This window comes from Nocardioides secundeburneus (assembly GCF_039939255.1).
In the GTDB taxonomy this organism is placed as follows: Bacteria; Actinomycetota; Actinomycetes; order Propionibacteriales; family Nocardioidaceae; genus Nocardioides.
The window spans coordinates 502,232-558,334 of record NZ_JBDUUE010000003.1 but is presented as its reverse complement, the minus strand read 5'-3'; the positions used below and the strand labels follow the sequence as shown (position 1 = coordinate 558,334).

Genomic DNA, 56,103 nt, shown 5'->3' with positions numbered 1-56,103 from the left:
GACCTCGTCGACGACGAGCGCCGCTACTACCTCGAGCGCGAGATCGAGCGCGACCTCGTGCAGGTGCAGTGGGCGCCGCGGATCAACATCACCGCGCGCACCGGCTGGCACGTCGACCGGATCGTGCCGGCGCTCGACAAGGCGCTCCAGGGCTGGGAGACCAGGGTCGGCACCGGCGTGCTCAACGCCTTCCTCGGCCGCCTCGTCGCCGAGCACCCGCACCCCGTGCGCAGCGGCAAGCAGCCGAAGGTCCTCTTCGGCACCCAGGCCAGCACCGCGCCGCCGGTGTTCGCGCTGTTCACCTCCGGCAAGCTCGACGCCGGCTACGAGCGCTATATCGAGCGGCGCCTGCGCGAGGAGTTCGGGTTCGCGGGCACCCCGATCGTGCTGCAGCAGCGGGTGCGCGAGAAGCGCAAGCGCTAGCGCTCCGAGCTCCACCTACTCGAGTGGGTAGCGGAAGGGCTCGAGGTCGGCGCAGGTCTCGTCGGTGAGCACCGGCAGCAGGACGACGCCGTGCACGTCGCCGTCGACGTCGAGCCCGAGCGGGCCGCGCCGCTCGGCGTCGAGCACGCCGCCGAGCCGGGCGGCGTCGTCCGCGTCGAGCGGCTGGCAGGGCAGCGGCCGGACGTCGGGCAGCGGCCAGGACGGTCGTGGCCGGTCGTCGTCGACCGTCATCGGGGCGGTGAGGAGCAGGTAGCGCTCCGGCTCCCACGGGGTGCCGGCCTCACGGACGGCGTCGTCGAGCTCGTCGAGCAGGTCGACGAAGGCCTCGCGGTGGCGTGCGTCCCGGCCGGTGTAGCCCTGCGCCTCGGGCACCCAGACGCCGATCTCGCGGGTGCGGGGGAGCCCGCCGGCCGAGCCGAGCGTGACCGTGGTCACGCTGCCGTCGAGGCCCGGCGGCCCGTAGGCGTCGCCGGTGGGCAGGGCGGCCGCGGCGTCGAGCAGCCGGTCGAGCCGAGCCGCGTCGAGACGACCGGTGAGCAGCCGCCGCTCCTGGGTCTCCTCGTCGACCACGCTTGCGCGGAAGCCGCCGTCGCCGGCGATCCGGACGACGGGCGGTGCCGGGGCGCCGGGCACGCGCCGGTCCGGCCACGCGGAGACGACGGTGACCGCCAGCGCGAGCCGGCCGGGGTCGCCGGTGGTCGTGGTGCCGGGACCGGCGCCGCGATCGTCACGCCGCGGCTGGCAGGCGGGCAGCAGCAGGAGCGGGACGAGGAGGGCCACGAGCACGCGCGTCATGCGACCATGGACGACGTCGCGGCGGCCCGGGTTCCCGGCTTGACCTGTTCGAACATGTGTTCGATCATGGAGGGTGCCCGCTCGCCCCACGCTCGCCCCGCTCGACCCGGCCCGGTCCGTGGTCGACCAGCTGCGCGAGCGGGTGGCCGCGATGGAGCGTCGTCCGGCCCGTGAGCGGGTGGCCACGCTGCCCGGCCTGGCCGACCTGGTGCCGTTGCACGCGGGGTCGGCCTACGGCGTCGACTCGGCGTCGCTGGCGCTCGCGCTGGCCGCCGGCGCCTCGCAGGCCGGCGAGTGGGTGGGCTTCGCCGGGTGGTCCGACTTCGGGGCCGAGGCCGCCGCCGAGCTCGGCCTCGAGCTGTCGCGCACGGTGCTCGTGCCCGACCCCGGCGCCCACTGGCTGGAGGTCACCGCCGCCCTCGTCGACGTGCTGCGGGTGGTGGTGCTGCGACCGCCGGCGGCTGTCGACGCCCGGGCGGCGGGCATCCTCGACTCCCGTCTGCGCTCGCGCTCCGCGGTGCTCGTGGTGTGGGGCGACTGGCCGGGGGTCGAGGCCCGGGTCAGCGTCGAGTCGTCCAGCTGGAGCGGGGCCGAGCGGGGCACGGGGCGCCTGCGCGAGCGGCGGACCCGGGTCGTCGTCCAGCGGGGGGCGCGGCCGCCCACGCGCGCCGACCTGACCTGGCCGGGGCTGCTGCCCGTGCCCCGCCGGGTCGTCGCCCTGCCCGACCCGCGCGAGGCGCTCGGATGAGGGTGCTGCGATGAGGGTGCTGGTCGTGTGGTGCCCCGACTGGTCGGTGGTGGCCGGGCTCGCCGAGGCCGGGCTGCCGCCGCGCACCCCGGCCGCGGTGCTGCACGCCAACCGGGTCGAGGTCTGCAACGCCCCGGCCCGCGACGAGGGGGTGCGGCGCGGGCACCGCCGACGCGACGCCCAGGCGAGGTGTCCCGAGCTGGCGCTGCTGCCGGCCAACGCCGACCTCGACGCCCGTGCCTTCGAGCCGGTGCTGGCCACCGTCGAGCAGCTGCGCCCCGGCGTCGCCGCGCTGCGCCCCGGGCTGCTCGCCGTCCGGGCGCCGTCGGGCTGGTTCGGCAGCGAGTCCGACGCCGCCGCCACGCTGTGCCAGGCCCTGGTCGACGTCGGGGTCTGGGACGTCCGGCTCGGCATCGCCGACGACCTCTTCACCGCCGAGCAGGCCGCCCGTCGGGCGTCGAGCCAGGGCTGGGAGGTGGTGGCCCCTGCAGGCTCGGCCGCCTACCTGCGCGAGCTGCCCGTGCACGTGCTCGAGGCCGACGGCGCCGAGGGCCGCGACCTGGTCAGCCTGCTCAAGCGTCTCGGGCTCTCGACCCTCGGCGACCTCGCCGCCCTGCCCGGCGACGCCGTCGAGCACCGCTTCGGTCGCTACGGCGCCGAGGTGTGGCGCCGCGCCCGCGGCGCCGACCCCGCCCTGTTCGTCGCCCGCACCCCGCCGCCCGAGCTCGAGGCCGACGTCGTCTTCGAACCGCCCCTCGACTCGGTCGAGGCGGTCACGTTCAGCGTGCGCACCACCGCCGAGCGGTTCCTCGCCGGGCTCGCCCGCCACCAGCTGGTGGTCACCGGGGTACGGGTCGAGGCCGAGGCCGACGGCGTCGTCTGCTCCGCGCGCACCTGGCTGCACCCGCGGCACTTCTCGGCCCGCGACCTCGTCGACCGCGTGCACTGGCAGCTGCAGTCGGGGGTGCCCGGCGCCGGCGTGCGCTCGCGCCACGACGCCGGCCGGGTGCGCGCACCGATCGAGCGGGTGCGCTTCCTGCCCGAGGTGGTCGAGCCCGCCGCCGCGCACGGCGAGGCCCTGTGGGGCAACGCCTCCGACGACCTGGTCGAGCGGGGCGTCGCCCGGGTGCAGGGCATGGTCGGCTTCGACGCCGTGCACCGACCGGTGCTGCAGGGCGGTCGCAGCCCGGCGGCCCGGCAGGCGATGGTGCCCTGGGGCGAGCGCGCCGTCGACCTGCGCCCGCGCGATCGTCCGTGGCCGGGCTCGGTGCCCGGGCCGGCGCCGGTGCGGGTCTTCGCCACGGCCCCCGCGGCCGAGGTCGTCGACGAGAGCGGCCGGGCGGTCGCCGTCACCGCGCGGGGCGTCGTCACCGCCGAGCCGCAGCGGTTCCGCCTCGGGGGAGTGCTGCCCTGGCAGCCGGTCACCGCGTGGGCCGGCCCGTGGCCCGTCGACGAGTCGTGGTGGAGCGAGGGCGCCGGGCTCACCGCCCGCTTCCAGGTGGTCGGCGCCGACGGTCGCGCCTGGCTGCTGGTGTGCGCGCCGGCCGGGTGGACGCTCGAGGCGGGCTACGACTGATGGGCTGGAACAACCCGCAGATGCACTGGAAGGAGCTCGAGCGGCGGCTCAGCGGGCTCCCGGGTGCCGACGACGCACCCGTCTCCCGGCGCAAGCACGGCCGCCCCGAGCGGCGCGAGATCCGGCGCCCCGACGCCGTCGTCCCCTACGCCGAGCTGCACTGCCACAGCCACTTCAGCTTCCTCGACGGCGCCAGCTCACCGGCCGACCTGGTCGAGGAGGCCGTGCGGCTCGGCCTGCACGCGCTCGCGATCACCGACCACGACGGGTTCTACGGGGCGCCGATGCTCGCCGAGGCGGCGGCGTCCTACGACCTGCTCACGGTCTACGGTGCCGAGCTGTCGCTCGGACTCACCGGTCCGCAGAACGGCGTGCCCGACCCCGAGGGCAGCCACCTGCTGGTGCTGGCCCGCGGCGTCGAGGGCTACCACCGGCTCGCGGGCGCGATGACCCAGGCGCACCTGCGCGGCGACGAGAAGGGCCGCCCGGTCTACGACCTCGAGACGTTGGGCGAGCGGGGGCGCGGCCACTGGGTGGTGCTCACCGGGTGCCGCAAGGGCGCCGTCCGGCACGCGCTCGCGCGCGGCGACGAGCGCGCGGCCGCCGACGAGCTCGACCGGCTCACCTCGGTGTTCGGCCTCGAGCACGTGCTGGTCGAGCTCTCGCCCCGGCCCGGGGCGGGGGAGACCAACGAGGCGCTCGCGCGGTTGGCCGCCACCCACGGCCTCGACGTCGTCGCCGCCGGCAACGTGCACCACGCCACACCCGACCAGCACCGGCTGGCCTCGGCGATGGCCGCCGTCCGGGCCCGGCGCAGCCTGGCCGAGCTCGACGGCTGGCTCGACCTGTCGGCCTCCGGGCACCTGCGCTCGGGCGCCGAGGTCGCCCGGGCGATGACGGCGTTCCCCGGCGCCGTCGAGCGCACGGTCACGCTCGCCGACGAGCTCGCCTTCGACCTCCACAAGGCCTCGCCGGCGCTGCCCAAGCGACAGATCCCCGAGGGCCACACGGCCGACTCGTGGCTGCGGGTGCTGGCCGAGCGGGGCTTCGCCGAGCGCTACGCCGGCGTGCCGCACGAGGCGGAGGCCCGCGAGCGCCTCGAGCACGAGCTGCAGGTCATCGCCGGCAAGGACTTCTCCGGCTACTTCGTCATCGTGCACGACATCGTCGCCTTCGCCCAGGGCCGCGGCATCCTCTGCCAGGGCCGGGGCTCGGCGGCGAGCAGCGCGGTCTGCTACGCCCTCGGCATCACCGCCGTCGACGCCGTCTTCTACCGGTTGCCCTTCGAGCGGTTCATCTCCGCCCACCGCGACGAGGAGCCCGACATCGACGTCGACTTCGACTCCGACCGGCGCGAGGAGGTCATCCAGTGGGTCTACGACACCTACGGCCGGCTCAACGCCGCCCAGGTGAGCAACGTCGTCGGCTACCGCCCGCGCATGGCGGTGCGCGACGCCGCCAAGGCGCTGGGGCACTCGCAGGGCCAGCAAGACGCCTGGTCGAAGCAGATCGACAGCTGGCACTCGGTCGTCGCGGGCGACGCCGGCGACCCCGACGCCCACACGGTGCCGGCTCCGGTGGTCGCGCTGGCCGAGCAGATGCTGGGCGCACCACGCCACCTCGGCATCCACTCCGGCGGCATGGTGCTCACCGAGCAGCCCATCGGCGAGGTGTGCCCCATCGAGCGCGCCCGCATGGACAAGCGCACGGTGCTGCAGTGGGACAAGGACGCCTGCGAGTCGATGGGGCTGGTCAAGTTCGACCTGCTCGGCCTCGGCATGCTCGGCGCGCTCGACCACATGATCCGCCTGGTCGACGAGCACCTCGGCGAGACCTGGACGCTGGCCACCGTGCCGAAGGAGGAGCCGGCGGTCTACGACATGCTGTGCCGCGCCGACTCGATCGGCGTCTTCCAGGTCGAGAGCCGCGCGCAGATCGGCACCCTGCCGCGGCTGAGGCCGCGGGAGTTCTACGACCTCGCCATCGAGATCGCCCTCATCCGGCCCGGGCCCATCCAGGGCGGCGCCGTGCACCCCTACGTCCGACGGGCGACCGGTCAGGAGGAGGTCGCCTACGACCACCCCGACCTCGTGCCGGTGCTCGAGCGCACCAAGGGCGTCCCGCTGTTCCAGGAGCAGCTGATGGCCATGGCCGTGGCACTGGGCGACTGCAGCCGCGACGACGCCGACCTGCTGCGCCGGGCGATGGGCTCCAAGCGCGGTGTCGAGCGCATCGAGTCGATCAAGGCCAAGCTCTACGCCGGCATGGAGCGCCGCGGCATCACCGGCGACCTCGCCGACTCGATCTACGTGAAGATCCTCTCGTTCGCCAACTTCGGCTTCGCCGAGTCGCACGCGCTCTCGTTCGCCCTGCTCGTCTACGCCTCGTCGTGGTTCAAGCTGCACTACCCGGCGGCCTTCCTCGCCGGACTGCTGCGCAACCAGCCGATGGGGTTCTACTCCCCGCAGTCGCTGGTCGGCGACGCGCGCCGGCACGGCGTCGAGATCCGGCGACCCGACGTCGTCCGGTCGGGCGCGCAGGCCGGGCTCGAGCCGCTCACCGACGGGTCGACGGTGACGGCGTCCGGCCTCGAGCAGTGCTGCCGGCCGCGGTTCGAGCGCGTCGAGTGGGACCCCGCCTCGTCCGACCCGACCCTCACCCATCGCCGCGACGAGGCGCTCGCCTGCCGGCTCGGGCTCGACTCCGTGCGCGGCATCGGCCTCGACGTCGCCCGCCGCATCGTCGCCGCGCGCGACGAGTCGCCGTTCACCGGGGTCACCGACCTCTCCCGGCGGGCCGGGCTCACCTCGGCACAGCTGGAGGCGCTCGCCACCGCCGGAGCCTTCGACTCCTGGGGCCTCGAGCGCCGCCAGGCGCTGTGGGTCGCGGGGTTCGCCGAGAGCGGCGACCACCTGCCCGGCTCCACCCCGGCCCCCGACGCCCCGATGCTGCCCGGCATGAGCAGCCCCGAGCTCACCCTCGCCGACCTCTGGGCCACCGGCGTCTCGCCCGAGCGCCACCCCGTCGAGCACCTGCGCGACGACCTCCGCCGCGCCGGGGTCCGCTCGGTCGCCGACCTGCAGACCACCGAGTCCGGACGCCGCGTGCTGGTCGGCGGGCTCGTCACCCACCGACAGCGCCCGGGCACGGCCATGGGGGTCACGTTCCTCAACCTCGAGGACGAGACCGGCATGCTCAACGTCGTCTGCTCGGTCGGCGTCATGAAGGTCCACCGCCGCGCGGCGCGCAACCGGGTCGCCGTCGTCGTCCGCGGCACCCTCGAGCGCAACGAGGGCGTCACCAACCTGGTCGCCGACCGGGTCGAGGGCATCGACGTCGTCGTCCCCGGTGCCGGCGACGTGCTGCAGGCGCGGGCGTCGTCACGGGACTTCCGGTGACGCCTCGACCACCATCTCCTCGATACCGAATGGGAGGTCCGGACGCCCCTGCGGTAGGGTTCACACGCCCTGCTGATGCACCACCTGGCAGGGCTTCGGGCTGTAGCGCAGCTTGGTAGCGCACTTGACTGGGGGTCAAGGGGTCGCAGGTTCAAATCCTGTCAGCCCGACCGAAGCACGACCACGAGCCGTTCCCCGGCACCATCCGGGGAGCGGCTCCTCGTGCGTCCGGCCCGACCGGTCCCTCGTCTGAGCCTTCAGTCCTTCCTGCGCCCGAAGGGCAGCACGAAGCCGACCACGACGCCGACCGCCAGCACCGCGAGCAGCCAGACCCACAGCGGCGAGTCGACCTCGCCGCCGAAGAACCGGATCTCGGTCCGGCCGGTGTTCTGGGCGCAGAAGATCGCGACCAGCAGCAGGACCACCAGCCCGACGACCTGTTTCGGGGAGAGCTTGAGGCCCTTGCGACCGTCGGTGCGCCGGGCGGTGTCGGTGCTGTCGTCGTCCATGACCACAGGGTGGCCCCGCCCCCGGCCGGCGCGGTCCACCCGTTCGGCGGGGCGGGCACGGACGCGGTCGCCCCGGGTCGTCAGGGCTCGCGACGGCGGCTGACCGGTCCCGACCGCACCAGGCGGCGGGCGAGGTCGACTGCGGTCCGCGGACGCAGGGCCGGGGTCGGACGTGAGGCGCGGTCGGCCATGCCGTCGACGACCTCGCGCAGGGTGCTGACGGCGTCGACGGCCGGGGTCCAGCCGAGCTCGCGCTCGGCTCGTCCACGGTCGATGAGGGGCACGGCGGCGGCCAGGTCGATCCAGCCGGGGTCGAGCGGCTGCACCCGGGCGTGCCAGGAGGCCGAGACCGCGGCGCGCACCGCGGCCATCGGCACGTGCACGTGCCGGGCGCCGAGCACCTCCGCGAGGTGCTCGACGGTGAGGTGCGGGTCGGCGACGAGGTTGAACGCACCGCCCGGCACGACCTGCAGCACCCGCTCGACGGCGGTGGCGACGTCGTCGGCGTGCACCATGGGGATGGTCGTCGACCGGTCGATCGGCAGCACCGGCAGCAGCCTCACGGCGCCGGCCGGCACGACGGCGGGCAGGCCGTAGCGCAGCAGCGCGCTGCCGGCGGCGCGCTGTCCGATGATCCCGGGCCGGAGCCGGGTGACGGCCGTCTCCGGTCGTTCGACCTCGAAGCGGTCGAGCATCCGCTCCGCCGCTGCCTTGTGGCGGCTGTAGGGCGAGCCGGGGATCCCGTCGGTGGGGAAGTCCTCCTGCACCGGACGACGGTCGCGCCGGGGGGAGTAGGCGCCGACCGACGACATGTGCACGAGGTGCGGCACTCCCGCGGCGACGACCGCCCGCAGCACGCGGCTCGTACCCCCGACGCCGATCGCCTCCAGCAGCTCCGGGCGGTGCGACGGCTGGAAGCCCCAGACCAGGTGCACCACCGCGTCGGCGCCGGAGAACGCGGCCTCGAGGCGCGCGACGGACCGGTCGTCGGCCAGGTCGGCCTCCACCCACTGCACCGAGGCCGACGGCCCGCTCGGCTCGGCCGGGGGTCGGCGGACGACGCCCACCAGCTCGTGCTCGCCGGCCAGCCGGCGCACCACCGCCGTGCCCACGTTGCCGGTGGCGCCGGTCACCACGATGCGCACGTCAGGCCCGCCGGTCCTCGACGACGACGTCGGAGCCGTCGCGTCGCGTGCGGCGGACCCGGAGCCGCGCCACCCGGCCGAGGGCCAGCACGAGCTGCTCGTAGCCCGGGACGCGCCCGTGGTAGCCGAGGAACCCGCGCGGTCCGCGGACCATGGCGCCGGTCTCGACGTCGTACGCGCTCTGGTGCCACGGGCAGACCAGGCACCCGTGCTCGTCGATGCGCCCCTCGGACAGGTCGGCCAGCTGGTGGCGACAGCGCCGCGAGACGGCGAAGTGCTCGCCGTCGCGGTTGCCGACGGCCCAGGGGCCGGCGCGGGAGACGGCGCCGGGCGGGAGGTGGTCGGCGGGGATGCGAGCGGTCATGGGCACCGGTATCCGCACCGGGCGCCCCCAACGGGTGACCCGTCGCGGGCGGCTCAGGGCTGCAGGTCGAACGGGGGCTCGATGTCGGTCGGGGGCACGAGGCCGGCGTCCTCGAGCGCGGCGCGCAGCTGCTCGGCGGCGTCGATGTTGAGCGGGCTGCTCACCCACGCCGCGTACGGCAGGTTGAGGAACCGGCCCTCGCGGACGGCGGGCAGGTCGCGGGTGCCGGGATGGCTGCGCAGCACCCGCACCTTGTCCTCGAAGGCCTGGCCGGGGTAGTCGACGAAGGCGACGTAGTCGGGCTGCGAGGCCACCACGCGCTCCCACGACACGGTGGTCCAGGTGTCGGCGACGTCCTCGGTGGCGTTGCGAGCCCCGGCGGCCTCGATGATGCCCTGCGGGCCGCCGAACGACCCGCTGGAGAACGGGGCCGTCGTGCCGCTGTCCATGAGGAAGACCGTGGGCGGCTCGCTGGCGCGCGGCGCGGCCTCGAGCCGGGCGAGCCGCGCGTCGAGGTCGGCGACGAGGTCGGCGGCCCGGTCGTCGCGCCCGGTGATCGCGCCCAGGTTGGTCAGGTCGGTGCGCAGGGCCTCCCACGGCCCCACGACGCCGCGCGCCTCGCCGTCGTCCTGACGGCACGACTCGGTGAGCGTGTAGCCGACGATGTCGCGGTCGGCGAGGCCCGCCGGCGTCAGGTTGGAGTCCTCGTCCCAGCCGTAGTTCCAGCCGGCGACCACGACGTCGGGCCGCTGGGCGATGACGTTCTCCAGCGTCGGGCGCTCGTCGGCGGCGACCGGCAACCCGGAGACCACGTCGGCCCCGTAGGCCTGGCCGAGCACGGCCACGTCGTCGCCGATGCCGGCGATGCCGGCCACCTGGTCCTGCGCGCCGAGCGCGAGGGTCATCGCGATCATCCCGCCGTCGTAGACGTAGAGCCGGGACGCCGGTGACGGGGCGACCAGGTCGGCGCCGCAGTTCTCGACGGTGACGGTCTCGGCAGCGGCCCCGTCGTCGGTGCTGCGGGGCACGGTCTCGCCGCACGCGGCCAGGGCGAGGGCGGCCAGGGGTAGTGCGAGGACGGCGAGGGTCGAGCGGGTGGTCATCGGTGCTCCTTCGTGGCGACCGGGCGTCCGGTGCCGAGGGTGAGGTGTCGGGTCCGGTGGTGCTCGTCGATCAGGTAGGCGGCGGGGACGCCGAAGACGTGGTCGATCACGTCGGGCGCCAGGGCGGCGGACGGCGTCCCGCTGGCGTGGACGACGCCGTCGTGCAGCACGACGACGCGGTCGAAGTGGGCGGCCGCGAGGGCCAGGTCGTGGATGGCGGTGACCACGGTGCGGCCGCTGGCGCGCAGCAACGCCAGCAGGTCGAGCTGGTGGCGCACGTCGAGGTGGTTGGTCGGCTCGTCGAGCACGACGAGGTCGCAGTCCTGCGCGAGCCCGCGGGCCAGGCTGACGCGCCGACGCTCGCCGCCGGACAGGTCGGCGCACGCCCGGTCGGCGGCGTCGTCGAGCCCGACCCAGGCGAGGGCGCGCAGCGCGGCGCCCCGGTCGTCGTGCCCGCGGGCCCACGGTGTCCGGTAGGGCAGGCGCCCGAGGGCGACGTACTCGACCACCCGCATGTCGGCCGGCGGGTGCTCCTCCTGGGCCACGAACGCCATGAGCCGGGCCCGCGCCCGGGCGCCGAGGGTGTGCACGTCGTCCGCCCCGACGGCCACCGAGCCGTGCACCGGGGTGAGCAGCCCGGCGACGGTGCGCAGCAGGGTCGACTTGCCGGAGCCGTTGACGCCCACGAGGGCGACCATCTCGCCGCGGGCGACCTCGAGGTCGACGTCGACGAGCACGGTGCGTCCGCCGACGGCGCACGAAAGCCCGCGCACGGCGAGGGCGGCGCTCACGCCTCACCGCCGAAGCGGTAGCGGCGTCGTCCGAGCAGGAGCAGGAACACCGGGGCCCCGACCAGGCCGGTGACGACGCTGAGCGGGATCTCCTGAGGGCTGACGACGGTGCGGGCGACGACGTCGACCCACACGAGGAACACCGCTCCGGCGAGAGCGGCCACCGGCACCATCACGCGGTGGCCGGCCCCGACGACGAGGCGTGCGAGGTGGGGCACCACCAGCCCGACGAAGCCGATGCCGCCCGAGACCGCGACGAGGATGCCGACGAGCACCGAGGTGAGCACGAACAGCCCGACGCGCACGGCGCGCACGGGCACGCCGACGGCCGCGGCCGTGTCGTCACCCGTGGTGAGCGCATCGAGCCAGCCGTGCAGGGCGAGCGCCGCGGCGGTGGCCAGGACGACGGCGACGACCGGGGGCAACAGCTGCGCCCAGGTCGCACCGGCCAGCGAGCCCAACAGCCAGAACAGCACCGACTCGGTGGCCCGCGGCTCGTTGCCGACGAAGACCAGGAAGCTGGAGATCGAGGAGAACGCCGACGACATGACGACGCCGGTCAGCACCAGCCGCAGCGGCGTGAGCCCGCCCTGCGCGATCGAGATGCCGAAGACCAGCACCGCGGCCGTCAGCGCGCCCACCAGCGCTCCGGCGGACAGCGCCCACGCGCCCAGCGACCCGAGGACGCCGAAGGCGATCACGGCGGTGGCGCCCACGCCGGCACCGGCCGAGACGCCGAGCAGGTAGGGGTCGGCGAGCGGGTTGCGGACCAGGGTCTGCATCGCCGCCCCCGCGACCGCGAGGCCGGCGCCGACGACGGCGGCCAGCAGCACCCGTGGCGCCCGCAGGTCCCACACGATCGTGTCGTAGACGTCGTCCGGCCCTGGGCGTGCGTGCAGGAGACGCTCACGGAGGACCTCGACGACACCGGCCGGCTGCAACGACTCCGACCCGAACCCGAGCGAGAGGACCACCGAGACGACCAGGGCGGCGCCGAGGCAGGTGTAGAGGGCACCCAGCCGGATCCAGCCGGGCTCGGGCCGGGGAGGGGGAGGTGGGACCGGGTCGGTGGGGCGGGACAACAGGGTCGGGAGCGCGCCGTGGCGCGGGCCTGGAGTGTCGATCGGTCACTCGGATCTGTGAGGGCCCGGAACGCGGGGCCGACGGCTGGGAGTGAGCCAGCCGGTCTTCGGACTCGGGTTCGACCCGGCAGGACACCTTCCCAGGCCGTCGCGCGGCCCAGTGGTACGTCGTCCTGCCAGTCACCCTCACCGCTGCGCGTCAGCTCCGGATTCACACCGGATTCCCGCGCACCCGTAGGTGCGTTCTGGCTCGGGGCGAACCTAGCAGTGGGTCGAGCGGGCCCGGGCCGGGAGGCCACGTCTCGCCGGGTCGCGAGCGAGCGTTCACACCGTGCTGACACGAGCGAAACGTCGCAGGAGGTTTGCGGGGTTGCGTCCTGGGTACTCTGGATCGCGGGGGGCGGTTCGTCGTGCCCTCGTACAGCCGCCGCCCACGAGCCGAGGTTCGATGCCCGACACGCCGCCCCACCTCCGTAGCGACGCCGTCGTCGGCGCCTCGGTGCTCCACGAGGCGCTCGTCATGAGACGCGAGGTCGAGATCGAGCTGGCCGAGGCCGGGGAGATCCGGGCCGCAGCCGTCGCCGAGGCGACGAGCCTGATCGAGACGGCGCGCCTCGCGGCCGCCGGCGTCGAGGAGCAGGCCGAGGCCGAGGCCCGCGCCATGGTCGAGCAGGCCCGCGAGCAGGCGATCGGCATCGTCACCCAGGCCCGTGTCGAGGCCGAGAACCTGCTGGCCGAGGCCCACGCCGACGCCGCCCAGTACGACGCCTGGGCCCGCCAGGAGGCCCGCGAGCGCCTCACGGGCGACCTCGCCGGCCTCACCCAGGCCATCGCCGAACGCCGCGACGACCTCGCGACGAGCATCCCGGCGCTGGAGGCGGCGATCGAGCGGGCGCTGGTCTCACTCGACGACGCCTCGTGGCTCGGCGTCTCCCTCGTCGACCAGGTCTCGCTCCCTGACGACGCCCCGAGCCACGAGGTCACCGAGGCCTCCCGTCCCGACGCTCCCCGACGTCGTCCCGAGGTGTCGCTGCGTGCCGTCGACGATCTCGTCGAGTCCGACGTCGACGTCGACGACGGGGCCGACCACGAGCCTCCGCTCGAGGACGCCGACGTCGTCCGAACGGACGAGCCCGTCGAGCCCGTCGAGCCCGTCGAGCCCGAGCAGTGGGCGTCGGTCCGGCTCGTGAGCTCCTCGGGTCAGCGTCGTTCGATGCTCGACGACGTCGAGCCGGAGACCGTCGGGCACGACGCCGAGACGTACCCGGCGGTCGAGATGACCGCGGCCGAGGTCGTCGAGATGGCCGAGGTGTCCGACGACCGGCGGCGTGGGGCCGACGACCACGGCGATCACGACGACCACGACGACGAGGCGCGTCCGCTCGGCTGGTTGTTCCGGTCGACGCCCACGCGCTGACCTCGACGCCGGCCCCGACCGGCGCTCAGCCCGGTGGGCCTGAGGCGCCCTGGGCGCGGGCGGCGGCGGGGTCGCAGGAGGTCTGCAGGTTGGCGTCGCCGCCCGCGCGCGCGGTCGGTCGTGCGAACGCGGTGACCGTGCGCACGGTGCTGCCCACCGGCAGCGTGGCGTAGAGCTGCATCCAGATCCTGCGGGGCCGCCCGGGCAGGAAGCACGACCAGGTCCCCGACACGATCGCGACGAGGTCGCCCTCGGCATCGTCGACGACGGCCTGCACGACGGCGCTGTCGACCGGGGCGCCGTCCGCCGTCACGTCGGCCACCACCACCGCGCCCACCGCGTTGGCGAAGACGCTGTCCAGCTGCACGGCGAGCCGCGGGCTGCCGTCGCTGCCGGCCGTCGACCAGACGACGTCGCGGTAGCCGACCTGCAGGTCGTCGACGCGCACGTCGGTGGGCAGGCGGAACGAGAACGCGTAGTCGGCGCCGGGGGGCACGTCGGCCACCGTGCAGCACGGTCCGGCGACCGTCGTCGTGACCGAGCCGGCCGTCACCACGGTGGCCTCGGCCTGGGCCCGGCGCAGCACCCGGTCGGCGGTGTTGCGCAGGACCACCGAGACGAGGCCGTCGTTCGCGGCCCATTCGCGTGTCTCGACCAGGCTCGGTGCCGGATCGGCGGGTCCGGGGCGCTCGGTGCCGTCGCGCTGGTCGTCCACGAGCGAGCAACCGGGCAGCAGGACGGTGACCGGTCCGACGACGAGTCCGGTGAGGAGCACCACGAGCAGGCGCGAGCCGGAGCGTCTCATCGTCGAGCCCCCCGTCCGCGCCGCGACCCGGCGGTCGCCGGGCCCGGGTGCCCGCATCGTAGTCGGCCCGGCCTCGTGACCGGTGAGGGTCGTGGATCGTGCTCGTGCCCCTCGTCGCTGGCAAGTCGACGTGCCAACGTTTCCCCGCCGTCGGTGGCGAACCGTGGTAGCGGCCGGCGCTGACTAGGCTCACCGGTGGGGGTTCACGATAGAAACAAGGTTCTGGTCGGCCCTCCGCACCTATGGGGGGATGCGTGGAACCGCAGGACGTCTCGGGTGCCTTGTGGCGCCAACGCTGGCTCGTGCTCGCCGTCTTCGCCACGACCGGCGGGCTGCTCGCCCTCGGCCTGCTCGTGGCACCGAAGACCTACACCGCCACGGCGACCGTGTCGGCCGTCCAGAATCCGTCCGCCGACGTCGACGTGGCCGTCGGCGACCTCGACGCCCTCCGCGGCACGATGGCCGAGCTGGTCGGGTCGCGCGCCGTCGCCGACGCCGTCCAGGCCGAGCTGTCCGCACCGCGGACGATCGGCGACCTGCGCCGCCACCTCGACGGGACCTGGGTCCGGGGCACCGTCCTGGTCGAGGTCGTGGCCACCGACTCCGACCCCGACGTCGCCGCCGAGATGGCCAACCTGGCGGCGGCCCAGCTGCCCCTCGTCACCCCGTCGGGCGACAGCTTCCTCTTCACGACCACCAGCACGGCGCGTGCCCCGATGACCTACTCCCAGCCCGACCTGCTGGTGGTGGGTGCGATCGCGCTCGGACTCGCCGTCGTGCTGTCGTGCCTCGGCGCCGTCGTCCGCGACCGGCGCCGCTCCACGGTCGACGACGGCTGGGTCGCCGAGGACGCCGCCGGCTCGCCGCTGCTGGGCCACGTGTCGCCGCCGCGCGACCTCACGGCACTCCCGGCGCTCCGCCCGGGCACCAGCGCGGCCGACGACTTCCGCCGGCTCCGCCTGTCCGTCGAGGTCGAGCACGACCGGGACCCGGTCGACGTCGTGGTCGTGGCCGGTATCGGCGGCGGCGAGATCAACGTGTGGCTGGGCGCCAACCTCGCGGTCGCGCTGGCCGACGTCGGACGGCGCGTGCTCCTCGTCGACGGTCGCCTCGACGACCGGTCCGACCAGCCCCTGGCCGTCCACCGCACCGGTCTCCGCGAGGTGCTCGGCGGCCACCCGCTGGACGAGGCGCTCGTCGACGGCCCCGTCGACGGGTTGCGGGTGCTCGCGGCCGGCGGGCCGGGCCGCTCCGGCGAGACGCTCGTCGAGTCCGGTTGGGCCGACGTGCGTGCCGCGGCCCGCCGCATCGCCGACGTCGTCATCGTGCTGGCGCCGCCGCTCGACGGCAGTGACGACGCACGCGTGCTGGCGGCCGGTGGCTCGATGCTGCTCGCCGTGCCCGAGGGCACCGTCCCGGTGGCCTCGCTGCGGGCGCACAGCGCCCGGGTGCGGGCCGCCGGGGCGCGGCTGCTCGGCGTCGTCCTGGTCGGCCACCGGGCCGAACGGGCCGAACGTGCCGACCGGGTCGCGGCCTGACCCGCGGACCTGAAAGTTCTGGCACGCCGGATCAGGGTCTGGGCAACGACGGGCCCGTCGGGGTCGCAACCACGCCTAGGCGTGTGTTCTTGGCCACTTCTCAGGTTCGGTGGGGTGGGTAGCGGCTCAGAGGTCCTTGCGCAGGTGGACGTCGGCGACCTCGACCCCGGCCTCGACGTAGGTGCGACGCGCACCGGCGTCGTGGCCGTAGACCCGGAGGTGCACGTCACGCACGCCGATCTCGCGCACGTAGCGGGCCATCGCCCCGACGAACGACGGCGTCAGCCGCCGGCCGCGGTGCTCGGGGAACAGCTCGATGACGTGGCCGAGGAAGTCGCGGGCCCCGTCGCGCTCGACGAGCGTCGCCCACAGCCGACCCACGGCGACGCCGTCGACCGTGCCGGTGACGAGCAGCTCGTCGTCGGGCGGCGGTTGGTCACCCAGGGCGGCGACGCGCGCCTCCAGCTCGACCGGCAGGTCGCCGGGTGCGAGGCCGAGGCCGGAGCGGACCATCCCGGCCGCCAGCAGCCCGCGGACGTCGTCGACGAACGCCGCGCGCTCGTCGTCGGTCATCGCCCGGACGGCGACGCGCCGGTCCTCCTGCAGCTGCGGCGGGGTGTCGAGCCGCTTGCGGTGGCTGGTCACCGTCGTGCCGTAGCCGAGCGCCTGGAACACGGGCACGAGCGAGGGGGCCACGGCCGTGGTGACGACGTCGGCCCCACCCGCGCGGGCATGGTCCTCGAGCGCGACGACCACGGCGCGCCAGTGCTCGAGCGCGTCGTCGGGCAGCGTGGTCTGCAGGGCGCGGACGGCGCAGCGACGACTCGTCGGTGCGCCGTCCCCGCCGACGTCGTCGAGACCGGTCAGGACGCCGCCGACCGGGACGCCGTCGACGACCAGGACGCGCGCGTCGAGACCCTCGACCTCGTCGGCACGGGGGAGCCCGTCACCGGCGGCGAGCCACTCGCGCAGCTCGCTCGCCGGCATCGGTGCCAGGTGGGCGACGACCACCTGCGTCAGCGGAGGCGACGCTTGTTGGACGTCGCGCCCTCGACGCGCTTGCTGGCGACCAGCATGGCGACGAAGCGCGTGAAGGAGCGCCGGTTGCGGTCGCGGACCTTGATCTGCTTGGCGTCGCCGTCCTTGTCGAGCACCCGGGTGCGCACCAGCTGACGGCTGCCGTCGCCCCGGATCTTGAAGATCTTCACCGTCTCGCCGGCGATCGAGGCGGGCCCCTCGACGCGCAGGATGTCGGAGACCGGGCGCTGCCCGATGCCGAACAGCTTGATCGAGGCGCGGCCGCGCTTGCCGGAGAAGTCGACCCGGACCACGGCGCGCGCGTCGGCGTTGCCGGCGAGCGTGCTGGTGGTGGAGGCCCGGTTGGTGAGCGTGGCGGCGGCCAGGGCGCCCTCGATCTCGCCGGCCCGGGGCCGCTCGACCGGGTCCTTCACGGTGACCCGGAAGACGCCGTTGCGGTCGGTGACGACGTTCTGCGCGGGCACCACCCGGTCGCCGACGAGGATGCCGGCGTCGGCGTCGCGGCCGGGGACCAGCTCGACGCCGTGGGTGAACCGCAGCCCGACGAGGCGCCCCTGCAGCCGGTCGTCGCCGATGCTGAGGCGTCCCTGGTAGGTCACCTGGCCACCGGCGGTGGGGGCCGGCGTGCGGCGGGTGAGGGTGAGCGCGGCCTGACCGGCGACGAAGGTCGCGGTGGTCGAGGGCGCCCGCCGCGCCGCGCGCATGTCGCTCGGCGGGTCGACCTCGGCCTCGAGCGTGTAGCCGCCGTCGGGTCCGGCCGGGTCGAACGGGACGACGGCGCGCCCGTCGGTGCCGGTGGTCAGCACGAGCTGCTCGGCCGGCGCCTCGGTGCCGGTCGGGTAGAGCCGGTAGCGCACCATGGTGCCGGCGCCGACCGGGTCGCCGAACTGGTCGGTGACCAGGACCGCGACGTCGCCGGCGGCGTACTCGTCGTCGTCGAACACCGCGCCGTCGGCGAGCTCGACCTGCGAGTCGGTCGCGACTGGGGCGTTGCCGTTGGTGACGACCTCGGTCGTGACGACGTCGACCTCCTCCTCGTAGGCGTCGACGTCGGTGGTGTTGGCGTAGTAGGACTCGGGCTCGCCGTCGGCCTGGCGGCTGGTCACCTGGCCGAGCGCGTCGGTGTAACCCACGAGCGAGCCGTCGGAGAGCCGGCGCACCTCGGCGCCGACGACCGGTCGGCCCTCCTGGTCGTCGACGCGCGTCGTGAAGACACCGCCGTTGGCCACGCTGCGACCGTCGACGACGACGATGCCGGCGATCGACTGCTCGTAGACCGCCGCGGGCTGCACGCCGTCGGTGTCGCGCTCGGCGCCGAACGCGACGACGTCGCCGTCCTGGACGCCGAAGCCGGTCAGGTCGACGGCGCCGGTGTAGGCGCCGCCGAGGTAGAAGCGCAGGCCGTCCTCGTCGACGACCTTGAACGGCGTCTGGGTGACGGCCGCGGCCGTCCGGCCGGCGAAGGTGCCGTCGGCGGCGCGCCAGGCGGAGAGCTCGACGGTGCCCTCGGTGGCCGACGTGGTGCCGTTGACGCTCGTGAGGGTCGCGGTGCGGGCCGAGCCGGCGTAGGGCTGGACGAAGAAGCCGCGGTCGCCGGTGGCCACCCGCACCGAGTTCACGGCGGCGTCGGGGCCACTGACGTGCACGTCGCGGCGCGTCGAGTACGTCGTGCCGCCCTCGCTCGTGGCGACGACCCGAACCGCGATGTCGGAGTCGACGACGTCGCTGCCGGGCTCGGGGGCGAAGACGGTGGAGGCGAAGCCGTCGGTGCGGTCGACCGGGCTCCCCGTGGGGGTCCAGTCGTCGTCGGTGTCGCTGGCCTCGGGGTCGAGGTTGTACTCGAACGCCACGGACGCGGCGCCCTCGGGCAGCGCGGCGACAAGCGAGATGCCGGCGTCGCCGGGCTCGGTGGTCTCGCCGCCGATGATCTCGCTGCTGCCGTCGGGCCGGGTGGAGGCGTCGTGCCCGGCGTTGTAGATGCTGATGAGGCGGACCTGGGGTCCGGCCGCGTGGGCGGCGGGGGCGGTGACGGCGATGCCGGAGACGGCGAGCGCGCTGACGGCGCTCACCGCCAGCCCGTGCGAGAGCTTCACGGTGGGTGTCCTTCGGGGGGTAGAGGATCCCGGCCGACGTCCCCTGTCGTCCGGGCTCGTGCAGGCTAGGCGGATCTCCGCGCGGGCGCCGCCGAACGCGGGTACGTCACCCTCCGGGGTACCAGCTGGTCCAGACCGGTCAGCGTCGAGGGCGTGCGTCGACGATGCGGCGCATCTTGCCGAGCGACCGCTCGACGGTCTCGGGCGCGACGACGTCGACCGCGACGCTGACGCCGATGGTCGCCTTGACCAGGCGCCGGAGGTCGTCGCCGGCGCGTGCGGCGTCGGCGGGGGTGGTCGTCGGGCGGTGCTCGACGACGACGGTCATCGAGTCGAGGGTGCCCTCGCGCTCGAGCCGGCACTGGAAGTGCGGCGAGAGCACCTCGCTGAGCGCCGGGGTGAGGATGAGCTCCTCGATCTGGGTGGGGAAGAGGTTGACCCCGCGGAGGATGATCATGTCGTCGGTGCGGCCGGTGATCTTCTCGATGCGGCGCATCGTGCGGGCGGTGCCCGGCAGCATCCGGGTCAGGTCGCGGGTGCGGTAACGCAGGACCGGCATCGCCTGCTTGGTGAGCGAGGTGAGCACCAGCTCGCCCTCCTCGCCGTCGGGCAGCACGGTGCCGGTGACCGGGTCGACGACCTCGGGGTAGAAGTGGTCCTCCCAGACCGTGAGGCCGTCCTTGGTCTCCACGCACTCGCTCGCGACGCCCGGGCCGATCACCTCCGAGAGGCCGTAGATGTCGACGGCGTGCATGTCGAGGCGCTGCTCCATCTCGCGGCGCATGTCGTTGGTCCACGGCTCGGCGCCGAAGATCCCGACCTGCAGCGACGTCGAGCGCGGGTCGACGCCCTGGCGCTCCATCTCGTCGACGATCGCGAGCATGTACGAGGGGGTGACCATGATCAGGTCGGGCTCGAAGTCCTGGATGAGCTGCACCTGCCGCTCGGTCATGCCGCCCGAGACCGGCACCACGGTGCAGCCGAGCCTCTCGGCGCCGTAGTGGGCGCCGAGTCCGCCGGTGAACAGGCCGTAGCCGTAGGCGTTGTGGAGCACGTGCCCGCGACGTCCGCCCGCGGCCCGGATGCTGCGGGCGACGACGGTGGCCCAGGTCTCGACGTCGTCACGGGTGTAGCCGACGACGGTCGGCTTGCCCGTCGTCCCGGACGACGCGTGCAGGCGCACCACGTCGGTGCGCGGGACGGCGAACATGCCGAACGGGTAGTTGTCGCGCAGGTCGGCCTTGGTGGTGAACGGCAGCCGGGCGAGGTCGTCGAGGCCGCGGACGTCGTCGGGGTGGACGCCGGCGGCGTCGAGGGCCCGGCGGTAGTGGGGCACGTGCTCGTAGGCACGCCGTACGGTCTCGAGCAGCCGCGTGGTCTGCAGGCTGCGGATCTCGTCGACCGACGCCGTCTCGATCGGCTCGAGGTCGCCGGGGCGGGGGCTCAGGTCGCGCATCGCGGTGGCCGCCGCTCAGACCTGGGGCCAGGTCTTGGCCACGAGGGTGAGCACGTCGTAGGTGGCGACGGGCGCGTCCTCGGCGTTGGTGACGACGGCGTCCCAGCGGACCTCGCCGTAGTCGGCGTTGGTGCGCGGCGTGACCTGCTTGACCGTGAGCGTGACCGCGATGGTGTCGCCGGCCTTGACCGGGGTGAGGAAGCGCAGGTCGTCGACGCCGAAGTTGGCCAGCACCGGGCCGGGGTCTGGGTCGACGAACAGCCCCGCGGCCAGGGAGACGACGAGGTAGCCGTGCGCGACGATGCCGCCGAAGAGGGGGTTGGCTGCGGCCGCCTCGGGGTCGGTGTGGGCGTAGAACGTGTCGCCGGTGAACTCGGCGAAGTGGTCGATGTCGGCGCGGCTGACCTCGCGCGGCGCCGAGGTGATGGTGTCGCCGACGCGCAGCTCGGCCAGGCTCTTGCGGAACGGGTGCACGGGGTCGTCGCGGCGCGCCGCGCCCGTCGTCCAGCGGCCGGTGATGGTGGTGAGCAGGTTGGGGGAGGCCTGGATCGCCGTGCGCTGCATGTGGTGCAGCACGCCGCGGACGCCGCCGAGCTCCTCGCCCCCGCCGGCGCGACCGGGTCCGCCGTGCACGAGCACGGGCAGCGGTGAGCCGTGCCCACCTGCGGCGGCGGCCTCGGCGGCGTCGTCGCGGTCGAGCACGAGGATGCGGCCGTGCCACGGCGCGAGGCCGAGCACGACGCGGCGGGCGACGTCGGGGTCGTGGGTGACGAGCGAGCCGACGAGGCTGCCCTTGCCGCGGGCGGCGAGGGCGACGGCGTCGTCGACGGTGTCGTAGGCGAGCACGGTGCTCACCGGGCCGAACGGCTCGACGTCGTGCGGCTCGACCGCGCCGTCGGTGGCCCGTAGCAGCACGGGGGACAGGAACGCCCCGCGCTCGGCGTCGCCGGCGACGAGGGAGACGTGGTCGGGATCGCCGTGCACGATGTCCGACGAAGCGCGCAGCGACTGGATCGCCTTGCGCACCTCCTCGCGCTGGTCGAGGCTCACCAGCGCGCCCATGCGGACGTCGTCGTGGCGCGGGTCGCCGACGCCGATCTTCTCCAGGCGGGCGACGACCGCCTCGACGACGCCGTCGACCGCGGCCCGGGGCACGATCGCCCGCCGGATCGCCGTGCACTTCTGACCGGCCTTGACGGTCATCTCGGTCACCAGGCCTCGGACGAACAGGTCGTGCTCGGGGTCGTCGGGGCCGACGTCGGGGCCGAGGATCGAGCAGTTGAGGGAGTCGGCCTCGACGCCGAGCTGCACCCCGCCGTGGAGGACCTGCGGGTGGTTGCGCAGGAGCCCGGCGGTGTGGGCCGAGCCGGTGAACCCGACGACGTCGTGCACGGTGAGCTCGTCGAGCAGACCCTCGGGACTGCCGGCGAGCAGCTGGAGCGAGCCCTCGGGCAGCAGGCCGGACCCCACGATGCGGCGCACGACCTCCTCGGTGAGGTAGGCCGTCTGCGCGGCCGGCTTGACGATGGTCGGCATCCCGGCGAGGAACGCCGGAGCGAGCTTCTCGAGCATGCCCCAGACCGGGAAGTTGAAGGCGTTGACCTGCACGGCGACACCGGGCCGCGAGGTGAAGACGTGCTGTCCGACGAACGTGCCGCCGCGGCCGAGCGACTCCGGCCGGCCGTCGAGGTAGACGGTGTCGTTGGGCAGCTCGCGGGCGCCCTTGGAGGCGTAGGAGAACACGGTGCCGATGCCGCCGTCGATGTCGACGGCCGAGTCGCGGGTGGTGGCGCCGGTCTGGTGCGAGATCGGGTAGAGGGAGTCCTTGTCGGCCATGAGGTGCTTGGCCAGCGCCTTGAGGGCCGCGGCGCGCTCGTGGAACGTCATCGACCGCACGGCGGGCCCGCCGACGGTCTTGGCGTGGCGGACCATCGCCCCGAGGTCGAGGCCGGACGACGAGAGGCGGGCGACCTCCTCGCCGGTGCTCGCGTCGTGGACCGGGCGGCCGTCGTCGTCGGCGGCGACCCAGCGGCCGGCGGCGTAGCTCTCGAGAAGACGGGACATCGGTGCTCCTTGCGCGAGGACGGCGGTCGTGTCACCGTATAACAGACCGATCGGTCAGGAAAGGGTGCCGCGATGACGATCGACCACGACGAGCACGACCTGCAGGAGCGCTTCGAGGCGGTGGTGGCGCGCCACGACCGCATCGAGCCGCGCGACTGGATGCCCGAGCAGTACCGCGCGACCCTGGTGCGCCAGATCGCCCAGCACGCGCACTCCGAGATCATCGGCATGCAGCCCGAGGGCGGGTGGATCACGCGGGCGCCGTCCCTGCGTCGCAAGGCGATCCTGCTCGCCAAGGTGCAGGACGAGGCCGGGCACGGCCTCTACCTCTACTCCGCGGCCGAGACCCTCGGGGTCTCGCGCGCCGAGCTCACCGACAAGCTCATCTCCGGCCGGCAGAAGTACTCCTCGATCTTCAACTACCCGACGCTGTCCTACGCCGACGTCGGCACCATCGGCTGGCTCGTCGACGGCGCCGCGATCTGCAACCAGGTGCCGCTGTGCCGCACCTCCTACGGTCCGTACGGCCGGGCGATGATCCGCGTGTGCAAGGAGGAGTCCTTCCACCAGCGGCAGGGCTTCGAGCTGCTGATGACGATGATGCGCGGCACCGACGAGCAGCGCGCGATGGTGCAGGAGTCGGTCGACCGCTTCTGGTGGCCGGCGCTGATGATGTTCGGCCCGCCCGACGACGACAGCCCCAACACCGCGCAGTCGATGGCCTGGGGCATCAAGCGCGACACCAACGACGAGCTGCGCCAGAAGTTCGTCGACATGTCCGTGCCGCAGGCCGAGCGGCTCGGCGTCACCTTCCCCGACCCCGAGCTGCGGTGGAACCCCGAGCGGGGCCACCACGACTTCGGTCAGCCCGACTGGGACGAGTTCCGTGCCGTCGTCCGTGGCGAGGGCCCGTGCAACGCCCAGCGGCTGGCCCACCGGCGACGGGCCCACGACGACGGCGCCTGGGTGCGCGACGCGGCGACGGCCTTCGCGCGGCGGGGTGCGTGATGGCGACCGACCCGACGACCGACCCGCAGGCCACGGGCGGCGACTACTCCGCCGACGGCGGTCACGGCGCCGTCCCGCTGCAGGGCGTGCCGACCGGGCTCGGCGAGGCCGCCGCAGGCGAGTGGCCGCTCTACGAGGTCTTCGTGCGCGGCAAGCGCGGCCTCAACCACGTGCACGTCGGCTCGCTGCACGCCGCCGACGACGCCATGGCCGTGCGCAACGCGCGCGATGTCTACACCCGGCGCAACGAGGGCGTGAGCATCTGGGTGGTCCGCGCCGACGCGATCACGGCCTCGAGCCCCGACGAGAAGGACCCGCTGTTCGCGCCCGCCGGCGACAAGGTCTACCGCCACCCGACGTTCTACGACATCCCGGCCGACGTGCCGCACATGTGAGGTGGCGATGAACGACCACGATTCCGTCTACGACGGCCTGCTCGGCGGCGACGACGCCCACTGGGCGTTCGGGACCTCGTTCGAGGACCCGCTCGCCGGCGTCGACACCACGGTGCCCGACGATGTCGACCGCGCCGCACTGGCGGCCTACTGCCTGATGCTCGGCGACGACGCGCTCGTGCACTCCCACCGCCTGGCGGAGTGGTGCAGCAACGCACCCGACCTCGAGGAGGACATCGCGCTGGCCAACATCGCGCTCGACCTCCTCGGCCAGGCCCGGCTCCTGCTCGCCCGGGCCGCTGCGGCCGACCCCGAGGTGGTGCCGGTGCTGCCCGAGGGGTCGCCCGCCCCGCCGGAGGACGCGCTCGCGTTCTTCCGCGACCAGTCCGCGTTCCGCAACGTGCGCCTGGTCGAGACCCCCAACGGCGACTTCGCCGAGACCATGGTGCGGCTGCTGCTCCACGCGACCTGGCGCCTGGCGATCATGCAGCGCCTGGTCGGCAGCCGTGACCCCGTGCTGGCCGCCATCGCGGCCAAGGCGGTCAAGGAGCTCACCTACCACCGTGACCACGCCGGCCGCTGGGTCGTGACGCTCGCCCTGGGCACCGAGGAGTCGCGACGCCGTCTCGTCGCGGCCCTCGACGCCGTCTGGCCGCTGCGGTGGGAGCTCGACCGCACCCACGACGTCGAGCGGCGGCTCGCCGCCGGCGGGGTCGCGGTCGACCCGGTCGACGTCGCGGCCGAGGTCGACGTCCTGCTGGCCCACGTGCTCGGCACGGCCGAGGTCGAGCAGCCCGACGTCAAGCGCATCGGCGCGCACGGCGGGCTCACCGGTCGCGACGGCCGGCACACCGAGTCGCTGAGCCGCCTGCTCGCCGAGCTGCAGTCGGTCGCCCGGGCGCACCCCCTGGGGCTGTGGTGACGACGGCGCCGGCCGCCGTCGTGGCCTCGACGGTCGTCGATCCCGAGCTGCCGATGCTGACGCTGGCCGACCTCGGCGTGCTCCGCTCGGTCGACGTCGACGGTGGGCGCGTCGTCGCGACGATCACGCCCACCTACTCCGGCTGCCCGGCCGTGGCCGCCATGCGCGACGACCTCGCCCGCGTGCTCGCCGAGGCCGGCTACGACGACGTCGAGGTGCGCCTCAGCCTCAGCCCGGCCTGGACGACGGACTGGATCACCGAGCACGGCCGGCAGGCCCTGCGCGACCACGGCATCTCACCCCCCGGCCCCGCGCCGTCCGGCCCGGCCACCTTGAGCCTGTCGCCCACCCGGCGTGCCCTGTCCTGCCCGCGGTGCGGCTCGGCCCGCACCGAGCTGACCTCGGAGTTCGGCTCGACGGCGTGCAAGGCGCACTACCGCTGCCTCGACTGTCTCGAGCCGTTCGACCACGTGAAGGAGATCTGAGCGGGCATGGCCACCACGACCTTCCACCCCCTGACGGTCGCCGACGTCGAGCGCCTCACCGACGACGCGGTCGCGGTCACCTTCGACGTGCCCGACGAGCTGCGCGACGTCTTCGCCTTCGACGCCGGTCAGTGGCTCACGCTGCGCCGCGACGTCGACGGTCGCGAGGAGCGCCGCTCCTACTCGATCTGCGCCCCGGCCGGTGCACGACCACGGGTCGGCGTGCGCGAGATCCCCGACGGCGTCTTCTCGTCGTGGCTCGTCCACGACGTCCGCCGCGGCGACGTCGTCGAGGTCGGCGTGCCCGACGGCTCGTTCCGGGCCGACGCCGCCATGGGCGGGCGGCACCTGTGCATCGCGGCCGGCTCCGGCATCACGCCGATGCTCTCCATCGCCGCCACCGTGCTCGAGCACCCCGAGGCCCGGGTGACCCTGCTCTACGGCAACCGGACGACGGGCTCGGTGATGTTCGCCGAGGACCTCGCCGACCTCAAGAACCGGCACACCTCCCGCTTCGAGCTGGTGCACGTGCTCTCGCGCGAGCCCCGCGACGTCGAGCTGTTCTCCGGCCGTCTCGACGGCGAGCGCCTGCGTCGGCTGCTCACCTCGCTCGTGCCGGTCGCCGGCGTCGACCACGTCTGGCTGTGCGGGCCGTTCGGCCTCGTGGCCGACGCCCGCGCCGTGCTCGCCGACCTCGGGGTCGCACCCGAGCGCGTTCACTTCGAGCTCTTCTACGTCGACGAGCCGCCGCCCGAGCTGCGCCGTCCCGACGACCGGGGCGTCGTCGACGGCGACACGTCCGAGGTCACGATCACGCTCGACGGGCGCACCACCACCGCGCCGATGTCGCGGGGCGCCACCATCCTCGACGCGGCGGCGGCCACCCGCACCGACCTGCCGTTCGCCTGCAAGGGCGGTGTGTGCGGCACGTGTCGGGCGCTGTGCGCCGACGGCGAGGTCGACCTGCGCCGCAACTACGCCCTCGACGACGACGAGGTCGCGCGCGGCTTCGTGCTGACCTGCCAGAGCTACCCGGTGAGCGACGCCGTCACCGTCGACTTCGACGCATGACCGGCGGCACCGAGCGGATGTGGGCCGACGATGCCGCCAGCCGCATGCTCGGCATGCGCCTCGTCGAGCAGTCGGCCGGACACGCTGTCGTCTCGATGGTCGTGCGCGACGACATGCTCAACGGCTACGGCATCTGTCACGGCGGCCTCGTCGCCGCGCTCGCCGACTCGGCCTTCGCGCTGGCCTGCAACTCCCACGGCGTCGTCACGGTCGCCTCGGGGTTCGACGTCAGCTTCCTCGAGCCCGGTCGGCCCGGCGACGAGCTCGTCGCGGCGGCTCGCGAGGTCTCGTCTCGGGGCCGGTCGGGGATCTACGACGTCACCGTCCGCCGAGCGGCCGACCACGTCGTCCTGGCCGAGTTCCGAGGGCGCAGTCGCGCGCTCCGCTGATCCCTCGGCGTCCATCGACCATCGTTCAGCGGGGGACGAGCCCCTCGAACGCCATGCCGGCGACGGTCTCGGCGAGCTCGTCGGGCGAGAGCGCGCCGCCCGGGCGGTACCACTCGACGAGGGAGTTGACGGTGCCGAAGATCAGCCTGCTGATGAGGTCGGGCGGCAGGTCGGTGCGCAGGGCGCCCTCGTCGGCCGCCTCGGCGACCAGCGCGGCGAGCTTCTCGTCGATCACCCGTCGCCGACGCAGGGCGTCGAGCTCGACCGGGCTGTTGCCGCGTACCCGCAGCAGCAGCGTCACGGCGGGCAGGTGGGCCGAGAGGATGCGCACCGACTCGGCCACCGTGGCCCGCAGGCGCTCGTAGGCGCTGGTCTCGGAGTGGGTGACCGCGGCGGCGTCGATCGCCCGGCTGAGACCGTCGAGCGCCTCGTCGAGCGCGGCGGCGAGCAGCTCCTCCTTGCTCGAGACGTGGTGGAAGATCGCCGACTTGGTGACCCCGAGGTCCTGCGCGAGGTCGTTGATGCTGGTGGCGTCGTAGCCGCGGGTGTTGAAGAGCTCGATCGCTCGCCGCAGCACGGTGGCCTGGTCGTAGCCGGGTCTCCCGCGGCGCGCCACGCCGGGGGAGCGCTCCGTCGTCACCGGCTCATCCTCCCAGACCGGCGCGACCTCGGGTTGGATGAGGCCATGGCCATCACCACGCACCCGGTGACCCCGTCACGCTTCGACGACTTCGCCGACGTCGTCAACCCGAACCGTCGCGCCACCCACTGCTGGTGCCTGTCGCACCGGCTCTCGGCACAGGAGATCGAGGAGCTCGGGCACGGCGAGCGCGAGCAGGCCGCCCGCGCCCTCGGACGGCGGCGGAACCCGCCGGGCGTGGTGGCCTACGACGACGAGGGCACGCCCGTCGGGTGGTGCAGCATCGGGCCCCGCGCCGACAACACCCGGCTGGTGCGGTCGAGGCTGATCACGCCGCTCGACGACGTGCCCGTGTGGAGCATCATCTGCGTGGTCGTCCGGGGCGGGCACCGCAAGCGCGGCGTCACGACGCCGCTCATCGAGGGCGCCGTCGCCTACGCCGCCGACCGCGGGGCGCCGGCCGTCGAGGCCTACCCCGTCGACCCGGGGGAGCGGCGGATGGACCTCACCATGGCCTTCGTCGGCACCCGCCGGATGTTCGAGCGGGCCGGCTTCGAGGTGGTCGGCGAGACGGACGCGATCGCGAGCAGGATGCCGCGGCTCGTCATGCGCCGCTACCTGTGACCAGGGGTCAGTGCCCTCGCCGCACCCGCTCCGGGACCGGCTCGGCGGCCGGACCGAGGATGAGACGGGCGAGGACGAGGCGCAGGGTGCTCATGCGACGTCCATCAGACCGTGCTGGAAACCCCAGACCACGGCCTGCGGCCGCCGGGTGACGCCGATCTTGCGGTAGGCGGAGCGCACGAAGCTCTTGACCGTGTTGTGGGTGATGTAGAGCTCGCGGGCGATGTCGTCGTTGGAGAGGCCCTGCGTGATCAGCCTGAGCACCTCGAGCTCACGCTTGGTGAGTGCCTCGAGACCGGGGTACGCCGTGAGCGGCGCGTCGAGCAGCTGCGACATCGGGGTGGCCTTTCCATCGGGGGACGGCGACGGGCGGAGCGGAAGCGCTCTCCTGCTCTAGTGCTCACCACCAGCCACCTCAAACTCACCTGTTGGGGTGATTGGTGCCGAGGGCCCGGGAAGAGCCTGCCCGGACGGCGCGGGCCTCAACCCTCCACGACCGCCGTCGACCACACTGGTGCGGGTGACCCGCTGGCCCCGCACCCGTCGTCTCGTGTCCCGCCTGCGCCGCCGGGGCGGACCCGCCTATCGCGGCGACCTCGCGCCGAGCACGTCCGTGGCGATCGACTACGCCCCGGTGGCCGACGGCCGGGCCGACCCGGGCGAGGTGGTCTGGGCGTGGGTCCCGTACGAGGAGGACCCGAACCGGGGCAAGGACCGCCCGGTGCTCGTGCTCGCGCGCACCGGCGACGACCTGCTCGCCCTCATGCTCACCAGTCGCGACCACACCGGCGAGCCCCGGCGCGACGACCGCCCGGGCGCACCGGTGTGGATGGACGTCGGCAGCGGGGCCTGGGACCGACAGGGCCGCCCGAGCGAGGTCCGGCTCGACCGGGTGCTGCGGCTCGACGAGTCCGCCGTCCGCCGCGAGGGCGCGGCCCTCGACCGCGGCCGGTTCGACCGGGTTGCCGCCGCGGCCCGCGAGCTGCACGGCTGGGCCTAGACCCGACCGGTCAGGGCAGCGCACGGATACGCTGGAAGTTCCGGCCACCACGGCCGAAGGTCGCGAGCACCGGCCCGGGCACCGCGTCGTCCGGGGTGCGCCAGCGGCACCGCCGCACGTGCACGAGATCCGCCCCGACCGCGCGGGGATCGTCGTCGTAGCCCCAGGATCCGGCGAGCTCGCCCACGTGGAACAGACCGTGCTCGTCTCGGGTCCAGACCGTGTCGCCGTCGTCGGCCGCGGCGAACCGGGCGAGACGATCGGCGGCTCGTGGGCCGTGCTCGTCGGCGGTGGCGCTCACGGCGTCGGGCAGGGTCGACGGCGACCGGCGCAGGACGCCGCCGATGCCGCACAGCCCCAGGTCGAGGGCACGCCGGACGGCGAGCGCCGGGTCGACGTCGTCGCGGCGGGAGCGCATCGGTGCGCGGTAGGTCGGCACCCCGCCACCCTGCCACGCGGCCACCCCCGCCACGCCTGGCCTGGTCGGCGCGCCCGTCGTCGTCTCCGGGGAGCCGATCGGCCGCGCGGCCCGTCGGAGGGACATGAGCCTGATCTGGATCCTCGTCATGAGCCTGTTCGGTGGTCTCGGGCCTGCTCCCAGCGGGTCCGAGCCGGCCCCGCCGGACGGGACGAGCCTGGTCGCCAGCTGGTCGCAGAGCGAGCACGAGACCCTCGGGCCCGAGGTGGTCGGTCCCACGGTCGTGATCGAGACCGAGGCCGACCGCGACGCGTTCGCCGCGCGCCTGCCCGCCGAGGTGCCCACGGGCGACCTCGAGGCAGTCGACCTCTCGCGCCACGTCGTCGTCGCCGGCGGCTACCCCCGCTGCCAGGAGCACAGCCGGGTCGTCGAGACCGACCGCGGTTACCGGCTCGAGGTGGTGGACGGCGACGAGCGGGTCTCGTGCGGCTGGTCGCCGTACACGATCGACGTCTGGGCAGTGGAGCGGTCGTAGCCGTCCCCCGGGCCGGAGCGGGGGAGGCGCCCGCCGGGAATCTCACCGGGAGACCATCGCGCCCTCAGGCAACGCTTGGTCACAGGCCCCATGATGGGACCCGTGACGACGCGCGCCGAGACCGGGCCGTCGTCCGGCGTCCCCGAGCAGCCGGGGCCGTCGGCGCTGCTGCCGAGCCGTGGCCTGCTCTACGCCGAGCTGGTCATCGTGCTCGCGATGTCGCTCGGGCGCAGCGGCGTCTACTCGGTCGTGCGGATCATCGAGGACGCCACGGCGCCGGGTGGGCTCGCGGCGCAGACGACGACGATGAACACCTCGGTGCGTCCCGACCGGCCCTACTTCGACCTCACCTACCAGCTGCTCGGCGTGCTCTTCGCCGTCGTGCCGGTCGCGCTCGCCGGCTACCTGCTCGTGCGCTCCGGCACCCGGCTGCGCGACGTCTGGTTCCGCGGCGCCGGCTGGGGCGACCTGCCGCGGGGTGCCGTGCTCGCGGCCGCCGTCGGCTCGGTCGGGCTGGCGTTCTACCTGGTCATGCACGGCCTCGGCCTCAGCGTGACCGTGGCGGCGTCCGGCCTCGACACCTCGGTGTGGTGGCACGTGCCGATGCTCGTGCTCGCCGCGCTCGAGAACGCCGTGCTCGAGGAGTTCGTCGTGCTGGGCTACGTGCTGGTGCGGCTGCGCCAGCTCGGGTTCTCCGACCTCAAGGCCATCGGCATCGCCGCGGTGCTGCGCGGCAGCTACCACCTCTACCAGGGGCTCGGCGGCTTCTTCGGCAACCTGGCGATGGGCCTGCTGTTCGGCTGGCTCTACCGCCGGTGGGGGCGCGTCACGCCGCTGGTCGTCACGCACACCCTGCTCGACGTGGGCGCGTTCGTCGGCTACGCGCTGCTGGCCGGGCACGTCGACTGGCTGCCCACGGCCTGAGGCTCACCCGCCGGACGAACCGGAGCCGGCCGAGTCCTGGGTCTCCTGGTAGTCGGCGAGACCGTCGAGGTCGCCGACGTCGACCCGCGGCTCGACCGTGACGGTGCCGTCGGTCGCGAAGCGGTAGAGCTGGTAGCCGGTCACCATGCGCGTCTCCTCGTCGAGGAAGACGACGGGGAACGACGCCTCCTGCTGCGGACGCGACCACGGCGTCGAGAAGTTGGTCAGCGACGGCCGGTCGACGGCGCCGCCGGTGGTGTTGAGCTCCATGAGGAAGGTCCAGGTGCCGTCGGAGTTCCAGAGCACGCGCGGCTCGACCGGGCGGTGCCAGTGGCCGTAGAAGACCGACCCCGCGGGGACGTCGTCGACCCCGTCGTCGGCGGCGTCGAGGGGCCGCTGGGTCAGCGAGGTCTCCGGGCCGTCGACGAGGTCGCGCACCGACTCGATGCCGAGGAAGGCCTGGGTGGCGTAGGCCTCATGCAGCATGACGACGTCGGGACGGTCGCCCTCGTCGGCGTCGTCGGCGACCTCGCGGATGCGCTCGCCCTGCCCCACCTGGGTCTCGTCGCCGCGGAGCCCCACCGGGCCGAACAGCTCCGACCGCGACGGGTCGAGGTCGCCGAGCAGGCGCACGCCGTCGACGTCCTCGATCTCGCCGTCGAGCACCGTCATGCCGGCGTCGGCCATCTGCTGCTCGCTGATGTCGGTCTCGTGGTTGCCGCCGATCGCCGCGACCGGGCGATCGCCGGCGATGTCGCGCTCGTTGCGGATGCAGGTGCCCTCGGCCGCGGTGCCGTTGGTGGTGAGGTCGCCGGCGATCGCCAGCAGGGCGGGTGCCTGGTCGTCGTCGACCAGCATGGAGAAGACCTGGCGCTGCAGGCGGATCATGGTGGTGTTGCAGTGCATGTCGGACTGCATCATCACCGAGACCTCGCCCTCGCCGGGCCCGTCCATGGCCTCGGACTGGTCGTCGAGACCCTGCGACGCCGTCTCCCGGTAGGCGCGCTCGTCGGCCTCCTGCCGGTCGACGAGGCTCCGGGCGCGGTTGATCGCCCCGCCCAGCAGGGCCCGGACGACGGGGCTGTCGGTCGTCGCGCCGGCCGCCAGCGTGCCGTCGAGCGCCGAGAGGGCGTAGGGCCCCTCGGTCGGGCCGCGGCTGCCCGCAGAGGCCTGCAGCTGCACCCACGCGAGACCGGCCACCATGGCCAGCGCCAGGGCGGCGGAGGCACCGACACGGACGGCGTCGCGGCGTCGCTCGCGCACCATCCGGGCCGGCAGCAGCTCGATCAGCACGAACAGGCCGAGGCCGCCGGCCAGGCCCACCCAGAAGACCGAGGCGACGAGCTGGTCGCGCAGCTCCTGCTCGACGAGCGAGACGTACTCGTCGACGGCGGCACCCGGGTCGTGGAACAGGCCGGTGTAGAGCTCGAGCATCTCGGGTCGGACGTAGCCGGCGAGGTCGCCGCCGCTCGAGCCGGACTCGCCCGGGCCGTCGACGGTCGCGATCACCCCGATCGGGCCCTGGGCCTGGGGGAGGTACACGGTGCCGGCGATGCCGAGGCGCACCTCGCTGTGGCCCTGGGTGGAGAGCGTGAAGGTCGTGGGGGTGGTGCCGATCATGCCGTCGACCTCGGTGTGCGTGATCGCCCACGCGACCGCGAGCGGCGACCCGATCACGGTGGCCGCCACGAGGCACAGCAGGAGCCGCTTCGCCCTCGGCAGCGCCCATCCGGCCGCTCGGCCCGCCGCGGCCCGGCGAGCGCCGTGCTGCGTGGACGAGGGGTCGTCAGGGGACTCGGTCGTCGTCACGGCCGGCTCGTCCATCCCTCCACGCTACGGGGGTGGCGATCACCTCTCGGGGCCGCCCGCGTCTCAGCGGCCGGTGAAGACCGGCGTCCGCCTCTCGGCGCGGGCCGTGGCCGCCTCGCGGACGTCGTCACTGGCCCAGCAGGCTGCGAACGACACCTCGGCCGCGGCGTCGTCGGCCCCGTTGAGCACGGCCTTGTTGTGCGCGATGGACAGTGGCGCGAGGGTCGCGATCTCCTGCGCCCACACGATCGCGTCGTCGAGGGTGCCGGACCGGTCGGCGAGGTGGCAGGCGAGCGCGGCGTCGTGGTCGACGGTCTCGGCGGCGACCAGCAGCCGGCGTGCGATGCCGCCGCCGGCGACGTCGGCGAGGCGCCGGATCGTCCAGGCGTCGACGGCCATGCCGTTGCGTGGCGTCGGGACGGCGAACCGGGCCGAGGCGTCGGCCACCCGCAGGTCGCAGGCCAGCGCGAGCTGCGTGCCGGCTCCGATCGCCGGGCCGTTGACGGCGGCGACCAGCGGCACCGGCAACGACGTCAGGCCGTCGGGGCCGTGCAGCATGCCGTACAGCGCCTGGAGGAACTCGTCGCCGTAGACGCCGGTCAGGTCGGCGCCCGAGCAGAACGACGAGCCCTCGCCGGTGACGACGAGCACCCGGGCACCCGCGGCGACCTCGGCGGTCGCGGCCGCCGTGATGGCCCGGCACAGCTCGAGGTCGAGCGCGTTGCGGCGCTCGGGACGGCGCAGCTCGAGCACCGAGACGGTGCCGTCCCGGCGCGTGCCGAGCACGCTCACGGGCGGTCGATCGGCGTCGCCGGCTCGATGCCCTCGACGATGCGCAGGTCGCGGACGGCGCCGCCGTCGAGGGCGGCCAGCGCCTCCTGGTAGGCGGGGCTGTCGTGGGCGGCTCGGGCGGCGTCGACGGTGGGGAACTCGATGAGGACCGACCGGGTCTCCTGCCCGGCCTCGTAGACCGCCGCGGGCAGGCCGCGGGCCAGGAAGGTGCCGCCCGCGCCGGTCAGGGCCGGGCCCGCGAGGTCGGCGTAGGCCGCCAGCTTCGCCTCGTCGGTGATCTCCACGTAGGTGCTGATCCAGTAGGCCGTCATGGCCGTCATGGTGCCAGCCGCAGATGGTCCGTCGGTGCCCGGACCACCGGCCGGGCGGCTCGACCCTCAGGCACGGCGGTCACGGCGCGCAGGACGACGCTCCGGACGTCCCGCGGTGCCCGTAGGGTCGGCCGGGTGGCGGGATCACGGGAGGTCGTGGCGACCGAGCACCCCGACGCCTACGTCGTCCGCCTCGACGGGCACGACCAGTCCCACGTCGACCTCGCCGACCCGCGGCGGCTCGTGTTCGACTACGTGCGCCGCGCGGGCGACGTCCTCGACGCGGTCGCGCCGCCGGGCGTGCCGGTCAGGGCGGTGCACGTCGGCGGCGCCGGTCTCACGCTGCCGCGCTACCTCGCCGCCACCCGGCCCGGTTCGCACCAGGTGGTGCTCGAGCCCGACGAGGCCCTCACCGAGCTCGTCCGCGACGCGCTGCCGCTGCCGCGCCGCAGCGGCATCCGCGTGCGACCGGTCGACGGGGTCGCCGGTGTCGCCGCGCTGCGCGACGACCACGCCGACGTCGTCGTGGTCGACGCCTACGCCGACGGCGAGGTGCCCGGCGACATCACCTCGGCGGCGTTCCTGCTCGACGTCGCCCGGGCGACCGCACCCGGCGGGGTCGTGGTCATGAACCTCGCCGACCGGGCGCCGTTCACCCGCGCCCGCGACGTCGTCGCCCGGCTCCGGACGGCGACCGGGGCCGTCGTCGTGAGCGCCGAGCCGGCCACGCTGCGCGGACGTCGTCCGGGCAACCTGCTGCTGGTGGGCGCCGCGCCGTCGACGCTCGACCCGCTCCTGGTGGCGCTGCGCCGCAGCGCGCAGACGTCGGCCGCGCCCTACCGGGTGCTCGACCAGCGTGAGGTCAGCGACACCCTCGGCGGCGGCCGGTGACCTCCGACACAGCGTTCAGGACCGGACGCCGGAGACCCTGAACAACAACCAGACGGAGGCGTCGCACACCTTCTGCAGGGCGGCCTCGGCGTGACCGGGTCGGGCGGGGGCGGTGGGGACGGGAGCGGTCATCGCGGGCCTCCTCGGGCATCTCGGGTGCTGCCACGCTGCCCCGCCGGAACGACGGCCAAACCCGAGATCGAGCACGGGAGCCGTGCGGAGATGGGCGCGCAGGCTCCGCTCCCTTACGCTGGCATCTCCGCGGCGCCACGGCGGCGCCGTCCACGCACTACACCGGAGGACCCCAACCGCCCGATGGACGGTCAAAGTACGAGCCCCACCACCCGCACCATGCTCCGTCCCGGCGGTGAGCGATGACCGCGTGGATCCTGCTCGGTCTCGCCCTGCTCCTGATCCTCGCCTGCGGCATCTTCGTCGCGGCCGAGTTCTCCCTCGTCACCGTCGACCGCGGCCAGGTCGACCGGGCCGCCGAGCAGGGTGACGCGTCCGCGGCCGGCGTCCAGACGGCGTTGCGCTCGCTCTCGACGCAGCTCTCGGGCGCGCAGGTCGGCATCACCGTCACCAACCTCGGTATCGGCTACCTGGCCGAGCCGGCGATCTCCGAGCTGATCCGGCCGCCGCTCGAGGCCGTCGGCTTCCCGGGCGGGGCGGTCGGGCCGACGGCCCTGGCGATCGGGTTCGCGGTCAGCACCGTGCTCACGATGCTGTTCGGCGAGCTGGTGCCGAAGAACCTGGCGATCGCGCTGCCGATGGCCACCGCCCGCGCCACGCAGCTGCCGATGCGGATCTTCACCGCCGTCATGCGCGGCCCCATCCGGGTGCTCAACGGCTCGGCCAACGCCATCGTGCGCCGGCTCGGGCTCGAGCCCCAGGAGGAGCTCCGCTCGGCGCGCAGCTCGACCGAGCTCGCCTCGCTCATCCAGCGCTCCGCCGACGAGGGCACGCTCGACGCCGACACCGCCGAGCTGATGGAGCGCTCGGTGGAGTTCGGCACCCGCACCGCCGGCGAGATCATGACCCCGCGCGTGCGTACCCGCACGCTCGACGTCAACGAGCGCGCCAGCGCCGTCATCGAGCTGACCCGCCACACGGGCCACTCCCGCTTCCCGGTGCTCGACGACGACGACGCCGTCGTCGGCACCGTGCACGTCAAGAACGCCGTCGCGCTGCCCACCCACGAGCGCGCGACGACCAAGGTCAAGCACCTGATGGCCAAGCCGATCGTGGTCCCCGACTCGCTGCGGCTCGACCCGCTGATGGCGCTGCTGCGTGCCGACGGGTTCCAGATGGCGGTCGTGCTCGACGAGTACGGCGGCCACGCCGGCATCGTCACGCTCGAGGACGTCATCGAGGAGATCGTCGGCGACATCGCCGACGAGCACGACCGCCTCGGCGCGCGCGCCCGCAAGCGTCGCGACGGCAGCTGGTCGGTCTCCGGCCTGCTGCGACCCGACGAGGTCGAGGACCTCACCGGCATCGAGCTGCCCGAGAGCGAGGACTACGACACCGTCGCCGGCCTCGTGCTGCGGGTGCTCGGCCGGATCCCCGTGTCCGGCGACATCGCCGAGGTCCAGGTGCCCGACCGCAGCGACCCCGACGAGCCCCGTGAGCAGCTCGCCGTCCTGACCGTCGAGCACATGGACGGCCTCCGCGTCGACCGGCTCTCGGTCCGCCTGCACGAGGACCCGGTCACGCCGGCCCGCCCCGTGCCGACGACGGGGGAGGCGCGCGCGTGAGCGACTACACCGCCCTGGTCATCGCCGTGTTCCTGCTCGGCTTCAACGCCTTCTTCGTCGGCGCCGAGTTCGCCCTCATCTCGGCGCGGCGCAGCCAGATCGAGCCGCGCGCGCAGGCCGGCTCGCGCATGGCCCGCACGACGCTGGGCGCCATGGAGAACGTGTCGGTGATGATGGCCGCCGCGCAGCTCGGCATCACGATCTGCTCCGTGGGTCTCGGCGCCGTCGGTGAGCCCGCGCTCGCGCACCTGATCGAGCCGCTGTTCGAGGACCTCGGCGTCTCGGAGGACCTCGTGCACCCGGTCGCGTTCGTGATCGCGCTGGTCGTCGTCGTCTTCCTCCACGTCGTGCTCGGCGAGATGGTGCCGAAGAACATCGCGATCGCCGGCCCCGAGCGGGCGGCGCTCGTGCTCGGTCCGCTCCTGGTCGCCGTCGCCACCCCGCTGCGCCCGGTCATCCACACCCTCAACGCGATCGCCAACGCCACCTTGCGACTGCTCCGGGTCGAGCCCAAGGACGAGGTCAGCTCGACCTACACCCGCGAGGAGGTCGCCGCCCTGGTCGAGGAGTCCCGCGGCGAGGGCCTCATCGAGGCCGACGAGTACGACCGCCTCGCCGGGGCGCTCGGCTTCACCGAGAAGCGGGTCGACCTGGTCTGCCTGCCCGCCGACGGGCTCACCACCGTCGCCCGCGGGTCGACGCCGGCCGACGTCGAGGCCCTGTGCGCCGCCACCGGTTTCAGCCGGTTCCCGGTCGCGGCCGACGACGGCGAGCTCATCGGCTACCTGCACATCAAGGACGTGCTCGAGCCCGACGACGCCCGCCGGATGCGGCCCATCGACGACAAGTGGGTGCGCCCGTTCGCCACGGTGACGCCGCAGGTCCCGCTGCACGAGGCGCTCGAGGTGCTCCAGCGGCGCGGGGCCCACATGGCCCGCGTCGTCGACGAGTCCGGCGCCACCCTCGGGGTGGCCACGCTCGAGGACGTCATCGAGGAGCTGGTCGGCGAGATCCGCGACGCGGCCCACCTCGAGGACGCGCTCTGACGACGAGCAGGCGGCGCCGGTCGTCACCGGTCCCGGACCGGACGACGCGCGCGGTTAGGGTAACCACCGTGGCGGGTGAGACGGCGGGCACCGCGGGAGACACCACCGGGGATGCGCAGGCTCCGCGCGCCCTCGTGTGGACCATCCCGAACGCCCTCAGCGCGCTCCGCCTGCTCGGCGTCCCGCTGTTCCTGTGGCTCGTGCTCGGCCCCGAGGAGGACGGCTGGGCCCTGGCTGTCCTGATGCTCTCCGGCGTCACCGACTACCTCGACGGCTGGCTCGCGCGCCGGCTCGACCAGCAGTCGGTGGTCGGCCAGATCCTCGACCCCGTCGCCGACCGTCTCTACATCCTGGCCGTCGTCGTCGGCCTCGCCCTGCGCGACGTCGTGCCCTGGTGGCTCGCGATCTCGCTGCCGCTGCGCGACGCCCTCATGTGGGGTCTCGTGCCGATGCTCCGCACCCGCGGCTACAGCGCCCTGCCGGTGCACTTCCTGGGCAAGGCCGCGACCTTCAACCTGCTCTACGCCTTCCCGCTCCTGCTCCTCGGTGACGGCGAGGGCACCGTCGCCACGCTCGCCGAGGTCTTCGGGTGGGCGTTCGCGTTCTGGGGCATCGGCCTGTACTGGTGGGCCGGCATCCTCTACGCCTGGCAGGTGCGCAAGCTGCTCGCGACCACCGAACGCCGGCCGACCCGCGATGGCTGAGCGCGACGACACCCCCGGCGATGGCTCCCGGCCGACCCCCGACGCCGGCCCGCGCGAGCACCTCGTCGTCCCCGACCGCGTGCGGATGCCGCTGCTGACCCTCATCACCCAGCAGTCCCTCGACGAGGACTACCAGGTGGCCGCCGAGCGCCAGGCCGCGGGCGCGCCCCGCGCGCCGCTCGGCCGCCCTCCGCGGGTCGCGGCCGCCGTCCTCGCGGTCTTCGGCGTGCTCGTCGCCGTGGCCTTCGTGCAGACCACCCGCAACCGCGACGTCGTCTCGCAGAGCCGGGCCACGCTCGTCGAGCGCATCGAGAGCGCCAGCGACCGACGCGCGGCCCAGGAGGAGCGCCTCGCCGACCTGCGCGACGACGTCGCGCTCCTCGAGTCCTCCACCCGGCGCCTGACCGACCAGGCCCAGCAGGCGACGTCCGCCAGCCGGCGGCTGCAGGTCAGCACCGGTTTCGTGCCGGTCAAGGGCGAGGGCGTGCGCATCGTCGTCGACCAGGCGCCCGACGCCTCGCGCAGCGACCAGGTCAAGGACCGCGACCTCCGCCTGCTCGTCAACGGCCTGTTCGAGGCCGGCGCCGAGGCCGTCGCGATCAACGGCCAGCGGCTCACCGCGACCTCGGCCATCCGCGTGAGCGGCACGGCGATCGAGGTCAACCGCATCGGGGTGGCCCCGCCCTTCACGGTCGAGGCCATCGGCGACGTCCGCACCCTGCAGTCCCGCTTCGCCGAGACCTCGACCGGCGCGTCGTTCCTCGTGACGGCCGACTACTACCGGCTCCGGGTGACGATGCAGAATGTCGACGAGCTCGCCCTCCCGGCAGCTCCCGTCGGTCGGCGCACCTTGCGTACGATCACGCCGCCGGACCCCGACGACCGGCCCGACGACAACGGAGGAGGTGGCACGAACCCATGATCGCCGCACTCGGCCTCGCCGTCGGCGTCGTCCTCGGCCTGATCCTGCGGCCCGACGTGCCCCTCAGCGTCGAGCCCTACCTGCCGATCGCCGTCGTGGCCGCGCTCGACGCCGTCTTCGGCGGCCTGCGCGCCTACCTCGACGGCATCTTCGACGACAAGGTCTTCGTCGTCTCGTTCGTCAGCAACGTCGTGATCGCCGCCGGCATCGTCTACCTCGGTGACCGGCTCGGGGTCGGCGGTCAGCTGTCCACGGGCGTCATCGTGGTGCTCGGCATCCGGATCTTCTCCAACGTGGCCGCCATCCGCCGCCACCTCTTCCACGCCTAGGCCGTCGCCGTGGGGGAGGAGCAGGAGTCCGGACGCGCCCGGCTGTGGCGCGCCCTCGCACGCCCCAACCGCAGCCAGGCGGTGGTCGGCGTCCTGCTCGCCCTGGTCGGGTTCGCGGCGATCACGCAGATCCGGGCCACCGAGGACGACTCCAGCTACGCCAGCCTGCGCGAGCAGGACCTCATCGACGTCCTCAACGGCCTGGCCGGCGCGAGCCAGCGCACCCAGGCCGAGATCGACCGGCTCGTGCGCTCCCGCGACGACCTGCAGTCCGAGTCGACCCGGCGCCAGGCCGCGATCGACCGGGCCCGCCGCGAGCTCGACAGCCTCACCGTGCTCGCCGGGCGGGTGCCGGTCAGCGGGCCCGGCGTCCGGGTGACGCTGTCGGAGGTGACGAGCCCGATCAAGGTCTCGACCTTCCTCGACGTCATCCAGGAGCTCCGCTCCGTGGGTGCCGAGGCCATCCAGGTCAACGGCGAGGTGCGCCTGGTCGCCGACAGCGCGTTCGAGGACGCCGAGGGCGGCCTGCTGGTCGACGGCGTCCTGCTCGAGCCGCCGTTCGTCATCGACGCCATCGGCGACCCCAGCGCGCTGAGGGGCGCGATGACCTTCCCGTCGACCACGACCGCGATCGAGGACGACGGCGGTCGGATCGAGACCGAGGAGGAGTCCGAGATCGACATCGACTCCGTCGCCGAGCCCCGCACGTCCGAGTTCGCCGAACCCACCGGGTGAGGTCTCGGACGCCGTCCGCGACGCGCTAGGGTCGCGGCACCGACCCAGAGCAGCCAGAGGAGCCACGTGTACCCCGAGGACCTGAAGTACACCGTCGAGCACGAGTGGGTGCGCACGCCCGGCGAGCACGAGGGCTCGGTGCGCATCGGCATCACCGACTACGCGCAGGACGCGCTGGGCGACATCGTCTACGTCTCGCTGCCCGAGCTCGGCGAGACCGTCGAGGCCGGCGGCACGTGCGGTGAGCTCGAGTCGACCAAGTCGGTCAGCGACGTCTACGCCCCCATCACCGGCGAGGTCGTGGCCCGCAACGAGGCGCTCGACGCCACCCCCGAGCTGGTCAACAACGACCCCTACGGCGGCGGCTGGCTGTTCGAGGTCGTGCCGGCGTCCCCGTCCGACGTCGACGCCCTGCTGACCCCCGACGCCTACGTCGCCACGCTCGACGGCTGAGCCCACCCGACGCCGAGCGAGGATCGGCCCTCGGCCAGCGGGGTCACCGTCCGACTGATAGGTTCGGCGAACCGTCACCCTCAGCAACGTAGTGAGGGTTCGAGCGGGCCGCCTTGGGTCGACATGGAGGGACCGAACGATGCCGTTCTGCACCAACTGCGGGAGGCAGAATCCCGATGACGCACGCTTCTGCGCGCAGTGCGGCACCCGCCTGCTGAGCGTCGAGCCGCAGTCGACCGTGTCGGGCGACCCCGTGGGCGAGTCCACCGCGACGATCCAGATCGGCGTCGGCGTCGAGAAGTCCGAGACCTCCGACCGGGCGCTCAACCCGGTCGACGCCGCGGCCGTCGACGCCCTGCCCGTCGGGCACGCGCTGATGGTCGTGCAGAAGGGCCCGGGCGCCGGCAGCCGCTTCCTGCTCGACGCCGACGAGGTGCACGCCGGGAGGCACCCCGACAGTGAGATCTTCCTCGACGACGTCACCGTCTCGCGCCACCACGCGGTCTTCCACCGCGACGGCGGCTCCTTCACGGTGAGCGACGCCGGCAGCCTCAACGGCACCTACGTCAACCGCGACCGCATCGACGAGCGCGTGCAGCTCAAGGACAGCGACGAGGTCCAGATCGGCAAGTACCGCCTCGTGTTCTTCTCCGGGCACGAGACGCACTGAGGCTGTCGTGCCGAGCGAGCTCCGGGGCGGCAGGGAGCCCGACGACGACTCCGCCCGGCTGAACATCGGGCAGGTCCTCGACCAGCTGCGCCCCGACTTCCCGACGATCACGATCCCCAAGATCCGCTTCCTCGAGGACAAGGGCCTCATCAAGCCCGAGCGCACGCCGTCCGGCTACCGCAAGTTCGGTGCCGGCGACGTCGAGCGCCTGCGCTACGTGCTCACCATGCAGCGCGACCACTACCTGCCGCTCAAGGTGATCGGCGAGCACCTCGACGCGCTCGACCGCGGGCTCGAGCCGCCGCCGGTCGAGCCCACCGTGCCCACGGTGCCCACCGTCGCGCTCGCCGCCGACGGACTGCCGTCGGCCGAGTCGTTCGCCCGTCGCGACCAGCTGCGCCTCTCCCGCCGCGAGCTGGTCAAGATCGCCGAGATCGACGACGAGCTGCTCGCCGCCCTCGAGCAGTTCGGCCTGATCACGCCCCGCGCCGGCACCGGCCACTACGACACCGACGCCCTCGTGATCGCGCGCACCGCGCGCGAGCTCGCCGACTTCGGCCTCGAGCCGCGCCACCTGCGCGCCTTCCGCGCCGCCGCCGACCGCGAGGTCGGCCTCGTCGAGCAGGTCGTCGCACCGCTGCGCCGCGGGCGCGACGCCGGCGCCGCCGCGCGCGCCGACGACGCCGTCTCCGAGATCGCGGCGCTCTCGGTGCGGTTGCACGCCACCTTGGTCAAAGCCGGGCTCAAGCGCGGCTGACGTCGGTCTCCGGCGCGCGCCCCGGGCCGGCGGTAGGTGGGCCACCGAACCACGGGGCCTGGTCGGTCGGAAGGGTGGCCCACGAACCGCCGAGGGGCGAAGCGGTCGCGTGCCCCCGCGAGTAGGGTTGAGACATGCGCGAGGTCGACGTCATGGGAGTCCGGGTCGAGATGCCTTCCAACCAACCGATCGTGCTGCTGCGGGAGGTGACGGGAGAGCGCTACCTGCCCATCTGGATCGGCGCCGTCGAGGCCACCGCCATCGCGTTCGCGCAACAGGGCGTCGTCCCGCCGCGGCCGCTCACGCACGACCTGTTCAAGGACGTCCTCGAGGCCACCGGCAACGCGCTCGCGGAGGTGCAGATCACCGACGTCAAGGACGGCGTGTTCTTCGCCAACCTGGTCTTCGGCTCCGGCGTCGAGGTCAGCGCGCGGCCCTCCGACTCCATCGCGCTGGCGTTGCGCACCGGCACCCGCATCGTGTGCGCCGAGGGCGTGCTCGACGAGGCGGGACTCGCCGTGCCGGCCGAGCAGGAGGACGAGGTCGAGAAGTTCCGCGAGTTCCTCGACCACGTGACGCCCGAGGACTTCGAGTCCGGCTCGCCCGAGTCCGAGACCTGAGCCAGCCCTGACCCTCGACATGAGGTTGAGGGTTGCGACACGCCGCCGGCATCTTTGACCCACTCCCTGCGCCGCCGTACCTTGAACTGTCTTCGTTGTAACTCCACGCGTGTCACCCAGACACCTTCCCGGGAGCTGCACACACGGAGTAGACCCGGAGGACCGCAGTGAACGAGCAGGAGCCCCAGCACGAGGACGGCGTCGACCACGCCACGCTCGAGACCGCGCAGGAGCAGGGCCTGCTCTTCACCGACGACGTCTCCCCGCTGCCCAGCGACCGCGGCTACCGCGGCCCCACGGCCTGCAGCGCCGCCGGCATCACCTACCGCCAGCTCGACTACTGGGCGCGCACCGGGCTCATCGAGCCCGAGGTCCGCGGCGCCAGGGGCTCCGGCTCGCAGCGGCTCTACTCCTTCCGCGACATCCTCATCCTCAAGATCATCAAGCGCCTCCTCGACGCCGGCGTCTCGCTGCAGCAGATCCGCATCGCCGTCTCGCACCTGCGCGAGCGCGGCACCGAGGACCTCACCACCGTCACCTTGATGAGCGACGGCGCCTCGGTCTACGAGTGCACGTCGAACGACGAGGTCATCGACCTCCTCCAGGGCGGCCAGGGCGTCTTCGGCATCGCCATCGGCGGCGTCTGGCGCGAGATCGAGGGCACCCTCGCCGAGCTGCCCAGCGAGCGCGCCGACGAGCCCGCCGCGCCGTCCGCCACCGACGAGCTCGCCGCCCGCCGGCAGGCCCGTCAGACCGGCTGAGCCTCCCGCTCGGTCGCTTCCCCCAGACCTGGACCCGTCTCCCCTTCCCGAGGTGACGGGTCCAGCCCAGTTTCGGACTGCTCGCTGCGCGAGCCGCGCCGAGCTGACGTCTTCTCTCCTCGCTCGCTCGGGGGCTCGCTTCGCGTCGCCCCCGATTCGCTCGTCGGTCAGACGCCAGCGCGCGCCTCGCTCCGCTTCGCGGCGGTTGTCCTCGACTTGTGGTCGCGTCGTCGTGGCGCTCGGCTCAGACCTTCCAGCGTGGCCATGACCATGGTCTGCTTCGTTCGGCGGGTCGCGCATTCCGGCGAGCGCTGCGGACCCGGTACCGTGGTCACCGCTGATCGATCCCGCGCGGGAGAGTCTTCAGCAGCACGAAGCGCCGAAGGGGCAATTCCTCCCCGGAACCTCTCAGGCACCCGGACCGCGCGGAGCAGGCACCTGTGGAGCCCCACCGCCGGGGTGACAGAGGGGGAGGGCCGTCACCCGACCCAGGGAGCCCTCGTGACCGATCAGTCCGGACAGTCCTTCTCTGCCCCCGACGGGCCGCTCGCCTTCGTCGACCGCCACGTCGGCCTCACCGCCGACGACGTCGCGGTGATGCTGAAGGAGGTCGGCCACTCCTCGATCGAGGAGCTGATGGAGGCCGCCGTACCCGGCGCGATCCGGGCCACCGAGACGCTCGACCTGCCGACGGCCCTGACCGAGGAGGCGACCTCGCGCGAGCTGCGCGCCATCGCCGCCATGAACCGGCCGGCCGAACCGATGATCGGCCTGGGCTACCACGGCACGATCACCCCGCCCGTCGTGCGGCGCAACGTGCTCGAGGACCCGAGCTGGTACACCGCCTACACGCCCTACCAGCCCGAGATCAGCCAGGGCCGGCTCGAGGCGCTGATCAACTTCCAGACCGTCGTCAGCGACCTGACCGGCCTGCCGACGTCCGGGGCGAGCCTGCTCGACGAGGGCACCGCGGCCGCCGAGGCCATGACGCTCGTGCGTCGCGGCAACCGCAAGGCCGCGGGTCCGTTCGTCGTCGACGCCGACGCGCTGCCGCAGACCATCGAGGTCGTGCGCACCCGCGCCGAGGCCATGGGCATCGAGGTCGTCGTCGCCGACCTCGACCAGGGCCTCCCCGACGGCGAGGTGTCCGGCGTGCTCGTGCAGTACCCCGCCGCGAGCGGCCGCATCCGCGACCCGCGCCCGGTCATCGACGCCGTCCACGAGCGCAACGGCCTCGCGGTCGTCGCCACCGACCTGCTCGCCCTCACGCTGCTCGAGTCGCCCGGCTCGATGGGCGCCGACGTGGTCGTCGGGTCCAGCCAGCGCTTCGGCGTCCCGCTGTTCTACGGCGGACCGCACGCCGGGTTCATGTCGGTGGCCAAGGGCCTCGAGCGGCACCTGCCCGGCCGCCTGGTCGGCGTCAGCGTCGACGCCGAGGGCCGCCCGGCCTACCGGCTCGCGCTGCAGACGCGCGAGCAGCACATCCGCCGCGACAAGGCGACCTCGAACATCTGCACCGCGCAGGTGCTGCTCGCCGTCGTCGCCTCGATGTACGCCGTCTACCACGGTCCCGACGGGCTGCGTGGCATCGCGCGTCGCACCCACGACCTCGCCGCGCGCGCCGCCGCCTCGCTGCAGGCGGCCGGCTACCCGGTGCTCACCGAGACCTTCTTCGACACCTTCAGCGTCTCGGCGCCCGGTCGCGCCGCCGACCTCGTGGCCTCTGCGCGGGCGCTGGGCCTGCACCTGCGCCTCGTCGACGCCGACACGGTCGGGCTGTCGTTCTCGGAGGTGAGCACGCCGTCGACGCTGCGCGCCGTCCACCAGGCCTTCGGCGTGGTGCCGCAGCAGGTCGACCCGCTCGACGCCCTGCCGGCCGCGCTGGCCCGCACCACCGAGTTCCTCACCCACCCGGTCTTCCACACCCACCGCTCCGAGACCTCGATGCTGCGCTACCTGCGCACGCTCTCGGCCCGCGACTACGCGCTCGACCGCGGCATGATCCCGCTCGGCTCGTGCACGATGAAGCTCAACGCCACGACCGAGATGGAGCCGGTCAGCCTGCCCGGGTTCGCCGACCTGCACCCGTTCGCTCCGGCCGAGGACGCCGCCGGCTACCGCCGTCTCGTCGACGAGCTCGAGGGCTGGCTGGCCGAGGTCACCGGCTACGACCGCGTCTCGATCCAGCCCAACGCCGGCTCGCAGGGCGAGCTCGCCGGTCTGCTCGCGATCCGCGGCTACCACCGTTCGCGCGGCGACGAGCAGCGCGACGTGTGCCTCATCCCGGCCAGCGCCCACGGCACCAACGCGGCGTCGGCGGTGATGGCCGGCATGCGGGTCGTCGTGGTCAAGAACGCCGACGACGGCACCGTCGACCTCGCCGACCTGCGCGAGCAGTGCGAGAAGCACGCCGACGACCTCGCCGCGATCATGGTCACCTACCCCTCGACCCACGGCGCCTACGAGGACACCATCACCGAGCTGTGCGAGGTCGTGCACGCCGCCGGCGGTCAGGTCTACGTCGACGGCGCCAACCTCAACGCGCTGCTCGGCTACGCCAAGCCCGGCGAGTTCGGCGGCGACGTGTCGCACCTCAACCTGCACAAGACGTTCTGCATCCCCCACGGCGGCGGCGGACCCGGCGTCGGGCCGGTCGCCGTGCGCGCCCACCTCGCGCCGTTCCTGCCCAGCCACGGCATGCACCCCGACGCCGACAAGCGTGAGGGCATCGGCCCGATCAGCGCCGCGCCCTACGGCTCCGCCGGCATCCTGCCGATCTCGTGGGCCTACGTGCGCCTGATGGGCCCGGCCGGCCTGGCCCGCGCCACCGCGAGCGCCGTCCTGGCCGCCAACTACGTCGCCAAGCGGCTCGGCGAGCACTTCCCGGTGCTCTACACCGGCCACGGCGGCCTGGTGGCCCACGAGTGCATCCTCGACGTCCGCGAGCTCACCAGGTCGACCGGCGTCAGCGTCGACGACGTCGCCAAGCGGCTCGTCGACTACGGCTTCCACGCCCCGACGATGTCGTTCCCCGTCGCCGGCACGCTCATGGTCGAGCCCACCGAGTCGGAGGACCTCGCCGAGATCGACCGCTTCTGCGACGCGATGATCGCCATCAAGGGCGAGATCGACCGCGTCGGCGCGGGTGAGTGGACCCCGGAGGACTCGCCGCTGCGCGGGGCCCCGCACACGGCTCGTGCCCTCGTGGGCGAGTGGGACCGCGCCTACTCCCGCGAGGTCGCGGTGTTCCCGACCGGCATCGACCCCGACAAGTACTGGCCCCCGGTCGCCCGCATCGACCAGGCCTACGGCGACCGCAACCTGGTCTGCTCGTGCCCCTCGCCGGAGGCCTTCGCCGAGTGAGCCTCGCGGCGCGGCTCACAGCGATCCAGCACGACGGCCGGCTGCCCACGGTCGTCGCCGGCGTGCTCCGCGACGGCGTGCTCGCCGAGACGGCCGGCGTGCACGCCGACGTCGGCACCGCCTACCGCATCGGCTCGATCACCAAGACCTTCACCGCGGTGCTGGTCCTGCAGCTGCGCGACGAGGGCCGGGTCTCGCTCGACGACCGTCTCGACGCTCACGTGCCCGACACGTCGTACGGCGGAGTCAGCCTGGGCGACCTGCTCGGCCACACCGGCGGCCTCCAGGCCGAGCCCACCGGACCCTGGTGGGAGCGCTCGACCGGCGGCTCGTTCGCCGAGCTCGTCGCGGCCGACGACGGCACGGGCGCGGTCGCCGCGCCGGGGGAGTGGTTCCACTACTCCAACCTGGGCTACGGGCTGCTCGGCGAGCTCGTCGCCCGGCTGCACGGAGCGTCGTGGCTGCACGTCGTCCGTGAGCAGCTGCTCGAGCCTCTCGGCATGAGCCGCACGACGTGGGGGCCGGTCGCCCCGCACGCCCAGGGCCGCAGCGTCCGCCACTTCACCGGACAGCTCGACGACGAACCGCACACCGACACCGGCGCCATGGGTCCGGCCGGACAGCTGTGGAGCACCGTCGCCGACCTCGCCACGTGGGCCGGCGTGCTCCTCGGACGCCGTCCGGACCTCCTTGCCGAGGCGACGGCCGCCGAGATGCGCACCCCTCGACTCGATCCCACCTACGGCCTCGGGCTCCAGCTCGCCGAGCTCGGCGGGCGCAGCCTGGTCGGTCACCCCGGCTCGATGCCGGGCTTCCAGTCGGTGCTGTTCGTCGAGCCGGACACCGGCGACGGCGCCGTCGTGCTCACCAACGCCACCACCGGGCTCGACGTGCGGGCCGCCGTCCCCGCCCTGCTCGCCGACGCCGCCAGCGACGCCCCACGGGTCGAGCCCTGGATCCCGACGACGAGCCTGCCGGCCGACGTCGAGCCCCTGCTCGGCGTGTGGTTCTGGGGCAACACCGCGACCGAGTGGCGCTGGCAGCACGACCGGCTCGAGCTGCGCCGGCTGCAGGTCGGCACGCTCACCTCGACGTTCGTGCGCCGCGACGACGGCGTGCTCGTCGGCGACAGCGGCTACCACCGGGGCGAGACGTTGCACGTGCACGAGCACCACCTCGAGTGCGCGACGTTCCTGTTCACCCGCGCGCCCTACGACCCGAGGGTGTTCACCGCGGTCCGGTAGAACGTGGTGGTGCCAACCCACCACGAGGTCGAGCGGGCCTACGCCGTCGGCCCGACCGACCTCCTCCCCGATCTCGGCGGCCTCGAGGGCGTCGCTACCGTCACCGAGCCGGCCACCGCGACGCTGGTCGCCACCTACCTCGACACCGCCGACCTCGACTTCGTCCGGGCCGGGGTCACGCTGCGGCGCCGGGTCGGAGGCTCCGACGAGGGCTGGCACCTCAAGGTGCCGGCGGGCGACGGCCGCGACGAGGTGCGTCGTGCGCTCGGCTCCAGCGTCGCGGTGCCCCAGGCGCTGGCGCGCACGGTCCTCGGCTGGACGCGCGGGCGCCCGCTCGTGCCGGTCGCCGTCATCGAGACGGTCCGCACGACGACCTACCTGCTCGACCTCGACGGCGTGGTGCTCGCCGAGGTGGCCGACGACGTCGTCGTCGGCACGCCCACGGGGGGCACGGCGGTGGCGTGGCGAGAGGTCGAGGTCGAGCTGGTCGCGGCGCCGCCGGCGCTGCTCGACGACGCCGACGTCCTCCTGGCGCGGAGCGGCATCCACCCGAGCACGGAGCAGCGCAAGATCGGCACCGTGCTCGCCGAGCAGCTGGCGGCGCTGGCGCCCGCGCCCGAGCCGAGCGCCGACGGCCCGGCCGGACTGGTGCTGCACGCCCGGCTGCTGGCGCTCGCTGCCGAGCTACGGGCGCGCGACTGCGACGTCCGTCGCGGGGTCGACGACGGCGTCCACCAGCTGCGCGTCGCGTGCCGTCGACTCCGCGGGGCGCTGGCGACCTACCGCCCGCTCGTCGACCGCGCGGTCGCCGACCCGCTGCGTGACGAGCTCGGGTGGCTCGCCCGCACGCTCGGCGACGGTCGCGACGCCGAGGTGATCCGCGACCGTCTGCGCGACGGCGTCGCCCAGCTGCCGCGGGCCCAGGTCGTCGGTCCCGTGCGGCGCCGCATCGACCGCACCTACGCCGAGCGGCTGCGGGTCGCCGACCGGCACGCCCAGCAGGTGCTCGACTCACCCCGCTACCGCCGCCTGCTCGACCGTCTCACGGCGGTCGTCGACCAGCCGCCCTGGACGCCGAAGGCCGACAAGCGCGCCACGAAGGTGTTGCCGCGCCGGGTCGAGCGCGACTGGGAGCGGGTGCGCGACGCGCTCGACGTGGCGCGCGCGCTCGAGGGGACGGCCGCGCACGACGAGGCCCTGCACGACGTCCGCAAGGCCGCGAAGCGGCTGCGCTACGCCTGCGAGACGCTCGAACCGGCGTGGGGTGCGGAGGCGAAGAGGCTCCGCAAGGCGGCGCAGGAGGTCACCCGCGTGCTCGGCGACCGGCAGGACAGCGCCGTCGCCCGGGGCGAGCTGCGACGCATCGCCCGCGAGGCCACCGGCGCCGGTGAGAGCGCGTTCAGCTACGGCGTCCTCCACGCCCGGGAGGAGGCCGTCTCCACCGCGCGCGAGACCGAGCTGGACGACGTCTGGGAGGCCCTGGCCGACCCCGCCCTGCGGGAGTGGTTGAGCTGACGGTTCGGCGACGCTGCATCCGACGAGGCCGCGGCCTCACATGGCCTGCGACACGCTCGACATGTTGAAGTCGGGCACCCTGAGCGCGGGCGTCGCCGTGCGGGAGAAGTAGTCGTCGCCCCACTCGCGGCTGAAGCTCGGCACGGTGGCCGAGGCGTGGGTGAAGCGGCGCAGCAGGTCGATCGGGCTCTCGTTCCAGCGGAAGTTGTTCACCGAGCCGGTGATCTCGCCGTTCTCGACGAGGTAGACGCCGTCGCGGGTCAGGCCCGTGAGGAGCAAGGACTGCGGGTCGACCTCGCGGATGTACCACAGGCACGTCAGCAGCAGACCGCGCTCGGTGCCGGCGACCAGGTCGTCGATCGAGCCCGTGGCGCCGTCGACCTCGAGCACCAGGTTGTCGATCGCCGGGGTGACCGGCTGCGAGGTCAGCGTCGCGCTGTGGCGGGTCTGGAGCAGCGCGGTGAGCTCGCCGTCGCGGATCCAGTCGGTGCGCGCGAGCGGGAGGCCGTTGTCGTAGACCGAGCTCTCGTCGCCCGACGACGACGCGACGTTGAACGGCGCGCACTGGAGCCGATCGTGCAGGGGGTCGCTGAAGAGGTTGACGCCGCGCGCAGCGATCGTCTCGCCGATGCGTGTGCCGGTGGGCCGGCGGCTGTAGACCGACTGGCCCTCCCAGGCGGTGCGCGCGCCGGCGTACCAGTAGGCGTCGATCATCACGTCGGCCACGGCGGACGGCGGCAGGATCGTGTCGTAGCGGCCGGCCGGCAGGTCGACGCGGCGACTGCCCCACGCGAGCCGCTGGGCGATCTCGGCCTCGATGGCGAGCGCGTCGACGTCGGCGAAGTCGCGCGTCGCGCCCCCCACCCAGGCGCTCTCGGTGAGTGCCGCGTTCTTGCCGGTACAGCCGTAGTGGCCGGTCGGCTGCACGTGCCTCAACCGCAGACCGGTCGACGAGCCGAGGTAGGTGGTCGTCATCTCGTGGTTCACGAACCCGTACAGGACCCGGTCGCCGTCGCCCGCGCGCCCGAACGCTTCGCCGAGGGCCGGGGCGAACGCGTCGTAGACGTGGATGTCGGTGGGCTCGGGGGCGTCGTCCCACCCCGGGCTCGCGGGGGAGTCGGCCGCCGTCACGAGCGGGTTGCGGTCTTCGGCCGGGGACGCCGCGCGGGCGGCCGCGTCGGCCGCGGTGACGAGGTCGGCCACCTGGGCCTGCGTGGTCGCGCTGCCGGTGACCGAGCCGGTGGCTCCGCCGACGAAGGAGATCACCGTGACGGTGACGCCGTGCATGACCCCGTTGGTGGTGAGGGTGTTGTTGGCCCAGCGCAGGTTGGCGCTGGTCTTGTCGCGGACGATGACGACGCAGTCGTCGGCCGTCGACGTCACGAGGGCCTGCTCGACCAGGGACTGGGGCGTGGTGACCGTCATCAGTTGCCGCCCTCCTCGAGCGTGTTGAGGATCCGGACGTCGCGGAAGAGCGACGTCGGGCAGCCGTGGCTCACGGCCGCGACCTGGCCCGGCTGGGCCTTGCCGCAGTTGAACGCCCCGCCGAGCACCCAGGTGTCGGCGTTGCCGACCGCCTCGAGCGAGTTCCAGAAGTCGGTGGTGGTGGCCTGGTAGGCCGCGTCGCGCACCTGGCCGACGATCTCGCCGTCGCGAATCGAATAGAAGCGTTGTCCGGTGAACTGGAAGTTGAACCGTTGCATGTCGATGGACCACGAGCGGTCGCCGACGATGTACAGGCCGCGCTCGACACGGCTGATGAGGTCGTCGGTGCCGGGACCGCCGGGATCGGGGTCGGGCTGCAACGAGACGTTGGCCATGCGCTGGATGGGGATGTGGCCGGGGGAGTCGGCGTAGGCACAACCGTTGGAGCGACCGCCGTTGAGCTCCGGGAGCATCACGCCCATCGGCCGGTCGAGCTGGTAGCCGACGAGCACGCCGTCCTTGACGATGTCCCAGCCCTGCGTCTGGACGCCCTCGTCGTCGTAGCCGATGGTGGCGAGGCCGTGCTCGACGGTGCGGTCGCCGGTGACGTTCATGACCCCGGAGCCGTACTGCAGCGTGCCGAGCTTATCGATCGTCGCAAACGACGTGCCGGCGTAGTTGGCCTCGTAGCCGAGCGCGCGGTCGAGCTCGGTGGCGTGCCCGATCGACTCGTGGATGGTGAGCCACAGGTTGCTGGGGTGGATGACGAGGTCGTAGGTGCCGGCCTCGACGCTCGGCGCCTTGAGCTTCTCGGCGAGCAGCTCGGGCACCTCGTCGATCTCGGCGTCCCAGTCCCAGGCCCCGTCGGCGACGCTGCCGGTGACGAACTCCCACCCGCGGCCGACCGGTGGCGCGATGCTGGCCATCGAGTCGAAGGTGTCGGCCCCGGCGCCCATCGCCTCGAAGCCGGGCTGCAGCCGCACCCGCTGCTGCGTCGTCCGCGTGCCGGCGAGGTCGGCGTAGTACTTGTTCTCCTGCACCTGCAGCACGTAGGCCGTGGCGTGGTCGACGGCGGCGCCGCGGCGCAGGCGCTGCGTCCAGTCGACGAGCGTGGCGACCTTGTCGGACACCGGCACGTCGAGGGGGTTGGTGACGTAGGAGCTGACCCACGTGACGTCGTCGTGCACCGGTTCGTCGGCGATCTCGACGGGCGTGGTGGTCATGCCCGAGGCGACCGTGGCGACGGCCACGGCGGTCTCGGCGACCCGGACCGCCTCGTCGGGCGTCAGCACGACCCCGGAGGCGAAGCCCCACGAGCCGCGGTGGATCACCCGGACGGCGAACCCGAGGTCCTCGGCGTCGCTGGCGCCCTGCAGGACGCCGTCCTTGACCCGCAGGCTCTGGTAGCGCACCCGCTCGAAGCGGAAGTCGGCGTGGGTCACGCCGAGCTCGCGGGCGCGGGCGAGGGCGGCATCGCCGAGGACGCGGTAGGGCAGGTCGGCGAAGGTCGGGTCGAGACCGGGCATGTCCAGCAACCTAGCCCGCCACGACTAGGGTCTGCGACATGGTTGATGGTGTGCCTGCGGGGCCGTCGTGGTTGGGCATCGGTGCGCAGCGCAGCGGCACGACCTGGCTCACCGACCTGCTCACCCAGCACCCGCAGGTCGGGCTGGGCACCAACGGCAAGAAGGAGCAGCACCTGCTCCAGAAGGTAGCCGACCGCCGGGTGCCTGAGGCCGACTACCTCGACCTCTTCCCCGCCGACGGCGTGCGTCGCGGTGACTGGACCCCGCAGTACCTGCGGCACGCCTCGGTCCCGGCCGCGGCCGCGCGGTTGCTGCCCGACGTGCCCGTGCTCGTCGTCCTGCGCGACCCGGTCGAGCGGTTCCGCTCGGCCATGCGCCTGGCCGCCACCCGGGAGGCGGCCGGCAACCCGTCGCCATGGCCCTACCCGGTGCCGATCACGGTGCAGACCTGGACCGGCATGTACGCCGACCAGCTCGACATGTGGGCGGCCGCGGTCGGCCGCGACCGGATGCACGTCCTCGTCTTCGAGCAGGCGCGCACTGACCCGCAGGCCACGCTCGACCGACTGTGGTCGGTGCTCGGCCTCGACCCTGTCGCGCTCTCCGGCGTGCAGGACGCCTCCGGGTCGTCGTCGCGCGCCGACTGGCAGTGGACGCCGGGACTGGAGGACTCGTTACGGGCCCTCTACCGCCCACAGCTGCAGCGCCTGCGAGACGACTGGGGCCTCGACCTCGGCTCGTGGCGATCGGTCGCCGCCGACCCGGCCTAGCCCATCTCGGAGGCCCATCACCCTCGTGGGCGGTGGGTCGAGGCGCTCGTCGGCCTAGCGTCGAGGCATGGCTACCAAGAAGGTCGCGTTCCTGACCGCCAACGAGGGCATCGAGAAGGCCGAGCTGGTCGAGCCGTGGCAGGCGGTGACCGACGCCGGTCACGAGCCGGTGCTGCTGGCCGTCGAAGCGGGCGAGGTGCAGCTCTTCGAGCACCTCGACAAGGCCGACACCCAGGCCGTCGACAAGACCGTCGGTGATGCCGACGTCGACGACTACGACGCGCTGGTGCTGCCCGGTGGCGTCGCCAACCCCGACGCACTGCGGATGGACGAGGACGCCGTGTCGTTCGTCAAGCAGTTCGTCGACTCGGGCAAGCCGGTCGCGGCGATCTGCCACGCGCCGTGGGTGCTCGTCGAGGCCGACGTCGTGCAGGGCCGCGCGCTGGCCTCGTGGCCGAGCCTGCAGACCGACATCCGCAACGCCGGCGGCGAGTGGCGCGACGAGGAGGTCGTGACCGACCGCAACCTCATCACCAGCCGCAATCCCGACGACATCCCGGCCTTCAACAACGCCCTGCTCGAGGCGATCTCCCACGGGGCGGCCGGCACCGACTGACGGCCGGCGCTACCGTCGCACGGAGACGGCGGAGCCCTGCCGCGACTTGGTGACGACGAGCTGGGTGGGGATGCGGTCGCGCATCTCGGCGACGTGGCTGACGACACCGACCACCCGGCCGCCGTCGCGCAGATCGTCGAGCACGTCGAGCACGTCGTCGAGGGTGTCGGCGTCGAGCGAGCCGAAGCCTTCGTCGACGAAGAGCGTGTCGAGCGAGGCGCCGCCGGCCTCGTGGGCGATGACGTCGGCCAGGCCCAGGGCCAGCGCGAGCGAGACGACGAAGGTCTCGCCGCCCGAGAGCGTGGCGGGGTCGCGCGTGTCGCCGGACCAGTCGTCGTGCACGAGCAGGCTGAGGCCGCCGCGCGTCTCGCCGGCGCCGCGGTGCCCGGTGTGCTCGAGCGAGTAGCGCTGGTCGCTCATGCGCGCGAGCCGCTCGTTCGCGGCAGCGACGACCTGGCTGAGCCGGTAGGCGAGCACGTAGGCCGACAGGCGCATGCGCAGCCGGTTGCCGGGGGACCTGCCCTCGACGAAGGCGGCCAATGACGTCGTGAGGTCGAGCTCGGCCCGCAGCGGGACGGCGCGTTCGAGCACGTCGGCGAGCTCGGAGCGGAGCCCGGCGAGGCGGGTGAGGCGGGTGGCCGAGACCCGGGCGCGTGTCTCGGCATCGGCCAGTGCCGCGAGGGCGCGACCGTGGGCCACCTCGAGCTCGGCGACCGACGGGCCGTCGTCGAGCGGGACGTCGACGTCGGCGAGCACGGCACGCACGGCCGCCAGGCGGGCCTCGTGGTGGGCGACCTTCGCTGACAGGGCATCGAGGCCGCTGCGGTCGAGCGCCGCGGCGACGGCCTCGTGCACGTCGGCGAACCCGGCGTCGTCGGCCGCGTCGAGCAGGGCGGCCCGGGCGTCGTCGGCGGCCGCGGCTGCGGCTGCGGCGTCGCGGGCGCGGGTCGCGGCGGTGGCGCAGAGCTCTCGGGTGCGCTCGTGGTGGCGCACGAGCTCGTCGAGGTCGTCGTGGTCGCCGAGCAGGGCCTGCAGCTCGGCGTCGAGCGTGGCCACCTCGTCGACCAGGACGCCGTGGCGCAGCTCGAGCGCGGCGCAGTGGCGCTCGGCGTCGTCGACGTCGGCCTCGAGCCGGACGGCAGCCGCCTCGAGGGCGGCGACGTCGTGCTCGAGCCCGGGCAGGGCCGAGCCCTGACCGCGTGCGCGCCGCAGGGCACTGTCGGCCTGGGTGAGCGCGGTCGCGGTCTCGGCACGGCCGAGGTCGCCCGTGCGCTCGCGCACCGCGGCCACGCGGATCTCGAGCTCGCGCAGGTGCTCGCTGTGCGCGTGCTCGAGCGACGCAGCGGTGTCGACCTCGGCCCGCGCGGCCTTCTCGGCGGCGGCATCGGGCGCGCCGGGAGCCGGGTGCGCCTTGTCGGGGTGGTCGGCCGAGCCGCAGACCGGGCAGCAGGCACCGACGGCCAGGGCCGTGGCCAGCTCGGCGGCCATGCCGTCGACCCGGGCGTGCTGGATGGTGACGAGCCGCTCGCGCAGCCCCAGGCACGACTCACGGGCGTCGAGATAGGCGGTACGCGCCTCAGCCGCGGTGACCTCGAGGCCGGCGAGCTCGTCGTGCGCCGCGAGCGCGGCGCGCCGCTGCGAGACCCGCTCGTCGAGCGCCACGGCGCGCTCGGCCTCGCGGCCGGCCGCGGCCAGCCGTTCGCGGGACGCGGCCAGCAGCGCGGGATGGTCGCGCTGGGCGGCCTGTGCCTGCGCGAGCGCGACGGTGGCGGCTTCGAGCCCGCGCTCGACCTCGCGCCGCTCGACCCGCGCCTGCTCGAGACGCAGGCCGCGCGGTCGGAACGAGCGTACGTCGGCTAGCACGGCCGCCGCGTGGTCTTCGGCGTCGTCGAGGGTCTCGGGCCGGAGGTGGTCGCCGAGGTGGCGCCGGGCGAGGTCGAAGGCGTGGGCGGCGTGCTCGCGGGCCCGGACGGCGGTGGCGTTGGCGTTGACCGCGACGGTGTGCAGCGGGCGGACGGCGGCGGCCCGGCGCGCGGCGTCGAGGCGGCGTCGGTCGTCGTGGTGGACGGCGGCCGTGGCCTCGAGCTCGTCGAGCTCGGCGGCCGCAGCCCGGGTGCGGGCGGCGCGGTCGGCGACGACGCGGGCCTGCTGGAGGCCGGCCCGGCTGATCCGCTCGCGCTCGGCGGCGTGGCCCACGGCCGCGCCCGAGGTCGACGTCTCGGCCTCGGCGTCGGCGACGAGCCGGGCGAGCCAGGCCGTGAGGTCGTCGTGCTCGACCTCGCCGTCGCCGTGGTCGGGAGCCGGCACGCC

General features: G+C 74.0%; 54 protein-coding genes, 1 tRNA gene and 2 riboswitches (2 of these 57 only partly in view). Of the genes, 34 read left to right on the top strand and 21 right to left on the bottom strand.

What is annotated here, in order from left to right; translation table 11 throughout:
* A protein-coding gene (gene der, locus ABFT23_RS10865) for a ribosome biogenesis GTPase Der (protein ID WP_347895033.1) crosses the window boundary here: on the top strand, positions 1 to 423 show its end. The gene continues 933 nt to the left of window position 1, outside the view; only the last 423 of its 1,356 coding nucleotides appear in the window; its start codon lies off the left edge, out of view; the stop codon is at positions 421 to 423.
* Positions 424 to 438: 15 nt separating this feature from the next.
* Here der and ABFT23_RS10860 read toward each other — a convergent pair whose 3' ends face one another.
* A complete protein-coding gene (locus ABFT23_RS10860) occupies positions 439 to 1,239 on the bottom strand; it encodes a hypothetical protein (protein WP_347895031.1) in 801 nt (266 codons plus the stop codon).
* A gap of 73 nt (positions 1,240 to 1,312) precedes the next feature.
* Between ABFT23_RS10860 and ABFT23_RS10855 the strand changes: the two genes are divergently transcribed.
* The 4 genes from ABFT23_RS10855 (at position 1,313) to ABFT23_RS10840 (ending at position 7,131) form a co-directional block, all read left to right on the top strand.
* The gene (locus ABFT23_RS10855; protein ID WP_347895029.1) at positions 1,313 to 1,987 is read left to right on the top strand and encodes a hypothetical protein; all 675 of its coding nucleotides are present in this window, start codon (positions 1,313 to 1,315) and stop codon (positions 1,985 to 1,987) included.
* Positions 1,988 to 1,997: 10 nt separating this feature from the next.
* Positions 1,998 to 3,563: a DNA polymerase Y family protein gene (locus tag ABFT23_RS10850; RefSeq protein WP_347895027.1), complete on the top strand. Its 1,566-nt coding sequence runs from the start codon at positions 1,998 to 2,000 to the stop codon at positions 3,561 to 3,563.
* Positions 3,563 to 6,961 (top strand): error-prone DNA polymerase, encoded by a 3,399-nt coding sequence (locus ABFT23_RS10845; protein ID WP_347895025.1) that lies wholly within the window; start codon positions 3,563 to 3,565, stop codon positions 6,959 to 6,961. Before ABFT23_RS10850 ends, ABFT23_RS10845 begins: the two co-directional genes overlap by 1 nt.
* Positions 6,962 to 7,057: 96 nt before the next feature.
* Positions 7,058 to 7,131 (top strand) — tRNA-Pro (locus ABFT23_RS10840).
* Between the two features lie 87 nt (positions 7,132 to 7,218).
* Here ABFT23_RS10840 and ABFT23_RS10835 read toward each other — a convergent pair.
* The 6 genes from ABFT23_RS10835 to ABFT23_RS10810 form a co-directional block, all read right to left on the bottom strand.
* Positions 7,219 to 7,470 carry a lipopolysaccharide assembly protein LapA domain-containing protein gene (locus ABFT23_RS10835; RefSeq protein ID WP_347895024.1) on the bottom strand — a complete coding sequence of 84 codons (252 nt, stop codon included), beginning with the start codon at positions 7,468 to 7,470 and terminating at the stop codon, positions 7,219 to 7,221.
* Positions 7,471 to 7,550: 80 nt separating this feature from the next.
* Positions 7,551 to 8,615: an NAD-dependent epimerase/dehydratase family protein gene (locus ABFT23_RS10830; protein WP_347895022.1), complete on the bottom strand. Its 1,065-nt coding sequence runs from the start codon at positions 8,613 to 8,615 to the stop codon at positions 7,551 to 7,553.
* A gap of 1 nt (position 8,616) precedes the next feature.
* The gene (locus ABFT23_RS10825; RefSeq protein ID WP_347895020.1) at positions 8,617 to 8,979 is read right to left on the bottom strand and encodes a Rieske (2Fe-2S) protein; all 363 of its coding nucleotides are present in this window, start codon (positions 8,977 to 8,979) and stop codon (positions 8,617 to 8,619) included.
* Positions 8,980 to 9,032: 53 nt separating this feature from the next.
* Entirely contained in the window at positions 9,033 to 10,082 is a 1,050-nt protein-coding gene (locus ABFT23_RS10820) for an ABC transporter substrate-binding protein (protein WP_347895018.1), read from the bottom strand.
* Positions 10,079 to 10,873: an ABC transporter ATP-binding protein gene (locus tag ABFT23_RS10815; protein ID WP_347895016.1), complete on the bottom strand. Its 795-nt coding sequence runs from the start codon at positions 10,871 to 10,873 to the stop codon at positions 10,079 to 10,081. Before ABFT23_RS10815 ends, ABFT23_RS10820 begins: the two co-directional genes overlap by 4 nt.
* Positions 10,870 to 11,892, bottom strand: coding sequence for a FecCD family ABC transporter permease (locus tag ABFT23_RS10810; RefSeq protein ID WP_347895085.1), 1,023 nt, complete (start codon positions 11,890 to 11,892; stop codon positions 10,870 to 10,872). The genes ABFT23_RS10815 and ABFT23_RS10810 overlap by 4 nt, the downstream gene beginning before the upstream one ends.
* Positions 11,893 to 12,036: 144 nt before the next feature.
* Positions 12,037 to 12,220: riboswitch (cobalamin riboswitch) on the bottom strand.
* Between the two features lie 183 nt (positions 12,221 to 12,403).
* On the opposite strand from ABFT23_RS10810, the gene ABFT23_RS10805 reads away from it, so the two are divergent.
* Positions 12,404 to 13,372 (top strand): ATP synthase F0 subunit B, encoded by a 969-nt coding sequence (locus ABFT23_RS10805; protein WP_347895014.1) that lies wholly within the window; start codon positions 12,404 to 12,406, stop codon positions 13,370 to 13,372.
* Positions 13,373 to 13,397: 25 nt separating this feature from the next.
* On the opposite strand, the gene ABFT23_RS10800 is transcribed toward ABFT23_RS10805, so the two are convergent.
* Positions 13,398 to 14,177, bottom strand: coding sequence for a hypothetical protein (locus ABFT23_RS10800; RefSeq protein WP_347895012.1), 780 nt, complete (start codon positions 14,175 to 14,177; stop codon positions 13,398 to 13,400).
* A gap of 254 nt (positions 14,178 to 14,431) precedes the next feature.
* Here ABFT23_RS10800 and ABFT23_RS10795 point away from each other — a divergent pair, with 254 nt between their 5' ends.
* Entirely contained in the window at positions 14,432 to 15,715 is a 1,284-nt protein-coding gene (locus ABFT23_RS10795; RefSeq protein WP_347895011.1) for a Wzz/FepE/Etk N-terminal domain-containing protein, read from the top strand.
* Positions 15,716 to 15,841: 126 nt separating this feature from the next.
* Here ABFT23_RS10795 and ABFT23_RS10790 read toward each other — a convergent pair whose 3' ends face one another.
* From ABFT23_RS10790 to paaZ, 4 genes are all read right to left on the bottom strand, one after another.
* Entirely contained in the window at positions 15,842 to 16,726 is an 885-nt protein-coding gene (locus ABFT23_RS10790; RefSeq protein ID WP_347895009.1) for a hypothetical protein, read from the bottom strand.
* Positions 16,727 to 16,731: 5 nt separating this feature from the next.
* Complete coding sequence (locus ABFT23_RS10785; RefSeq protein WP_347895007.1) at positions 16,732 to 18,846, bottom strand: hypothetical protein; 2,115 nt, start codon at positions 18,844 to 18,846, stop codon at positions 16,732 to 16,734.
* 139 nt (positions 18,847 to 18,985) lie between these two features.
* Positions 18,986 to 20,302, bottom strand: a complete 1,317-nt coding sequence (gene paaK, locus ABFT23_RS10780) for a phenylacetate--CoA ligase PaaK (protein WP_347895005.1) — start codon at positions 20,300 to 20,302, stop codon at positions 18,986 to 18,988.
* A 15-nt stretch (positions 20,303 to 20,317) separates the two neighbouring features.
* Positions 20,318 to 22,366: a phenylacetic acid degradation bifunctional protein PaaZ gene (gene paaZ, locus ABFT23_RS10775; protein ID WP_347895004.1), complete on the bottom strand. Its 2,049-nt coding sequence runs from the start codon at positions 22,364 to 22,366 to the stop codon at positions 20,318 to 20,320.
* Positions 22,367 to 22,438: 72 nt separating this feature from the next.
* Between paaZ and paaA the strand changes: the two genes are divergently transcribed.
* From paaA to paaI, 6 genes are read left to right on the top strand one after another with little or no spacing between them, the layout of a single operon-like run.
* Complete coding sequence (gene paaA, locus ABFT23_RS10770; protein ID WP_347895002.1) at positions 22,439 to 23,374, top strand: 1,2-phenylacetyl-CoA epoxidase subunit PaaA; 936 nt, start codon at positions 22,439 to 22,441, stop codon at positions 23,372 to 23,374.
* On the top strand, positions 23,374 to 23,769 hold the full coding sequence (gene paaB / locus ABFT23_RS10765; protein ID WP_457623287.1) for a 1,2-phenylacetyl-CoA epoxidase subunit PaaB: 396 nt from the start codon (positions 23,374 to 23,376) through the stop codon (positions 23,767 to 23,769). Before paaA ends, paaB begins: the two co-directional genes overlap by 1 nt.
* 7 nt (positions 23,770 to 23,776) lie before the next feature.
* On the top strand, positions 23,777 to 24,691 hold the full coding sequence (gene paaC, locus ABFT23_RS10760) for a 1,2-phenylacetyl-CoA epoxidase subunit PaaC (RefSeq protein ID WP_347895001.1): 915 nt from the start codon (positions 23,777 to 23,779) through the stop codon (positions 24,689 to 24,691).
* On the top strand, positions 24,688 to 25,176 hold the full coding sequence (paaD, locus tag ABFT23_RS10755) for a 1,2-phenylacetyl-CoA epoxidase subunit PaaD (protein ID WP_347894999.1): 489 nt from the start codon (positions 24,688 to 24,690) through the stop codon (positions 25,174 to 25,176). The genes paaC and paaD overlap by 4 nt, the downstream gene beginning before the upstream one ends.
* 6 nt (positions 25,177 to 25,182) lie before the next feature.
* On the top strand, positions 25,183 to 26,247 hold the full coding sequence (gene paaE, locus ABFT23_RS10750; RefSeq protein WP_347894997.1) for a 1,2-phenylacetyl-CoA epoxidase subunit PaaE: 1,065 nt from the start codon (positions 25,183 to 25,185) through the stop codon (positions 26,245 to 26,247).
* Complete coding sequence (paaI, locus tag ABFT23_RS10745) at positions 26,244 to 26,636, top strand: hydroxyphenylacetyl-CoA thioesterase PaaI (RefSeq protein WP_347894995.1); 393 nt, start codon at positions 26,244 to 26,246, stop codon at positions 26,634 to 26,636. Before paaE ends, paaI begins: the two co-directional genes overlap by 4 nt.
* Before the next feature lie 25 nt (positions 26,637 to 26,661).
* Here paaI and ABFT23_RS10740 read toward each other — a convergent pair whose 3' ends face one another.
* Positions 26,662 to 27,276 carry a TetR/AcrR family transcriptional regulator gene (locus ABFT23_RS10740; protein ID WP_347894994.1) on the bottom strand — a complete coding sequence of 205 codons (615 nt, stop codon included), beginning with the start codon at positions 27,274 to 27,276 and terminating at the stop codon, positions 26,662 to 26,664.
* Positions 27,277 to 27,321: 45 nt separating this feature from the next.
* Between ABFT23_RS10740 and ABFT23_RS10735 the strand changes: the two genes are divergently transcribed.
* Positions 27,322 to 27,900, top strand: a complete 579-nt coding sequence (locus ABFT23_RS10735) for a GNAT family N-acetyltransferase (protein ID WP_347894993.1) — start codon at positions 27,322 to 27,324, stop codon at positions 27,898 to 27,900.
* Positions 27,901 to 27,990: 90 nt separating this feature from the next.
* Here the strand turns inward: ABFT23_RS10735 and ABFT23_RS10730 are convergent, their stop codons facing one another.
* On the bottom strand, positions 27,991 to 28,236 hold the full coding sequence (locus ABFT23_RS10730; protein ID WP_347894991.1) for a response regulator transcription factor: 246 nt from the start codon (positions 28,234 to 28,236) through the stop codon (positions 27,991 to 27,993).
* Positions 28,237 to 28,420: 184 nt separating this feature from the next.
* Between ABFT23_RS10730 and ABFT23_RS10725 the strand changes: the two genes are divergently transcribed.
* A complete protein-coding gene (locus ABFT23_RS10725; RefSeq protein WP_347894989.1) occupies positions 28,421 to 28,900 on the top strand; it encodes a type II toxin-antitoxin system PemK/MazF family toxin in 480 nt (159 codons plus the stop codon).
* 10 nt (positions 28,901 to 28,910) lie between these two features.
* Here the strand turns inward: ABFT23_RS10725 and ABFT23_RS10720 are convergent, their stop codons facing one another.
* Positions 28,911 to 29,339, bottom strand: coding sequence for a GAF domain-containing protein (locus ABFT23_RS10720; protein ID WP_347894987.1), 429 nt, complete (start codon positions 29,337 to 29,339; stop codon positions 28,911 to 28,913).
* Between the two features lie 103 nt (positions 29,340 to 29,442).
* On the opposite strand from ABFT23_RS10720, the gene ABFT23_RS10715 reads away from it, so the two are divergent.
* Positions 29,443 to 29,853 carry a hypothetical protein gene (locus ABFT23_RS10715; RefSeq protein ID WP_347894986.1) on the top strand — a complete coding sequence of 137 codons (411 nt, stop codon included), beginning with the start codon at positions 29,443 to 29,445 and terminating at the stop codon, positions 29,851 to 29,853.
* A gap of 102 nt (positions 29,854 to 29,955) precedes the next feature.
* Positions 29,956 to 30,777 carry a CPBP family intramembrane glutamic endopeptidase gene (locus ABFT23_RS10710; RefSeq protein WP_347894984.1) on the top strand — a complete coding sequence of 274 codons (822 nt, stop codon included), beginning with the start codon at positions 29,956 to 29,958 and terminating at the stop codon, positions 30,775 to 30,777.
* A 3-nt stretch (positions 30,778 to 30,780) separates the two neighbouring features.
* Here ABFT23_RS10710 and ABFT23_RS10705 read toward each other — a convergent pair whose 3' ends face one another.
* The 3 genes from ABFT23_RS10705 to ABFT23_RS10695 are packed head-to-tail and all read right to left on the bottom strand — an operon-like array spanning position 30,781 to position 33,689.
* A complete protein-coding gene (locus ABFT23_RS10705; RefSeq protein ID WP_347894982.1) occupies positions 30,781 to 32,601 on the bottom strand; it encodes a metallophosphoesterase family protein in 1,821 nt (606 codons plus the stop codon).
* Positions 32,602 to 32,649: 48 nt separating this feature from the next.
* Positions 32,650 to 33,378 carry an enoyl-CoA hydratase gene (locus tag ABFT23_RS10700; protein WP_347894981.1) on the bottom strand — a complete coding sequence of 243 codons (729 nt, stop codon included), beginning with the start codon at positions 33,376 to 33,378 and terminating at the stop codon, positions 32,650 to 32,652.
* Positions 33,375 to 33,689 carry a DUF1330 domain-containing protein gene (locus tag ABFT23_RS10695; protein WP_347894979.1) on the bottom strand — a complete coding sequence of 105 codons (315 nt, stop codon included), beginning with the start codon at positions 33,687 to 33,689 and terminating at the stop codon, positions 33,375 to 33,377. The genes ABFT23_RS10700 and ABFT23_RS10695 overlap by 4 nt, the downstream gene beginning before the upstream one ends.
* 135 nt (positions 33,690 to 33,824) lie before the next feature.
* Between ABFT23_RS10695 and ABFT23_RS10690 the strand changes: the two genes are divergently transcribed.
* The 15 genes from ABFT23_RS10690 to ABFT23_RS10620 all read left to right on the top strand — a co-directional run bounded on the left by ABFT23_RS10690 (position 33,825) and on the right by ABFT23_RS10620 (position 49,456).
* The gene (locus tag ABFT23_RS10690) at positions 33,825 to 34,580 is read left to right on the top strand and encodes a spermidine synthase (RefSeq protein WP_347894977.1); all 756 of its coding nucleotides are present in this window, start codon (positions 33,825 to 33,827) and stop codon (positions 34,578 to 34,580) included.
* Positions 34,581 to 34,954: 374 nt separating this feature from the next.
* The gene (locus ABFT23_RS10685; RefSeq protein WP_347894975.1) at positions 34,955 to 36,337 is read left to right on the top strand and encodes a hemolysin family protein; all 1,383 of its coding nucleotides are present in this window, start codon (positions 34,955 to 34,957) and stop codon (positions 36,335 to 36,337) included.
* Positions 36,334 to 37,383, top strand: coding sequence for a hemolysin family protein (locus ABFT23_RS10680; protein ID WP_347894974.1), 1,050 nt, complete (start codon positions 36,334 to 36,336; stop codon positions 37,381 to 37,383). The genes ABFT23_RS10685 and ABFT23_RS10680 overlap by 4 nt, the downstream gene beginning before the upstream one ends.
* 134 nt (positions 37,384 to 37,517) lie before the next feature.
* On the top strand, positions 37,518 to 38,087 hold the full coding sequence (locus ABFT23_RS10675; protein WP_347895082.1) for a CDP-alcohol phosphatidyltransferase family protein: 570 nt from the start codon (positions 37,518 to 37,520) through the stop codon (positions 38,085 to 38,087).
* Complete coding sequence (locus tag ABFT23_RS10670) at positions 38,080 to 39,009, top strand: DUF881 domain-containing protein (protein ID WP_347894972.1); 930 nt, start codon at positions 38,080 to 38,082, stop codon at positions 39,007 to 39,009. The genes ABFT23_RS10675 and ABFT23_RS10670 overlap by 8 nt, the downstream gene beginning before the upstream one ends.
* Entirely contained in the window at positions 39,006 to 39,338 is a 333-nt protein-coding gene (locus ABFT23_RS10665) for a small basic family protein (RefSeq protein ID WP_347894971.1), read from the top strand. Before ABFT23_RS10670 ends, ABFT23_RS10665 begins: the two co-directional genes overlap by 4 nt.
* A gap of 9 nt (positions 39,339 to 39,347) precedes the next feature.
* A complete protein-coding gene (locus ABFT23_RS10660) occupies positions 39,348 to 40,073 on the top strand; it encodes a DUF881 domain-containing protein (protein WP_347894969.1) in 726 nt (241 codons plus the stop codon).
* 66 nt (positions 40,074 to 40,139) lie between these two features.
* Positions 40,140 to 40,526, top strand: coding sequence for a glycine cleavage system protein GcvH (gene gcvH, locus ABFT23_RS10655; RefSeq protein ID WP_347894967.1), 387 nt, complete (start codon positions 40,140 to 40,142; stop codon positions 40,524 to 40,526).
* Between the two features lie 139 nt (positions 40,527 to 40,665).
* Entirely contained in the window at positions 40,666 to 41,196 is a 531-nt protein-coding gene (locus ABFT23_RS10650) for an FHA domain-containing protein (RefSeq protein WP_347894965.1), read from the top strand.
* 7 nt (positions 41,197 to 41,203) lie between these two features.
* Entirely contained in the window at positions 41,204 to 41,953 is a 750-nt protein-coding gene (ftsR, locus tag ABFT23_RS10645; RefSeq protein WP_347894960.1) for a transcriptional regulator FtsR, read from the top strand.
* Positions 41,954 to 42,087: 134 nt separating this feature from the next.
* Positions 42,088 to 42,573 carry a bifunctional nuclease family protein gene (locus tag ABFT23_RS10640; RefSeq protein ID WP_347894955.1) on the top strand — a complete coding sequence of 162 codons (486 nt, stop codon included), beginning with the start codon at positions 42,088 to 42,090 and terminating at the stop codon, positions 42,571 to 42,573.
* 167 nt (positions 42,574 to 42,740) lie between these two features.
* The gene (locus ABFT23_RS10635) at positions 42,741 to 43,334 is read left to right on the top strand and encodes a MerR family transcriptional regulator (protein ID WP_457623277.1); all 594 of its coding nucleotides are present in this window, start codon (positions 42,741 to 42,743) and stop codon (positions 43,332 to 43,334) included.
* A gap of 342 nt (positions 43,335 to 43,676) precedes the next feature.
* Positions 43,677 to 43,768: riboswitch (glycine riboswitch) on the top strand.
* A 67-nt stretch (positions 43,769 to 43,835) separates the two neighbouring features.
* Positions 43,836 to 46,697: an aminomethyl-transferring glycine dehydrogenase gene (gene gcvP, locus ABFT23_RS10630; RefSeq protein ID WP_347894953.1), complete on the top strand. Its 2,862-nt coding sequence runs from the start codon at positions 43,836 to 43,838 to the stop codon at positions 46,695 to 46,697.
* Entirely contained in the window at positions 46,694 to 47,941 is a 1,248-nt protein-coding gene (locus ABFT23_RS10625) for a serine hydrolase domain-containing protein (protein ID WP_347894951.1), read from the top strand. The genes gcvP and ABFT23_RS10625 overlap by 4 nt, the downstream gene beginning before the upstream one ends.
* Before the next feature lie 9 nt (positions 47,942 to 47,950).
* Entirely contained in the window at positions 47,951 to 49,456 is a 1,506-nt protein-coding gene (locus ABFT23_RS10620; RefSeq protein WP_347894950.1) for a CYTH and CHAD domain-containing protein, read from the top strand.
* A gap of 36 nt (positions 49,457 to 49,492) precedes the next feature.
* On the opposite strand, the gene ABFT23_RS10615 is transcribed toward ABFT23_RS10620, so the two are convergent.
* Positions 49,493 to 50,881 carry a TldD/PmbA family protein gene (locus ABFT23_RS10615; RefSeq protein WP_347894948.1) on the bottom strand — a complete coding sequence of 463 codons (1,389 nt, stop codon included), beginning with the start codon at positions 50,879 to 50,881 and terminating at the stop codon, positions 49,493 to 49,495.
* Complete coding sequence (locus ABFT23_RS10610) at positions 50,881 to 52,407, bottom strand: TldD/PmbA family protein (protein WP_347894946.1); 1,527 nt, start codon at positions 52,405 to 52,407, stop codon at positions 50,881 to 50,883. The genes ABFT23_RS10615 and ABFT23_RS10610 overlap by 1 nt, the downstream gene beginning before the upstream one ends.
* Positions 52,408 to 52,445: 38 nt before the next feature.
* Here ABFT23_RS10610 and ABFT23_RS10605 point away from each other — a divergent pair, with 38 nt between their 5' ends.
* Positions 52,446 to 53,177 (top strand): sulfotransferase family protein, encoded by a 732-nt coding sequence (locus ABFT23_RS10605; RefSeq protein ID WP_347894944.1) that lies wholly within the window; start codon positions 52,446 to 52,448, stop codon positions 53,175 to 53,177.
* Between the two features lie 67 nt (positions 53,178 to 53,244).
* Complete coding sequence (locus ABFT23_RS10600) at positions 53,245 to 53,793, top strand: type 1 glutamine amidotransferase domain-containing protein (protein ID WP_347894943.1); 549 nt, start codon at positions 53,245 to 53,247, stop codon at positions 53,791 to 53,793.
* Between the two features lie 9 nt (positions 53,794 to 53,802).
* Here the strand turns inward: ABFT23_RS10600 and ABFT23_RS10595 are convergent, their stop codons facing one another.
* Positions 53,803 to 56,103, bottom strand: the 3' portion of a protein-coding gene (locus tag ABFT23_RS10595) for an SMC family ATPase (RefSeq protein WP_347894942.1). 663 nt of this gene lie beyond the right edge of the window; 2,301 of the gene's 2,964 nt are visible here — the last part of the coding sequence; the start codon falls outside the window, past its right edge; its stop codon occupies positions 53,803 to 53,805.

Excerpts from the sequence above, each read along its gene's own strand:
- ABFT23_RS10860 (WP_347895031.1), bottom strand. The coding sequence starts at position 1,239 with ATGACGCGCGTGCTCGTGGCCCTCCTCGTCCCGCTCCTGCTGCTGCCC.
- ABFT23_RS10850 (WP_347895027.1), top strand. The coding sequence starts at position 1,998 with ATGAGGGTGCTGGTCGTGTGGTGCCCCGACTGGTCGGTGGTGGCCGGG.
- ABFT23_RS10845 (WP_347895025.1), top strand. The coding sequence starts at position 3,563 with ATGGGCTGGAACAACCCGCAGATGCACTGGAAGGAGCTCGAGCGGCGG.
- ABFT23_RS10835 (WP_347895024.1), bottom strand. The coding sequence starts at position 7,470 with ATGGACGACGACAGCACCGACACCGCCCGGCGCACCGACGGTCGCAAG.
- ABFT23_RS10825 (WP_347895020.1), bottom strand. The coding sequence starts at position 8,979 with ATGACCGCTCGCATCCCCGCCGACCACCTCCCGCCCGGCGCCGTCTCC.
- ABFT23_RS10820 (WP_347895018.1), bottom strand. The coding sequence starts at position 10,082 with ATGACCACCCGCTCGACCCTCGCCGTCCTCGCACTACCCCTGGCCGCC.
- ABFT23_RS10805 (WP_347895014.1), top strand. The coding sequence starts at position 12,404 with ATGCCCGACACGCCGCCCCACCTCCGTAGCGACGCCGTCGTCGGCGCC.
- ABFT23_RS10800 (WP_347895012.1), bottom strand. The coding sequence starts at position 14,177 with ATGAGACGCTCCGGCTCGCGCCTGCTCGTGGTGCTCCTCACCGGACTC.
- paaK (WP_347895005.1), bottom strand. The coding sequence starts at position 20,302 with ATGCGCGACCTGAGCCCCCGCCCCGGCGACCTCGAGCCGATCGAGACG.
- paaZ (WP_347895004.1), bottom strand. The coding sequence starts at position 22,366 with ATGTCCCGTCTTCTCGAGAGCTACGCCGCCGGCCGCTGGGTCGCCGCC.
- paaA (WP_347895002.1), top strand. The coding sequence starts at position 22,439 with ATGACGATCGACCACGACGAGCACGACCTGCAGGAGCGCTTCGAGGCG.
- paaB (WP_457623287.1), top strand. The coding sequence starts at position 23,374 with ATGGCGACCGACCCGACGACCGACCCGCAGGCCACGGGCGGCGACTAC.
- paaC (WP_347895001.1), top strand. The coding sequence starts at position 23,777 with ATGAACGACCACGATTCCGTCTACGACGGCCTGCTCGGCGGCGACGAC.
- paaE (WP_347894997.1), top strand. The coding sequence starts at position 25,183 with ATGGCCACCACGACCTTCCACCCCCTGACGGTCGCCGACGTCGAGCGC.
- paaI (WP_347894995.1), top strand. The coding sequence starts at position 26,244 with ATGACCGGCGGCACCGAGCGGATGTGGGCCGACGATGCCGCCAGCCGC.
- ABFT23_RS10735 (WP_347894993.1), top strand. The coding sequence starts at position 27,322 with ATGGCCATCACCACGCACCCGGTGACCCCGTCACGCTTCGACGACTTC.
- ABFT23_RS10730 (WP_347894991.1), bottom strand. The coding sequence starts at position 28,236 with ATGTCGCAGCTGCTCGACGCGCCGCTCACGGCGTACCCCGGTCTCGAG.
- ABFT23_RS10715 (WP_347894986.1), top strand. The coding sequence starts at position 29,443 with ATGAGCCTGATCTGGATCCTCGTCATGAGCCTGTTCGGTGGTCTCGGG.
- ABFT23_RS10705 (WP_347894982.1), bottom strand. The coding sequence starts at position 32,601 with ATGGACGAGCCGGCCGTGACGACGACCGAGTCCCCTGACGACCCCTCG.
- ABFT23_RS10695 (WP_347894979.1), bottom strand. The coding sequence starts at position 33,689 with ATGACGGCCTACTGGATCAGCACCTACGTGGAGATCACCGACGAGGCG.
- ABFT23_RS10685 (WP_347894975.1), top strand. The coding sequence starts at position 34,955 with ATGACCGCGTGGATCCTGCTCGGTCTCGCCCTGCTCCTGATCCTCGCC.
- ABFT23_RS10670 (WP_347894972.1), top strand. The coding sequence starts at position 38,080 with ATGGCTGAGCGCGACGACACCCCCGGCGATGGCTCCCGGCCGACCCCC.
- ABFT23_RS10665 (WP_347894971.1), top strand. The coding sequence starts at position 39,006 with ATGATCGCCGCACTCGGCCTCGCCGTCGGCGTCGTCCTCGGCCTGATC.
- ABFT23_RS10650 (WP_347894965.1), top strand. The coding sequence starts at position 40,666 with ATGCCGTTCTGCACCAACTGCGGGAGGCAGAATCCCGATGACGCACGC.
- ABFT23_RS10640 (WP_347894955.1), top strand. The coding sequence starts at position 42,088 with ATGCGCGAGGTCGACGTCATGGGAGTCCGGGTCGAGATGCCTTCCAAC.
- ABFT23_RS10615 (WP_347894948.1), bottom strand. The coding sequence starts at position 50,881 with ATGACGGTCACCACGCCCCAGTCCCTGGTCGAGCAGGCCCTCGTGACG.
- ABFT23_RS10610 (WP_347894946.1), bottom strand. The coding sequence starts at position 52,407 with ATGCCCGGTCTCGACCCGACCTTCGCCGACCTGCCCTACCGCGTCCTC.
- ABFT23_RS10605 (WP_347894944.1), top strand. The coding sequence starts at position 52,446 with ATGGTTGATGGTGTGCCTGCGGGGCCGTCGTGGTTGGGCATCGGTGCG.
- ABFT23_RS10600 (WP_347894943.1), top strand. The coding sequence starts at position 53,245 with ATGGCTACCAAGAAGGTCGCGTTCCTGACCGCCAACGAGGGCATCGAG.